Source organism: Streptomyces musisoli, assembly GCF_016741855.1.
Taxonomy (GTDB): Bacteria; Actinomycetota; Actinomycetes; order Streptomycetales; family Streptomycetaceae; genus Streptomyces; species Streptomyces musisoli.
The window spans coordinates 1-57,671 of the sequence record NZ_JAERRH010000025.1; the positions used below are offsets into that span (position 1 = coordinate 1).

Genomic DNA, 57,671 nt, shown 5'->3' on the forward strand with positions numbered 1-57,671 from the left:
GAACCCCCACCCAAAACCCGCCCCCACCCCGGCACCCACCCCCCGCTCGGCCCCTCACCCACCCCCGAAGCAGGCCGGCCACCCCCGCTCGACCCTCCTCACCCACCCCCGAAGCAGGCCGGCCGCCCCCGGCCGTAGACCACCCGCCCCCGGCGCAGGCCCCCGGGCGTAGACCACCCACTCCCGGCGCAGGCCCCCGGGCGCAGGCCGGCCGCCCGGGGAACCGCTACGGTGCGCCGCGGAACGTCGCCGCACGCCGCGAAGGCCGTACCGGGACGCAGACGGGTCGGGGCGGCACCCGTGGGTTTCGGGTGCCGCCCCTGGTGGTGGGTGCGGGTGTCAGCTGACGTTGACCGCGGTCCAGGCCGCGGCGACCGTCTTGGCCTCGGTGCTGTCCGCGCCGTACAGGTCCGTGGCCGCCTTCAGGGTGCCTTCGCGGGCCGCCTTGTAGTCGGTCTTGGAGGTGAAGTACGTGGTCAGCGCCTTGTACCAGATCTGCAGGGCCTTGTCGCGGCCGATGCCGGTGACCTTGGAGCCGTCCTGGGTGGGCGAGTCGTAGCTGACGTCGTTGATCTTCTTCGCTCCGCTGCCCTCGGCGAGGAGGTAGAAGAAGTGGTTGGCGACGCCGGAGGAGTTGTGCACGTCCTTGTTGCCGACGTCCGCCGACCAGTAGTCGGCGGAGCCGCCGTCCTTGCTGGGCTTGTCCATGTAGCGCAGCGGGGTGCCGTCGCCGTTGATGTCGATCTTCTCGCCGATGAGGTAGTCGCCGACGTCGGTGGAGTTGTTCGCGTAGAACTCCACGCCGGTGCCGAAGATGTCGCTGGTGGCCTCGTTCAGGCCGCCGGACTCGCCGGAGTACTCCAGGCCCGCGGTGTTGGAGGTGACGCCGTGGCTCATCTCGTGGCCGGCGACGTCCAGTGAGGTGAGCGGGGCGGCGTCGCCCGTGCCGTCGCCGTAGGTCATGCAGAAGCAGCTGTCGTCCCAGAAGGCGTTCACGTAGGCGTTTCCGTAGTGGACGCGGGAGTAGGCGCCGACGCCGTCGTTCTTGATGCCGCTGCGGTTGAAGGTCTTCTTGTAGAAGTCCCAGGTCTCCTGGGCTCCGTAGGAGGCGTCGGCGGCGGCGGTGGCCGCGTTGGAGGCCTTGCCGTCGCCCCAGGTGTCGCTGTCCTGGGTGTACAGCTTGCCGGTGCCGTCCGAGCCGTGCTCGAGGTTGTAGGTCTTGTGGCCGCCGCGCGTGCCGTCGGTGAGGGTGTACGACGATCCGGACTGGGTGCTGGTCAGGTCCACCTTGCCGCTGTACTGGGTGTTGCCGACGCCGGTCTCGATGCCCTGGTACTGGAAGAGCTTCCTGCCGGTGGCGGCGTCGGTGACGACGTGCAGCCGGTTCGGGGTGCCGTCGTCCTGGAGGCCGCCGACGACGGTCTCGTAGGCGAGGACGGGCTTGCCGTCGCCGGCCCAGATCACCTTGCGGGCGCCGTCCGCGGCGGTCTTGGCGGAGCCGAGGGTTCTGGCGGCGGACACCGCCTGCCGCTCGGCCTCGGCGGCGGTGACCCGCGGCGTGAGCGAGGCCACCTCGATGGCGGACGTGCTCGCCTTGGTGACGCCCTGGGTCTTGCCGGCCCTGGTGTGGACGATCAGGTCGCCGCCGAGCACGGGCAGGCCCGCGTAGGTGCGCTCGTAGCGGGTGTGGAGCGTGCCGTCGGTGTCCTTGACGACGTCCTTGACGACCAGCTTCTCCTGCGCGCCGAGACCTATTCGCCGCGCGGTCTCGGCGGCGCCGGCCTGGGCCTTGTGGACCAGGGTGGTGCGGGCAGCGGCGGACAGCGTGGTCGGGGCCGCCGCGAGCGGCTTCGCGGCTGCGGGTCCGGCCGCGATCTGTGCGGATGCACTGGTGGTCAGACCGGTGCAGAGGAGGGCTCCTGCGGCCACTGCGGTGGCGATGGCCAACGTGGTGCGCTTGTGGCGCACGTTGAGGAGGCTCACGGAAATAGCTCCTTGCTGTGGGGGGTTTGTCGCCCGGCCGGTATGGGGCCGGCCGGGACTGCCGGGACATGAAGTCCTGCTCGTACAGCGGGTGAACAGACACTTAACACTTATGGCGTGTACATGTCACGCACTTGCGGGTGATGCGGGTCGGGAACCGGCCGACCACTCTCACCAGGGAAAACGGCATGCGGACACCGTCGCCGTGCATCTGCGGAACCGGCAGTGGCCGGTTCCGCATGAGACAGCCGGGACCGCCCTGCCCGACATGTGCGGCCGCGGGGCGGCACAGGGGCGGACTTCGGCGTGTTCCCGTCCGCGGTCCGCGGTCCGCGTTCGGGGGCTCCCGCCTGCGACGGGCGGCCCGCAGGGCCGGCGGCTCGCAGGGCCGGCGGCTCGCAGGGCCGGCGGCTCGCCGGTGAAGGCCGTGTGCCCGTCCTCGGCCGGGTTCCGCCGGCGCGGTCTCAGGTGCCGGGGGCGCTCCCGCGGCCCGCGGCGCCCCGCGCGTCACCGGCGACGGCGGTGCCGTCGCCCGGCGCGCACCGGGAACCGGCAGCGGGCCGGCGGTGGTCAGACCTGTCTGGCACGTCCCTGCCGGAACAGCCGGAGCCGAACGGGTACGGGCAGGCCGAAGCAGGCGCGGTGCATGAACTCTCCATGAGCTGTGGGGGGTTGGAGATGCACGCACGAGAAAACCCCAACCGCGGCCCCGCGCGCCACGGGCGTGGATCAGATACGACAACTCCCCCACGTCTCCTCCACCGCGTACTCACCCGCCACCACAGGCTCTTCAGCCGGGCAGCAGAGTGCGTGGACAGCCGGCCGTCGGCCTGGGACGGCGCCAAAGGGCCACCACCGGGGGGCCGTAGCCGGGGGTGTCGGGCTGCCGTCGGGCTGCCAGGGGGGTGGGCTGCGGGGGTGAGGGGCGGGTGCGGCTTCGACCGGGGTCTCCTCGCACCGGGAGGTTCCTGCCTTCTACGCTCGCAGGTGATCGCGGAGTTCGGCTCACGGGGGAAGGCGGCACATGGCGGGCGTGGACACGGTGGGAGGGGACGGAGCCGAGCGGTACTCCTGGAGCACCGTCGAGGCGTGGGCGAAGGGCGGGCAGGCGGAGCGGATCGGCGCGGCCGGTGCGGCGCTCGCCGCAGAGGCCCGGCAGATCGAGGAGCGGCTGCGGGCACTGCATCGTGATCTGACGTTCATGCAGCGGGTCTTGGCGCTCACTCCGGGGCGGGCGTTCCTTCAGCGGCTCGTGGCCCTGAGCGGTCAGGTGCGGTACTCGGGTGCGAGCGACGAGTGTCTGCTGGCGTCGCTGATCGCGGAGGCGCAGTGTCTCGACGACGCGTTGTACGTCCTGTGGCACCCGGACGCTGAAGAGCACCATGAGCTACGGGCCTGTCTCTTCCACGAGTTGCTCCTGCGCGGGGCGGAGCCCGGCAGGCTGGTTCCCGCCATGGCCCGGCGCCCCGATTTCCGTCCGGGGCACTGGAGCGGCCTGTCCTGGCTGCCGGACCGGCTCACGCAGATGGAAGGGCCGGATCTGGACAAGTGGTTGCCGAGCCGTCGCTACGCGAGCGGCGCCAGCGGGAGCGTCCCGGCGATGAAGTCGCCGACGCCTGTCGATGCGGCCGCACGCCGGGCCGGCAGGACCCGCCGGGTCCGGGAGGCCACGCCCGCGCATCTGGCCGACCTGATCCGCAGGCCGGCCCAGGACGGCAGGTGGTGCGATCACGAGGCCCGGGTCTTCGTCCTGGACGAGCCCGTCGCCGTGGAGGAACTGCCGCAGGTGGTGACCGCGTTGCCGATGGACTGCCTGCGCGGACTGGGCGGGCGGGACCGGTTCGAGGGCGAGGTGTGCACGCTCGACTCGGTCTGGCTGACGCTGTTCATGACCGCCTCGACCGGAGGAGTCGGCAGCGCCGGTGTCCATGGTGCCTGGGGGCGTTTCAGCGCGTGGCTCGCCCTTTCGGGGCTGTGCGGGGCCGAGTACCCCGAGGCGAGCGCTCTCGAGGTCGAGGAGGCGGCCCGGGCCTGCCGCTGGTACCGGTTCGAGGCCGACACCGCATGGTTCCGCAACGACATGAACGACTACGGCATCGTCGCCCTCTCCCCCGACGGCCGCCGTATCGCCGTACTCGCCGCGACCGACACCGACTGAACCCGGCCGGCCTGGTCACGCCGTCCGGGAGGCCGTCGTCACCGCGCCGCAGTGCGACGACGGCGTTCGCCGGCGGGTCGCCGCAGCGCCGGCGGCCGTGCGGTTCAGGCGGTGGCCGCGCGCGGGCCCCCGCCCGGGCGGGGGCCGATGAGGACGCGGGACAGCAGGCGCGGGCCGGCCGGGGCCAGGGGTCCGAGACCCGGCCGCCACGTGCCGCGAGCGGCCGGTTCCGGGGGGATCGGGGTGGGGTGTCGCCTGACGGTGCGCCGAGGGTCATGGCCGGCGCGTGGTCGCCGGATGCGGGCCGCTCCCCGCCGGGGCAGTGGCCATGGCCGGCGCGTGGTCGCCGGATGCGGGTCGCTCCCCGCCGGGGCAGTGGGCCGCTCGCACATTCCGCGTGGGGACTCGCAGGTGTCTTTGACGGGCGGGCGGGCCGTCGCTGGGTGAAGCTGAAGGCGTGAGTACCAGGAACGAGCGTCCGGCAAGTGCTGAGCAGATCCGCGCGGCGCTGGCCGCTCTGGCGGTGGAGCCGGCGGCGGAGCCCGAGAAGCGACCCGAGGGGTCCGGGGACGGACACCGCCTGCGCCTGCTGGGCAGTCTGCTGGCGAAAACGGAGCTCGAGATCACCGCCGCGACCCGGCTGACCGAGGAAGGGGAGGTCGAGGACGTCCTGGAGACGTTGCTCGGCTGGCGGGAACAGCTGGGAGCGGAACCCGGCATCGAGATCAACGTGGTGACGAACAGGCTGCAGCGCACCGCACTCCAGGTCTCCGAACCCGAGGCGGAGGAACTGCCGCCCGGCCGGGAGGCCGCTTTCGCCGCGGTCATGACAGCGGTGTACGCGCTCGGCGCGCAGCTGCACGCGGAGCGCGGCGACACGGAGGGGACCCGGCACGCGCTGAGCGGGGCGGAGGAAGCCCTCATCGACATCCTTCAGGGCATGCACGACCTGCGCGTGGCCATCGGTGACGCGCCCGGCCCGCAGGACGAGACCGACGGCTGACCCGTAGGGCGCCTGCCCGCTGGACACCTGCCGCGCAAGAGCGGCACAGGCGCAGAGGGCGCTGAGCCGGATGGTGGAGCCGTGTCACCGGATGGTGGGCATCGTGTCATGTGGCCGCCGGGGTGAGGGTGGGGCCGGACAGTCGGGCCGGTGGTCCGGGTCGATCTGCTGGTGCCGGTCACCGGCTTAGGTCAGGCCCCCCGTTTTTCCTGCTGTCGGCCGCACGGGTGCGGCCGGCAGCGGGTCCGGTTGCGTCGTGGCAGCGGGGTGGGCGAGCCGGTGGGCGGCGGTGGCGCCTTGGCCCCCGGGCTCACGGTCTGCCGTCAACGTCCTTGTGGTGGTGGCGGGTTGTCCGTGTTCAGGGGCGGTGCGAGATGCTCAGGTCGTCTTGACGGCGTGCAGCAGGGTGACGCCGAGCCACGGTCCGCTGTACCAGTAGCCGGGGCCGAGTGTGCGCAGGGTGCCCTGGCCGATGTGTGCGGCGTACTTCCTGGCCATGGGCCAGAAGTCGGCGACGAGGAGCTGTCCGCCCGGGCGGAGCACCCGCATGGCCTCGTCCACGGCGCGGTATCGCGCCTGGGGCGAGGGGATGTTGTGGATCGCCAGTGCGCTCGTCACGACGTCGAAGGAGCCGTCCGCGAACGGCAGCGCGGTCATGTCGGCCGTGTGCACCGCCACCCGGTCGGCGACCCCGGCCGCGGCGGCGTTGGCGAGCGTGGCCTGGGGCCGGTTGCCGCTCTGGTCCTCTCCCGACCACAGGTCCACGCCCACGGCGCGTCCCGCCGGCAGCCGTCTGGCCGCCTCGATCAGCACCGCGCCGCGGCCGCAGCCCAGGTCCAGCAGCCGCTCGTCGCCCCGCAGGTCGGCCTGGTCCAGCTCCCTCTCCCAGATGCGCAGCTTGCCGCGCAGTGTGGTGTGCAGGTAGATGCCGGTGCCGGCGAGCAGTACCGCCCCCGCGGCCGTCATCGCGTTCCGTCTGGGCCGCCACCGGCCGGCGGCCAGGCAGCAGGCCGTGCCGGCGGCGCCGAGTACCGCCGGGAACGCTGGGGCGTCAACGCCGTACCGCGGCCGGCGAGGGCGCGGCAGTGGGGAGTCATCCCGGTTCTTGGACATACCCGGCAGTGTTCCAGCTCGGCTGCCGGGCGTCTTGCGGGGCGGTTTCCCCGTGGCCGGTGTCGTCGGCCCTCGCGCCCGCCGGGCCGCGGGCCGCGGGGCCGGGTCCGCACTGGTATTCGGGGGGCGTGGCCCGGGTGACGTCGTCGACCGCGGGCCACGGTGCAGCCGCGTCCGCCGTGGGGGTGCCGCCGGCAGCGCGGCTTGTGCTCCGGCTGCGGTGCCGGCGGCCGATGCACTTCGGCCGGATCCGCATCCCTCGGCGGGCGCTGTCCTCGTCCTGCGCGCCGGCTCGGGCGGTGCCGGCTCGGGCGGTGCCGGCTCTCGTGCCGTGTCCCGCCGGTGTGCCGGGCCGGGTGGGTGCGTCGTCGGGGGCCGGGGAGCCAGGTCGATTGTCAGTGGTGCGTGAGAGGTTGGGAGCATCGAGTCGCCACGAGGGGGAGCTGCCATGTCGGGGAGCCAGAACTACATCAACCACGTCGCTCTTGTGCTGGATGCCAGTTCGTCCATGTCGCACCTGAGCCGCAAGGTCGTCGAAGTCGCCGACCAGCAGATCGCGTATCTCGCCCGCCGCTCGCAGGAGCTGGACCAGGAGACCCGGGTCACGGTGTATGTCTTCGCGGACCAGGTGGAGTGCGTCATCTATGACAAGGACGTGCTGCGGATGCCGTCGCTGAAGCAGCTGTACCGGGTCGGGGGGATGACGGCTCTGCTGGCGGCGGCACTGAAGTCGCAGCGGGAGCTGGCGCAGACGGCGCAGCTGTACGGCGACCACAGCTTCTTGACGTTCGTCCTGACCGACGGGCAGGAGAACGCAAGTCATCACTGCCCGGACGCCCCTTCCCGTGCTCCGCGTGAACTGGTCGCGGCAGTGGCCGAGATGATCGCCACTCAGGACGCCAACTGGACGCTGGCGGTGCTGGTGCCGGACCAGATGGGCAAGCGCGAGGCCATGCAGTGCGGTTTCCCGCAGGACAACATCGCCATCTGGGACGCCACGAGCACCCAGGGTCTGGAGGAGGCCGGGCAGGTCATCCAGCAGGCCACCGAGAAGTTCATGGTGGGCCGTACCAAGGGCATCCGGGGATCGCGGGCGGTGTTCTCCACGGGTGCGGAGGCGGTCAACAAGGACACCATCAAGGCGGCCGGCCTCACCCCGGCGGATCCGTCGCAGTACCAGCTGATCACGGTGGCGCGGGACGCGGCGATCCGGGACTGGGTCGTCGAGTCCGGGCACACCTACCGGACGGGGGGTGCGTTCTACCAGCTGAGCAAGTCGGAGAAGATCCAGGCGCGCAAGCAGATAGCGGTGCTGGAGAAGAAGACGGACCGGGTGTACACGGGGCCCGAGGCCCGGACGCTGCTCGGTCTGCCGGACGCGGAGGTCCGCGTCAAGCCGGACCACAACGACGACTTCACGATCTTCGTGCAGAGCACCAGTGTGAACCGCAAGCTCGTGGCGAACACGCGGCTGCTGCTCATGCTCTGACGGCGCCCGGCCCGCTCCGCCCGGCACGGCGCCGGGCCCGCTCCGCCTCGCACGGCGCAGGGCTTGCCCGTGCGGGGCGGGGCGGCCCCTTCAGTGGGCCTTTCGGTGGTCGGGGGGGTGCCGGGTGTCCTGTCCCGCACGCCGGTGGGCGCGTTGTGTCCGCTAGGTCGCGTGGGCGGGGCCCGTGGTGACGGGGGGTGTGAACACCGTCGGGGTGATGACCAGCGCGGTGGCGAGGATGCGCGGCTCGGCGATGCGCATGAGGAGTTCCCCCCGGTGTGACGGGCGGGTGCGGGGGTCTGGGGGCTGCGGGTGGGGGGGAGGGGGCGTGTGGCGGCAGGGGGCCGGCTTTGGGTCGTCCTTCGGCTTCTCAGCGGGCCAGTGGTCTCCAGCCCTCGTCCGAGGCGCCGGCCGGGCGCCACGTCAGCACCCCGCGGGCCAGTCCCGGCTCCGGGGGCCCGGCAAGCGAGGGCACGTCCAGGGTGTCCGCGATCTCTTCCAGATAGGTGGTCAGGGAGTCGTGGACGGGGTGACGGTCGCCGAACCGGTCCCAGTGGCACAGCCTGCCGGTGTCCATGTCCAGGTACAGGCCCGAGGTGGTGTCGTGGGCGTTGAACGAGCACACGGGGATCCAGGACGGTCTCCACAGGTCCTCGTTGCCGAAGCCGAGCTGCATCCGCTGGATCCTGAGGGACTCCCCCACCGTCATCAGGGCCCGGTTGTGCGGCAGGAACTCCGCGCCGTGTTTGTCCACCACGCCGGCGCACCGCCGCCACAGCGCCTTGAGATCCGCCCGCAGCCGCACGCCGAACGCCTGCTCGGCGCTGGTGATCTCCTCCTCGCCCGCTGCGGGCAGCAGTGTGCGATGCGAGCGGGGTGCGTGCTCGGCCAGCCACCCGACGATGCGCTCCCACGCCTCGGTCACCTGCCGTGCCGCGATTTCCTCGGCCGCAGGGTCCCGCACCGTGACCGCACCCGGCCCCGACTCCGGGTCCGCCTCGGCTTCTTCGGGCAGCGCGATGCCGGGCACGTCGTAGTCGAAGGCGACCGGTCGTTCAACGGCCCTGATGGTGTCGATGCGTACGGTCCCCTCCGGCAGGGCCGGTGGTCCGAAGGTGTAGGCGACCTCCAGCAACGGCCCGCGGCCGCCCTGCGCCACGGCGATCCGCAGGTGATAGAGCGACGGCATCGGGCCTTGCTCGCCCAGGCGGGGGTCGGCCTCCAGCAGTGCGCGCAGACGCTCCACGGCCTCGGGCGCGCCCTGCACGTGCTGCGCCCCGTCCTGCCACGCACCCTGCGCCGGCTCCACCACGACCGGCGCCGCTTCGTCGCTCACAAGTCCCCGACTTTCCTCGGCCGATGGGCAACCGACTGTAGTACGGCCGGCGCGCCGCACCTTCGGCCACCCTCCCGCGCGAGAGGGGACCCGGGCGCCCGGGCGGTGCGCCAAGCCGGCCGGTGACGGGTGTTCCGGCGTGGAGCCACCAGGCCGACGCGAGGTGGAGTGCGGCGAGGAGACCGGCGCTGCCGGCCGTGCCCTTGGTGCGCTGCTGCACACCGATCGCGGCGTCGCCGGTCCGGGCCGGGCCGGCGACGGCGAGAACGGGGGGCCGGCTCGTCGCCGCCGGCGAGGGGTGCCTCCTCACAGGCTGCGGGCGCTGATGTCGCCGTAGGCGGTGGTCGCGTGGATGTCCAGGGCGGCGCCGGCGCCGGCGGTGTTCTCGAGCGCGTTGTGGATCCGGCCGTAGGCGGTGCCGGCGTCCAGGCGGGCAAGGACTCCGCGGGCGACGCCGACGGAGATCTCGCCGTGCCCGGTGTGCAGGGTGAGTGTGCCGCGCGCGGCCTCGGTGATGGTCAGGTCGCCCTTGTGGGTGCTGATCTCGGCGCTCCCGCCCAGCCGGCCGACCGAGACGTCGCCGGCCTGGAGGGTCAGGCGGGCGCTCGCGGCCTCGTCGAGTGCGACCGTGGCCTGCGCGCCCTCGAAGGCGACGTCGCCGAGCCGTCCCACGCCGCGGAACTCGGCGGCGCCGGCCTTCGCCTCGACGCGGGAGCCGGCGGGCAGCTGGATGGTCACCTCCACGGATCCGGAGTGGCCGAGGAGCCGGTTCTTGGCCGCCGGGGCCTCGACCCTCAGCACCCCGTCGCCGTAGACGACCTCGACCAGCTCGGCCGCCTTCACGTCGCGGCTGCTGGAGGCGTCCGCGGGGAGGATCTCGACGGTGGTGTCGGCACGGTCGGCGGCGATGAACCGGATGTGTCCCGCGGGGATGTCGAGGACGGCGGAAACCGGGGCGGGGGTGGCGAACTTCTGCATCGTGCGCTCCTTCGTCTGCGTCGGGCACTCCATCGGCCCGTCGTTTCTTGCATTGGAAACGCTACGTTGCGTTCAAGGATTGAGCAACAGCATTGTTGCACTCCATCGTTATCTTTGCAGGTAGAGCCCTTTAAATCGTTGCAACATGCTTGCTATTAACGCAACGCGACTCCGTCCGGTTCGTTGCAATAGGTGTGGGGGAAATGCTATGCCCTCGGGGTTCGGGGCACGGGCCGCCGGCGGCGGGAGGGACCGGCTCCCCGCCCCGTACGCGCCGCCCCCGTACGCGCCGTCCCGGTTCCCGCACCGCGCCGGACGCCACCTCGAAGTGGACTGCGGGGAAGGGGAGTCCGGCTCATGTCTGGCTCACCCTCGACGGTCTGCGGCACGGCGGTCTGTGCCACGATGACGGGCGTGTCCAGTGCAGAGCGGCACCACAGGGTCCCGCCGGATCCCGGTTCGTGCGCGGCCGGTGCCGCGTCAGGGGCGGGACGAGGCGGCAGCGCGCTGACCGTGGGCGCCGAGGAGGAATACCTGCTGGTCGACCCGGTCACCCGGGAGTTGCGGCCCGAGGCACAGAAGGTGGTGGCCGAGGCCGCCACGGAACTCGGCGACCGGGTCACCACGGAGATCACCTGCTACCAGGTCGAGGCACGCACCGATCCCCACACCAGCCTGGCCCGGTTCGCCGAGCAGGTCCGTTCCATGCGGGCCGCCGTGGCACGGGCCGCCGCGCGCCACGGACTCGGTGTCATCTCCAGCGGCACACCGGTGCTCAGGCAGCCGCTCCCGCCGCCGATGACCGACGGCCCCCGGTACGCCAGGAGCGTGGCCATGTTCGGCGCCCTGGACGACGAGCAGAGCATCTGCGCCTGCCACCTGCACGTCGGCGTCCCGGACACCGACCAGGCACTCCAGGTCAGCAACCATCTGCGCAGCCGGCTTCCGGTGCTGATCGCGCTCGCGGCCAACTCGCCGTTCTGGCAGGGGCGGGACACCGGATACGCCAGCTGGCGCACGCTGGCCTGGGCCCGCTGGCCCGCCGCGGGTCCGCCACCGTACTTCGAGTCGCGGGCGCACTTCGACGCTCTCGTCGCCGACCTCACCGCGACCGGCACCATCATGGACCGCGGCGGGCTGTACTGGGACATCCGGCCGTCCCACCATGTGCCCACCCTGGAGATCAGGGCCCTGGACGCCGCCGCCACCACGCAGGACACCGTCGTGCTGGCCGCGATCGTCAGGGCCCTGGTCGCCACCGCCCTGTCGGACATCGAGGCCGGCAAAGCCGCCTTCCGGCCGCCCGCGCCGATCCTGCGCAGTGCCTGCTGGCGCGCTGCCCGCGACGGCCTGGCCGGTGAATCCCTCGATCTGCGCGGCCGCCGGCTGCTTCCGGCGGCCGCGCTGGTGGAGCAGTTGCTGACGGAGCTGCGTCCCGCCCTGCTACGGCACGGAGACCTGGCGACCGTCGACGCGGGCTGGGCGCGCCTGCGTGCCCTGGGCAACGGCGCCGACCGTCAGCGCGCCGTGCACCGCACCCACCGCGGCCTCACCCCCGTGGTCGACCACCTGACACGCGCCATGACCGCGGCCGGGGAACTCACCTGACCGGTAGCGGCAGGCCACGCAGCGGGCACCGCCGCCGGCCAGGCGGTGCCCACCCGGCCCACGGCCCACCCGGCCCGGCGGGCCCGGCGGGCCCGCCGGACGGACGATCCCCGCCCCCGCCCCGCTGGACGGTCCCTGCTCCGGCCGTTGGACGGCAGTCCCGCCCCGGCCCGTCGGAGGGGCGGGGTCTGCGGGCCGTCGAACGGGTAGGCCTTCCCGCGCCGTTGGGTGGGCAGCATCTCCCGTGGCCGGTGAACGGGCGTGTCTTTGCCGGCCGTTGGGACGGGGCGGTGCTCTGCGGGAGCAGGCGGTGGCCTACAGGGCGAGCTGGTACTCGTGGGCCGTGTGGGTCGGCAGGTAGCCGAGTTCGTCGTTGACGCGCCGCATGTGGGGGTTGTTGTCGGCGGTGTCGGTCAGCAGGCCGCCGAGGCGGGGGTGGCGTTCGCGGGCCTGGACGATCGAGGCGGCCTTCATCCAGCGGGCGAGTCCGCGGCCGCGGTGCTCGGGCAGCACCGCGGTGCCGTAGTGCTGGGCGTCGCCCGTTCCGCCCGCGGGGACCACGAGTTCGGTGAAACCGGCGATGGAGCCGTCCGACCGGTCGACGGCCGCCACGGTGTGGAGGACGTCCCCGCGTGCGGCGACGGCGGCGGCCGCCGCACGCACCCGGTCCAGGTCCCACACCACCGTGCCGTAGTCGACGGCGCCCATCGGCATGTCGTCCATGGCGCGGCGCGAGGCCACGAAGGTGTCGGCGAGTTCGTCGGGGACCGTCCCGTCCCACGCCGCCAGCTCGTACCCGGCGTGCGGGGTCCGGGCGAGGGCGGTGAGTGCGGGGTGGTCCGCCGTGGCCAGGGGCAGCCGGGCGTAGGTCAGGGCCAGTGCGGCCCGAAAGCCCCGGGCGGTGAGAAAGGCGGCTCCGGGAGAACCGGTCTCGGCCTGGGTGACGACGCTGCTGCGGCCGTCCTGGCGGGCGGCGGCGACGGCCGCGTCGAGCAGGAGGGAGCCTGCCTGCCGGCGCCGTGCGGCCAGCTGGACCTCGATGTCCAGCTCGGCGAGGTGGCGCTGGCCGTGCTTGGTGAACAGGTGCAGGCAGGCGTGTCCGAGGGGGCTGCCGTCGGGGTCGCAGGCCTGCCAGGCCAGGCGGCGGCCGGAGGAGGTCTCTTCGGGGGCGGTCGGGGCCGTGATGCGGATGGTCAAGCCGTCTCCGGTGTGAGAAGGAGTGCGAAGGTGGGAGTGGTTCTGCGCCGGGGCCGTCACAGGAGCCTGGACGGGGTGGGAGTGGCTCTGCGCCGGGGCCGTCACGAGACCCTCATGGCGGACTCCTCGGTGTGCGCAGGCCGCTCGGACTCGTCGGCCTGCCCCGGCTCCTCCGCCTGCCCCGTGTGCGTGGGGCTCCTCGGCCTACCCGGCGTGCTCGGCCTGCCCGGTGTGCTCGGTGTGCGCGGGCTCGTCGGGGGTGGTCCATTCGACGAGCTGGACGACGATCCGGTTCGGGTCGGTCAGCTGCAACAGCCGCTCCCCCCAGGGCTCTTCGCGCAGCGGCATGGTGATCGGGGCGCCGCTCTCGCGCAGGCGCCGCTCCTCGGCCTCGATATCGGTGACGGTGAGCGCGAAGATCAGGCCGGCGGCCTGCTGGTCGCGCTGCTCGGGCGGGAGCACCTCGATGCCGCGGCGCAGCAGCACGACGTCCGCGGCGGCGTCATCCCCGCGGGTCAGGGACGCGAAGCCGTCGGCGGCCATGGCGACCCGGTAACCGAGGTGGGCGCAGAAGAACTCACGCGAGGCGTCCACGTCGGCGACGGTGAGGGACAGCGTGGAGGTGGTGACGTTCAGGGTGTCTCCAGACGGATTCGGCCGTGACCAGTTCGTCGTCACTGGTCCGGGCGGGACAGGTCGGGGTGTGGCGGCTGGAAGTGCGACTGGTCCGGGCGGGAAAGGCCCGGTCGTGGCCGGTGCGGACGTGGCTGGTCCGGGCGGGGCAGGTCGGGGCGCGGCGGTAAGGGGTGTTGGCGGGCAAGGGGTGTCGGTGGGGCCGGGCGGGGCGTCGCGGGCGGGGGCGCCGGGCCGGTGCGGCCCTACGCGGCTCTACTCGGCCTTCGCGTAGGTGAGGACGAGGTTGCCGCCCTCGAACGCCTGACTGTCCGTGAGCCGGAAGGTGCGCGGGGAGAAGCCGGCGCGGAAGAGGGGGATGCCGCTGCCGGCCACGACCGGGTACTGCTTGACGATCAGTTCGTCGATCTCGGGGAGCAGTTGGCCGGCCAGGTCAGCGCCGCCGCAGAGCCAGATCCCGAGCCCGTCCTCCTGCTTGAGCCTGCGGACCAGGGCGACCGGGTCCTCGGCGGTGACCTCGACGGCCGGGTCCGGGCTGGTGGTGAGCGAGCGGGAGAGCACGATCTGCCGCAGGTGGGCGTAGGGGCTGGTGACACCGACGGCCAGGCCCGGATCGTAGGTGGCGCGGCCCATCACCACCGTGTCGAAACGGGTGTTGGGCGCGTCCGTGACGCCGAGGGCGGCGCGGCCCGGGGTGGGAAGGGTGTCCGCGTACTCGGCGACCAGGTGCGGGACGTAGTCCTCGGTGACGTGCGCCATGAGGAAGTCGAAGTCGCCGTCGGGAGCGGCGATGAAGCCGTCGATGGTGATGCCGATGAAGTAGGTGAGCTTGCGCATCGAGTTCCGTTCAATCGGGATAACTTTGCTACGGACGTAACTTTATGCAGAGGCGATGTGATCGGTCAAGCATATTTTTACGACGGGGGTAAGATTGCTCCATGACTACCGAGATGGGGCTTCGTGAGGCCAAGAAGCAGGAGACCAGGCAGCTGATCTCCGACTGCGCGACCAGGCTCTTCATCGAGCAGGGCTTCGAGCAGACCACCATCGCCGAGATCGCGGCCGCGGCCCGCGTGGCCAAGAAGACGGTGACCAACTACTTCGCCCGCAAGGAGGACTTGGCCCTCGACCACCACGAGGTGTTCACCCAGGGCCTGGCCCGGGCCGTCGCCGAGCGCGAGCCGGGCGAGGAGCCGCTCACCGCCCTGGGACGGGCCTTTCGCACCGCCCTGCTGGAACACGACCCCGTGGTCGGCTTCACCGGCCCCGCCTTCGCCCGCATGGTCGCCGACAGCCCCACCCTCGCCGCCCGGCTGCGCGAACTGCACGACCGCCGCGAGGAAGCACTCGCCGCGGCCCTGACCGCCGCCATCGCCACCCCCGCCACCGACGCATCCGGCACCGCCGACCCCGACGGCCCCGCCACCGCCGACCCGGCCATCGCGCCCCGTGCCGCCGCCGCCCTGATCTGCGCCGCGGACCGCCTGCTGTTCCGGCGCATCCAGGAACTGACCCTGGCCGGCCGCACCGACGACCAGATCGAGGCCACGCTGATCCCGGAAGCCGACCATCTGCGCGCCCTGCTCGGCGCCGCCCTGGGCCACCCCTTCACCGCCGCCCCCTCATAACCCCACGACAGCTCCCGCCCCCGTGCCGGCCCGGTGCCGTCGGTCCTGTGCCGTCGGCCCTGTGCCGTCGGTCTGTGCTACCGACCCTCTGCTACCGGCCCTGTGCTACTGGCCCTCTGCTGCCGGCCGTGTGCTGTCGGCCGTGTGCCGTGCGGTGGTGTGCGCACGGCATGATGATCAGCATGACTTCGATCGCCCAGACCCCCGTCACCGGCCTGGATCTCACCGGATTCACCCCGCGTGAGCCCGGCGTGTGGACCGACGCGGCGGGGCTCGTGCTGTCGGTCCACTTCTTTCCCGTCGTCCCGGACCTGCCGGCCCCGCTGCACGAGGAGGAACGGCTGCGCCGGGAGAACGCGCGGGCGGCGGCGGGGAGCGGCGGCGGCCTCATCGAGGCGGTGGTGGGGAGCGTGGACGGGGTCCCGGCGCTGCGCCAGCTGATCAAGATGCCGTTGCAGAGCAGGCGGGGGCAGGCCTTCATAGGCAGCTGGACCCTGCCGAAGGACCGTTGCAGCACCGTGGTGAAGGTGCAGGCCGCGGAGGGCGCGACGACCGGCTGGCGGGAGGCCGTGGTGATGAACGAGGTGGGGCCGGACCACTTCTTCCGGCCGCACCCGTATGCCGGCGGTGAGCAGTTCGGCGGGCTGCCGTACCACGTTGCCGACCTGGAGCAGTGGGACTCCCCGTTCCCCGAACACCCGCTCACCCTGGTACGCGCCGCGCTGCATCGCCTCACGCCGACCGTCACCGTCCACGAACAGTTCAGGGCCCTGCCCGCGTTCACCGGCCCGGCACCTTCACCGGCCCCGCCCGGCCCGTCCGCGGCCCCGTACGGCGGGCCGCCCTCTCCCGCGCACCCCGGCCCCGCTCACCCCCCGCCTCCCGGCCCCGCTGCCCCGCCGCACCCGGGCCCCACTCCCCCGCCGCATCCGAGCCCCCCTCCCGCGCCGCACCCGGGTGCCACTCCCCCGCCGCACCCGGGTGGCCCGGTGCCGCCGCCCGCGTCCCGGCGTGGGTGGTTCCGCGGCAGGGGCGCCTAGGGCGCCGTTTCCATCCCCTGAGAGGTCCCACGGCGCCCGTTGCGCCGTGGAGTTCGGAGTTTTGGCAGTGCTTTTCGACGTCACCCGCAGTGAACTGGCCGCCGTCTTCGGCGAGGACCGGCTCGCGACCCTGCCCGCCACCGCCTTCCCGCCCTCCGTCGCGGACACCGAGGGCGCCCGCCTCCTGCAGAGCGTCGGCGTCCCCACCGGGACGCTCTGGCTGCGCGAGCCCGACGCGGACACCGGCCGGCTGCCCCTGCTCCAGGACGTCGTCGACACCGAGGACTTCGAGGACGCCCCGCCGGACGCCGGCACATGGCCCGTCATCGGCTGGCTGCTCAACGCCCACCTCACCCTCGACCCCCGTTCCGGCAAGGTGCACGCCTTCGACCCCGACGAGGAGAGCGTGCAGCACCTCCACACCGACCTGTCCTCCCTCCTCCAGGTCACCCTCCGATTCCAGCGCCTGCTGGAGGAGTTCACCTTCGACGACGACGGCGACGGCGACGACGGCGGTGGCGGCGGCGGTGGCGGCGGCGGCGGTGGTGGCGGCGGCGGCGAGGAAGCCGGCTTCGAGCGCCTGGAACGCGAGGTCGAGCGCATCCGCCAGGAGACCAGCCGCATCGACCCGCTGCCCTTTGGCGACGACGAGACCCTCTGGTCGGTCATCGGCGAGGAGATCGCCGCGGGCCGGCGCTTCCAGGGCGACAGCCCGGCAGGACGCCGGCTGTACGGGTGAGGGCCGGCCCTGCGGCAGGGGCCGCCTCGCGGACGCCTCCCCCCGTTCCCCGGGGGCACCTGGGGCCGGAAACAGCAGCCACCACTCGCCGGGGGCAGGCCCCCCGCCGGACACTTCATGCAGTGCCCCACGAACCGCTCTCGCCCTCGGGGCCCCGCCTCCACGGCGTCCGCCCGTGGTACGGCGGCCGGGTGCGGAGCGGCTGAAGCGCCCGGGTGACGTCCGGTTAGGGTCTGTGTCATGTCTGCTGCCTCCACGTCCGGTCCCGCGCCGGCTCTTGTGCTGCGTCCCGCGACCCGCGCCGACCTGCCCGCGGTGCTCGCCCTGCTCGCCGACGAGGACAAGGTGGTGGACCCGGCGCAGGTCGCGGTCACCGACGCCCACGAGCGCGCCTTCGCGGCGATCGAGGCGGACCCGCGCAACGAGATGCTGGTCCTGGTCGAAGGCGGCGGCCAGGACACCGGCGAGACGGTGGTGGGCTGCCTCCAGGCGACGTACATCCCCGGGCTCGGCAAGGGCGGAGCCGAGCGGTCCCTGATCGAGGCGGTACGCGTCCGTGCCGACCGGCGCGGCGCAGGACTGGGCCGGACCCTCATGCGGGAGGCCGCCGCCCGGGCACGCGCGCGCGGATGCCGGCTGCTCCAACTGACCAGCGACAAACGGCGCGAGGACGCGCACCGCTTCTACACCGCGGCGGGCTTCACCAACAGCCACGAGGGGTTCAAGCTCGCCCTTTAGCCGTGCAATGGACAGCCGCGCGATGGACAGCCGCGCGGTGGACAGCCGCGCGGTGGACAGCCGCGCGATGGAGAGCCGCGCGATGGACAGGCGCGCCCTGTGTCCCTGCGTCACTTGAGCAGCTGACGTCCTCAGGTCGCTTGAGTAGATGTGCTCATGGTCGTGGCGCCGTCCGGGCCCGGAGACTGAGGGCGTTTCCCGAAAAGAAAGGCCTGTGCCGATGCGGCCCTGCCGACGCCTCTTTCTCCATCTGCCCTGCCTGCTCGCCGTGACGGGGGTGGGGGCGGGGCTGCTTGTGACCGGGTGCGGTGTGCGGGAGGAGATGTGCCTGCCGGGCCACTATCAGGTACTGGCGGTGAACGACTTCGGTGGCGACTGCATCCCCGACGGCGAGGAGCCGCCTGCGGGTTGGGCCCGTTACCCCGAGGGCAAGGTCCCCCGGTACGTGGGCGATGAGTGGGACCGCTACTGGTCCACCAGGACCCTCGACGAGAACGGCCGCATCGTGACGCTGCCGAACTGAGCACGCCACCCGTCACCGGCCGTGCCGCGCCGCGCGATGGCAGGCGGGGGGGGCGGGGTGTGTGCGGGCCGCGGCGGCAGGCATGATCATCGCGTGATGAGTACGTGGCGGGGGCGGGCGGCGCGGTGGGCGATCGCCCTGGTGTGGTTCTACGAGGGGTTCTGGTGCAAGATCTGGCCGGGGCGGGCGGATCAGCGGGCGATCGTGGGGGACGTGCCGTTGCTGCCGGGGTGGGCGGTGACGGCCGTGCTCGTCGCGATCGGCCTGGCCGAGGTCGCGATCGGCGTGTGGGTGCTCAGCGGGCGGCGGGCACGGGCGGCGGCGCTGGTGCAGAGCGTGCTGGTGGCGGGCTTCAACCTGGGCGGTCTGCTCTTCAGCCCCGGCCAGATCACCGAGCCGGGTCGTCTGGTGACGCAGGACCTGGCCTTCCTGGCACTGATCTGGATGGTGACGTGGACGGCGGCCGAGTGAGCGCGACACCCTGGGCACACGGCCGGCTCCTGGGCGGATTCGGCGGCCCGCGCCTGCTGTTCGGGCGGATGTACGAGGACTGGGGGGTCGAGCTCGCGGTGTTCCCGCCGCCGGGCGCGCGAGTGTTGTGCATCGCCTCGGCCGGGGACACGGCGGCGGCCCTGGACCGGGCGGGATATGAGGTGACGGCCGTCGATGTCAATGCGGTGCAGCTCGCCTACGCACGCGAGCGGCTGGCCGGCGGCCCGGTGCGGGAGGGGACGGCCGAGGCGGTCATGCGCCTGGGCCGGGGCGCTGCCGCGCGGCTGCTGCCGGCGTGGCGGCAGCAGCCGCTGCGGGCCTTCATGAGCCTGGACGATCCCGTGGAGCAGGCCCGCCGCTGGCAGCAGGAGCTGGACACGCCGGGGCTGCGCCGGCTGATGCGTATCGCGCTGCGGCCCGGCGGGGCGCTGGCGGCGGCGCTGCGCCCGTCGTTCGCCGGCGTCGTCCCCGCCCGTTTCGACGAGGTGCTGCGCCGGCGTCTGGAGCGGACCGTGAGCCGGCACCCCAATGCGCGCAACGAGTGGCTGTGGCGGCTGCTGACAGGTCTCCAGCCGCCGGGCACCTGCGCCTGGCCGCCGGCACCGGGCGTCCGGCTGGTCCACGCCGACGTGGTGCACACCCTGGAACGAACGCCGCGCGGCGGCTACGACGCGGTGACGCTGTCCAACGTGCTGGACGGGCCGGACCCGGGCTTCGCGCGGCGGCTGCGGGCGGCCGTGCGGCACGCGGTGCGGCCCGGCGGCGTGGTGGTGCTGCGCAGCGCCCGGGAGCCGGCGGGGCACGGGCCGGGCTGGGCGGCCCAGGACCGCTCGGCGCTGTGGGGTGTGGTGCGGGCGGTGCGGGTCGGGGGCGCCGCCGGGCCGGATCAAAGGATCGAGCCGTGAGACACCTGCTGCAGCGCCACCCCGTGGCGATCCGCACACACTTCGCGCACTCGCTGGTCTTGACCTACGCGCTGCCCGCCCCGGTGCTGCGCCCGCTGGTCCCGGCGGGCCTGGAGCTGGAGACGTACGGGGAACACGGGTTCGTGGCGGTCGCGCTGGTGGACACCCGCGCCCTGCGCCCCGCCGTCCTGCCCGCGCGCTGGGGAGCCGACTACCTGCTCACCGGCTACCGGATCTTCACCCGTTTCCGTACGCCGGGCGGCCGCGTCATGCGCGGACTGCGCATCCTGCGCAGCGACACCGACCGCCGGCTGATGGTCCTCGGCGGCAACCTGCTGACCCGCTACAACTACCGCCTGGCCCGCATCAGCAGCCGGGCCGGCCAGGGCACCTTGGAGTTCCGGGTGGACAGCGCCGACGGCACCGCGGATCTGCACGTACGGGCGGACCTCGCCGGCGCGCCCGGGCCCCTGCCCCCGAACAGCCCGTTCCCCAACGCCCGTGCCGCCCGGCGCTTCGCGGGCCCGCTGCCCTACACCTTCGAGTACGAACCGCAGACCCGGTCCGTGATCGTGATCAAGGCGTTCCGTGCCCACTGGGAACCGCAGCCGGTCACGGTCGACGTGCGCCGCCTGACCTTCTTCGACCACGGCCCGTTCGCCGGCACCCGGCCCGTCCTCGCCAACGCCTTCCACGTCGCCGACCTGGACTACGGCTGGGAACGCGGCCGACGCCGAAGCGAGAACGGCGGCGTGCGATGAACCCGCCGGAGCGAGAGCCGCGGTGTGCGGTGAACCCGCCGGCCGGGGGCGCGGAAGATACACACGGTGAACCGCCGGAGCGAGAGCGGCGGTGTGCGGTGAACCCGCCGGAGCGAGAGCGGCGGTGTGCGGTGGTCCGCCGGTCGGGGGTGCGGGAGGTGATCGCCTACAACTGGCCGCAGTACGTTGCCGGTGCGGCCACCGCGGCGGGCTGCGCCGCCCTGTCCGGGCGGCTGCCCGCGCCGCTGCGCACCCTGGCCCGTACCGGCGCGGCGGCCGCCCTCGGTCTGCTCCTGTCCGCGACGGCCGCGAGCTGGCTCGTCTACGACCGCTCGGAACTGTACGGCTACGACTGGCTGGAGGCCGTGCTGCCGCAGGTGCCGGCCGCGCACCTGGTGGTGGCGACCGGTCTGGACGAGGCCAGTGACGTGCTGGCCGCCCGCTGGCCCGGCTCCCGGCAGCTGACGGTCGACCTGTACGACCCGGCCGTGATGACCGAGGGCTCGGTGCGCCGTGCCCGGCGCCGGGTGCCCCCGCCCCCGCACGCGCTGCCCGGCCGGCCCGGCGCCCTGCCCGTCGCCGCGGCCGCGGTGGACGCCGCTTTCCTGGTCTTCGCCGCGCACGAGCTGCGCCGGGCGCACCAGCGGCAGCAGCTGTTCAAGGAGTGCGCCCGGGTGCTGCGCCCGGGCGGCCGCCTGATCGTGGTGGAACACCTGCGAGACAGCGCGAACACGGCCGTCTTCGGGCCGGGCGCCTGGCACTTCTTTCCCCGCGCGGAGTGGCTCCGGCTGGCGGGGCGGGCCGGACTGTCCCTGGCGGCCGAGCGGCGTATCGCGGGCCTGGTCACGGCGTTCGCCTTCACCCGGGGCGGGGCGTGATGGACCCGCTGACCCTCGCCGGGCAGTTGCGGCTGGTGGGAGCGGCCCTCATCGGCATGGGACTGCTGCACGTGGCCCTGCCGCGCATCCTGGACTGGCCGGGCGACCTCAACGGCACCAGCCTGCTGACCCGGCAGGTGTCCTACGCGCACCTGTTCTTCATCGGCCTGACCTGCGTACTGCTCGGCGCGCTGCCGCTGGCCCTCGCCCCCGAGCTGCTGAGCGGCGGGAAACTGCCGAGCGTCCTGCTGTGCGGGCAGACCCTGTTCTGGGGGCTGCGCTGGGTGATGGAGTTCGCCTACTTCTCACCACGGCTGTGGCGCGGACACCGGCTGCGGACGGCAGGCCACGTCGCGCTGTCCGTGCTGTGGACGTGGGTGACCGCGGTGTTCACCGCGGCGACGCTTCACGCGGCCCTCTGAAACAGGCCGGCCGTGCCCGCCGTGGCGACGGGGCACACGGTGCGCTGAAGTCGGCCGGCCGCGCAGGCGGCAGGAGCCGTTGCCGGGCACCCGGCGTGCACCTGCGTGAATCCCCGCCCGGGCCGGACGGGTTCACCGCCCGCGCGGTGCAGACGACCGCCGGTGGCCGCCGGGGGGCGCGCAGCCGCTGGTGGGGCGGTTGCCGGGCCGGACGGTTGCGGGGCCGGACGGTTGCGGAGGCGGACGGTCGCCGGGCCGGACGGTTGCCGAGCCGGGCGGTTGCGGGGCCGGACGGTTGCGGAGGCGGACGGTCGCCGGGCCGGACGGTTGCCGAGCCGGACGGTTGCCGAGCCGGACGGTTGCGGAGGCGGGCGGTTGCGGGGGCGGGCGGTTGCGGCCGGCGCAGCCCGCCGGGTCAGGTCCCAGCCCCCGGCGGCTGCCGGGCCGAGGTGATGACCGCTGCCAGGTCCGCGCCCGCCCGCAGCAGCGACACGGTGCGTGCGGCGATCTCGTCGAGGCGCCGCTGCAGGAGGTGCCCGGCTGCTTCCAGGCCGTCCAGCCGGCGCAGGCCGTCCATGATCTCCCGTACGGCGGGGACGGGGTAGCCGGCGTTGCGCAGGGCCGTCACGATGCGGGCGTCGTCGACGACTGAGGGACCGTAGCGGCGGGCGCGCAGCGAGGTCACCCGTTGCGGGGCGATGAGGCCCTCCTGCTCCCAGAACCGCAGCGTGGAGGAGCGCACCCCCAGCGCCCCGGCGAGCTGCGTGATCGTCATCGCGTCGCTGTCGTCCTCGGGCGCGGGCGCGGGGCCGGAGGGCGGCGCGGGCGCGTCAGCGTGAGCGGGCGCGTCAGCGTCAGCGGGGGCGGCCGCTGGGGTGGACGCGGCTGCGGCCGCAGGGGTGGGTGCGGGGGTGGGGGCTGGTGCCGGGGTGGGGGCGGGCTCCGGGGTGGAGGTGGAGGTGGAGGTGGGTTCCGGTGCCGGGGTGGTGGGGGGTTTCGGCCTGGATCGTGCGCAGGGCCTGCTGGGCGTCCAGGGCCTGTTGCCGTTCCCGGGCGAGGCGGACGTGGAGGGCGCTGACCTCTGCGGCCGCCTGCGTGAGGGACGCGGTACGCAGTTCGGCGAGCAGTGTGCGGGCCGTTCGGGGGTCGGTGGCGTGGGCGAGTGCACGGTAGGCACGAAGGGCCTGGACGTGCAGGGGGGTGTAGGAGCGGTAGCCGTTGTCCGACCGGGCGGCTGGGGGGATGACGCCCAGCCGCTCCAGGTCGCGGACCTGTTGCGGCGAGTACCCCGACCGGCCGGCGACCTCGGCCGTCCGCAAGAAGGGCCGCGGCGGCCCGCCGACCGGCTCCTGCATCGCCAACCCCCCATAAGCACGTGAAGGTGATGCTTGAACCATGAGTATGGAACAGGTCATCGCGGCCGTGCGCGGCTTCGACCACGCGCTCGTCATCGTCCCGGGGCCGAAAAGCGGCCTGCCCGAGCAGGCGTGGGGGGACGCGTTCTTCTACTACGCCCCGGGCGGGCAGGTGCCGGGCACCGTCCAGCCCTACGGGACGATCGTCACCAAGAACCAGCCCGGCGACACCGCGTGCGACCTCGACCCCCCGGGCCGCTGGCGCGTGAACATCCAGGTCGGCCGTGCGGCGTTGCAGGAACTCACCGGCGAAGAACCGCGCGGCCGCGACCACCTCGAGCCCGGCGCGCACAACGCGGACGGCGCGGACGGCGCGGGGGACGACCGTGTGCTGCCGCACCCGCTCTACGGAGCGCTCGGCTGGGTCTGTGTCGTCAATCCCGGCGCGCGTACCCACGCCACGGTCGTAAAGCTGCTGCGCGCCGCCCACGACGCCGCCCGCACCAGGTTCGAGCGGCGCCACGGAACGCAGGAGCCCACACACCCGTGACCGGCAGGCCGGCCCCCTCGGGGGTCGGCAGGGACGAGCCGGGACAGGCCGGAACCGGCCAGGCCAGGTCAGGCAGGCGTTCACGGCCCCCTGTTCGCGGGCTGCTGGTCGCGGGCCGGGGTGGCTGTGGGCGCCGGTGGCGGGCCGGCGGTCTATGGCTGATGGGGTGGCGGTCCTTCGGCCAGGGGGGTCTGCAGGGCGAGGAGGGCGACGTCGTCGTGGCCGGGCGGGTGGACGCGGTGCAGGAGGTGGTCGGTGTAGGACGGCAGCCGGCGGTGGGCGAGGGCCGCGGCGTGCTGGCGCAGTCGGTTCAGGCCGTCGTCCAGGGTGCGGCCGGGTGCTTCGACGAGGCCGTCGGTGTACAGCAGGAGGGTGCAGCCCGGGGGCAGCACGACGGTGGCGTCGCGGCGGGTGGTGCCTGCTCCGGTTCCCAGGAGCAGGCCGTGGCCGTCGGTGAGGTAGTGGGCCAGGCCGTCGCGGGTGACGAGCAGGGGCGGGGGGTGGCCGGCGTTGGTCCAGGTCAGCTGCCAGTGGCCGGTGTCGGTGCGGCTGATCCGGGCGAAGATGAGGGTGGCCATGGTGACGTCGGTGATGGGCATGATCGCCTCGTCGAGGCGCTGGATGATCCGGCTGGGCGGTTCGTGATGGCCCCAGGCGTAGGCGCGGAGCATGTTGCGCAGCTGGGCCATGCCGGCGGCGGCCTCCAGGTCGTGCCCGACGACGTCCCCGATGACCAGGGCGGTGGCGCCGTCGGAGAGGGTGAAGGCGTCGTACCAGTCGCCGCCGACCTGGGAGGCGTCGGGCGCGGGCAGGTAGCGGACGGTCATCTCCAGGCCGGGCACGCGCGGCATCTGCGGCAGCAGATGGTTCTGCATGGTCTCGGCGACCTTGCGCTGGCGCTGGTAGAGACGGGCGTTGTCCAGGGCGAGTCCGGCGCGGCGGGCGATGTCCTCGAGCAGGGTGAGGTCGGCGGCGGTGAAGTAGCCCGGCTGCTCGGCGCGGCCCAGGGTGAGGGCTCCCAAGACCTCGCGGGTGCTGCGTATGGGCGCGATGGCCGCGGAGTGGATACCGGTCGCGTCGAACAGGCGGCGCTGTTCGACCGCGATACCGGAATCGGGGGCGCGCTGGTAGGTCTCGGGCCCGGCCAGCGTGGAGGCGACGCCGCGCAGGGCTCTGGACAGGGGCATCGGGGATCTTTCGGGGACCGGCGGCATCGGGCCCTGAAGGTCTTCGTGGGGGATCAGGCGGCCGTCGGCGGCCTGGACGACCGCGGTACGCCACACCTCGTCGCGTTCGGTGATCAGATCGATGACGGCCCAGTCCGCCAGCCGGGGCAGGACCAGGTCCACCAGCCGGCGCAGCGCCTCGTCCACGTCCAAGGTGGCGGTCAGGCGGGTGGTGGTCTCGGCGAGCAGGGCCAGGCGCTGCAGCTCGCTCAGCGACTCGGGATCCTGCCGGGGGCGGGTGTGGGGGTGGGGGGTGTGCTCGGTGTGGAAGACGACGAGCGTGCCGGCCTCGCCGTCGCAGACGGCGTAGGGGGTGATGAGCCACGACACGGGCAGCAGCGAGCCGTCACGGCGGGCGAAGTGGTCCCCGTGGCCCTGCGCGGGAAGGCCGGCGTGGAAGGCCTGCCGCATGCTGCACTGCGTGGCCGGGAGCAGCTGGCCCTGCGGCCCGCGGTGCAGCAGGTCATGGGCGTCCTGCCCGAGCAGGTCGGCGGCGACCCGGTCCAGCAGCAGTTCGGTGTGGCTGTTCACCGCGACGATACGGCCCTGCCCGTCCACGACGTAGGCACCGGCCTTGATCGCCTCCAGGGCGGCGGTCAGCCGGCCCGACGCCCGGGCCGGGCCGGCCGCCGCGTTGTCCTGCCCTGCCATGTCCTCGCCTCCCGTGACCGGCTTCCCAGCCGCCTCCACCCCACGCACGCACACGCGCGCGCCATGCGGTGTGCCCCGTGATGCACTCCCCTATACCCCGCACCCTCCGAGAGTCCCCTCACCACCGAAGAGTCCCCCCACCACCGAAGCCCCCTCACCACCGGCGGAAGACGAACGACCCCCCGCCCACCCGCCTCCCCACCGGCGGGACACCCCCGCAGGTCACGGACACCACCCGGCCGGGGGGCACCTGAGGGCGGAGGGCCCGGGAGCGGGGTGCCTGGAGGCGGGTGCGGGGGTGCCCGGGGGCCGGGGCTGGGGCCGAGGGCGCCCGGCAGGTGCCCGGGGGCGGGGACTCGGGGATGGGGACTCGGGGACGGGTGCTCGGGGGCGGGGGCTCAGGGGCGGGTGCCCCGGGGCCGGGGGCTCGCGGGCGGGCGCCCTGGGGTGGGGACTCAGGGGCGGGGGCTCGCGGGCGGGCTCGGGGGCGGGGGCCCGGGGCCGGGGGCTCGCGGGCGGGCTCGGGGGCGGGGGCTCGGGGCGGGTGCCCCGGGGTGGAGGCGGTGGGGGTGCTCCAGGGGAAGGAAGGGGTGCCGGTTGGGTGTCAGGGCGCCCGGGGATCGCGAGAGGGTGCCGACCCCGGGGATCGTGGAGGCCGTGAGGGCCGGGGGCCGTGAGGGTGGGGCGAGGGTGGACGACGTGGGGGGGGTGGGCGCTACGGGACGCGGTTGCTGCCGCACCCACTCCAACCCCGGCACCCCTCAGCGCCCACCCCGGGCACCACCTCAGCCCCCCTCACAGCACTCCCCCAGGCACCACACCACCTCAGGCCCCCCTCACAGCACTCCCCAGGCACCACCGAAGGCGCTCAGCCTCAGGCCCCCGCCCCGCCACCCGCCTACCCGCCACCCGCCGCGGGCCGCCGGCCGCCGGCCGCCACCCGCCTACCCGCCGGCCGCCGGGGCGCACCCTCGCAAGACCCGACCCCTCGGGCGGCGCCCACCCCCGGGGCGGGCCTCTGGACGGGTGCCCGCCGTGGGGCTGTTCGGCCTGGCCGGTATGGGCCTGGTACCGGCGGGGCGGCGCGGCGAGGCTGGCTGCCTCGGCCGAGCTTCGCGCACCGACGATCCGGAGGAATGACATGAGACAGCTCCTACGTCGTCTCGTGGCGGCGGGCGCGGTGGCGGCGGGCGCGGCCGCCGTCACCGTCGGCGCCCCGGCCCAGGCCGCGCAGGCATCGACCACCACCCACTGCCCGACCTCGACGTCCATCGCCCTCCTGCCCGCCGGCAGCGGATACCTCTTCCCCAACCTCTTCACCTCGGTGTCCGCGTGCGGCTTCACCAACGGCGGCGCGCCTTACCACTTCACGATCGACACGGCGACGTCGAACGCCCAGACACCCACCGGCCCGCATACCTATGTCGTCCACAACCTGTCGACGGTGTGCTCCACCGTGACGGTCAACGGCGATTCCCTGTTCGCAAGCGGCTGCCAGCCGGGATAACAGCCCCAGGACACGACACCAACCACCCGACGCGACACCGACACCCAGGACACGACACCAACCACTCGACACGACACCAACCACCCGACACGACACCAACACCCAGGAACACGACACCGACCACCCGACAGGACAGTGGCCGCCCGACAGGACACCGGGCCCGGCCGCGACAGCAGCCACCGGCCCGCACACCAGCCACCCCACGGAACAACCGACCCGACGGAACAGCGGCTGCTGGCCGGGACAGCGGCCGCCGCCGAGGGCAGGACACGGATACGGGCGCGACAGCAGCTGCCGGCCGCGACAGCGACTGCCGGCCGGGACACCGGATGCCAGGCAGGACAGCGACTGCCGGGCGGGACAGCGGCTGCCGGGCGGGACAGGGGCTGCCGGGCGGAGGAATGGGGTGCGGCTTCCCCGGCGGGAAGAGGTCCGGCTTCCAACGAGTGAATCCGGCCCGGGGGTGGGTGGCGGCCGGTGCGGCAGCGGGAAATCCCCCCGTGCACACCGGAAGACGTCACGGGCAGGGAGCACCTCCGATGCCGAAGTTCCTCATCCAGGCCGCCTACACACCCGAGGGCACGAAGGGACTGCTCGAGGAAGGCGCCAGTGGCCGCCGCGCCGCCGTCGACCAGGTCGTCACGGGCCTGGGCGGGACGGTCGAGGCGATGTACTACGCCTTCGGCGAGGACGACCTGGTGTGCATCGTCGACTTCCCCGACCCCGTCTCGATGGCCGCCGTCAGCCTCCACGTCAAGGCCAGCGGCGCACTCCGCACCCGGGCCACCCCCCTGCTCACCCTCGACGAGATCGACGAGGCCGCCCACCGGAAGGTCTCCTTCCGCCCACCCGGAACATGAACCCAAAAGACACCCCGCGGCACCACACCACACCAGAACACACACCGCACACCGCACACACACCGCGCACAGCCGGGCACCGGCCCGGCCCCAGCGCGCCGGTGCCCGCCACCCCCCTGGACCGAATGAGAGGACCGATCATCACATTCACCGGGCCGGGCACCACCGTTCAGGACACCGGCCTTCCTCGGACCGGCGACCACCGCCTGCACAGCCGGCTGCACCAGCCGGTGCAGGGCCGGGGCCTCCATCCGCACCGGACGCTCGTCATCGACCTGCCACAAAAGGCACCCCGACCACCAAGATGGCCAGGCCGTCCCCGAAGACGGCCAAAGCCCATCGCATTCGGCCTCCCCCGTCTCCGAAGACGGCCAAAGCCCATCACATTCGGCCTCTTCTCCGGCCGGGCAGCACAGCACGGCGTGCACCGCCTGCCCGGACGGCCGGAACCGGCATCAGCGACCCTTGGCGGACCGGAGCGCCGGCCCCCCCCGTACGGCCGACGCCTTCACATCGAAGTCCCGGAAAGCGGGCCCGAGTCGACTGCCCATCGCATCCGGTGCAGGCCTCGACGACATCGCCGGCGTCCCGGAACCCGGCCTGCCGAGGCCCCGCCCGGGTATCGAAGGCCAGCGCCTGGGACCTCACAGGCACCGGCCGATCTCCACGACGAACGAGGGACGCGGCCGGCCCGGTCTTGCCGCGGCCGGTGACCGCCTCGACAATCACCGGCGGGGGACGACGAGGCTGACCCCGGTGCGAGGGATCTCCTCCCGCCACACACCCGCGGCGGGTCACGAGGAATACACCTGTACAGAAGGAGGCGGGACAGGTGGCGGGCAGCACAGACGAGCAGCGTCGTCAACGGCTCCAGCAAGAGGAAGACCGGCGCCGGCGGGATCTGGAGTTCCGGCTGGAACAGGAACGCCGGCAAAGGGCCCGCCAGGAGGCCGAAGCGCAACACGCGGCCGACTCGGCAGCACAGCAAACAGCACAGCAAGCAGCGGACACAACCGCCCAACAAGCCGCGCAACAAGCGGCGGACGCGACCGCCTGGCAGTCCATGCAGTAGCCGCACCAGCCCCACGCGACACCAGGGGACCCAGCGCGAGCGAACCCACAGCAGTCACGGCAGGACACCCCACCCCTTGGCACAATACCCACGAACCCCCGACACCCCCGACACCCTGGACACCCCCCGACACCCTGAACGCCCCCGCCGCCATGGACGCCGCCCCCAACACCGCTGACGCCGTTGACACCCCTGCCGGCATCGACGCCGCCCCCGACACCGTTGACGCCATTGACGCCATTGACGCGGTTGACGCCCCTGCCGGCATCGACGCCCCTGACACTGTTGACGTCTTGGACGCCATCGAGGCAGTCAACTGGTCGGCAATCCCCAACCCGACGGGGCACGGATGCGACGACCCCCAGCGCGTCGCCCACGCCCTGCGACTGCTGACGGTGTCCACCACGGCCAACCAGACAGGCGACGCGGCATCGCTCCTGGCGGGCAGCGGATTCGTCTGCGGCCACGCCGCCATGGTGTTCCCGGCAGCCTACGCCGCCACCCCCATCCTGCTGGACCTTCTCGAGCACGGCCGGCGACCGCGCATCAAAGACGCAGCCCTCGCACTGCTGTCGGACGCACTGGACTGCTACCCGGCCGCCGGCCACAACCGAGTGGACACCGCCTACGGCACCGGCGTCCCGCTGTGCTGCGCCATAGCCCGCCTCCTGCGCGGCCGCAGCAGCGCTCTGCTCACCCACGGCGCCCGCGGCAAACGCCTCCTGAGAGACGCGGAACTGCACTGGCGACTCGTCCTGCAACAGACCGAGCCCCAACCCGACGGCACGGTCACGGCCATCGCCGCCCTCGAAGGCACCCCTCCCCACACACCCACCGAAGCCGAACTCCACACCCCCCGCACAGACAAGCCCACCACACCAACCCTGCGGATCGACACGGACGAGCCCACCACACCAACCCTCCGGATCGACACACTGAGCACCGACACCTCCGCAGCCGCGTGGGTCCGGCTCACGCACACACCCTCCCCACCGCCCCCCGGCTCGGCCCTCCACCCAGCCGAATGCGGCCTACGCGAGCACTGACCCCCCCACCACCAGCACCCCCACCACCCTGCCCGAACCACCGTGCCGCAACACCACCGGACACCACCACACCCGACCAAAAAAACGGCAAACAGCAAACGGCACGCAGCACACAGCGAACAGCGAACAGCGAACAGCGAACAGCGAACAGCGAACAGCGATAGAGAACAGCGAGCAGCGAGAAACCGGCAGCGAACCGGCGGGGACGCGCCCCCCGGCCAGGCCACACACCCCTGGCCCCCAACTCCACGAACTCCACGAGGGCCACGGCGAAACAGGCCCGGCAGTGAAAACAGGCAGCGACGGCGAAACGGGCAGCGACATCAAGCCGAGCCGGTATCCGGCATGGCACCAACCGACCCGGACAGGACCGACCTGGGCAGGACCGACCGACTTGGGCAGGACCGACCGACCTGAGCGGGACCGGCCTGGGCAGGACCGGCCGACCGGGGCGGGACCGGCCGACCTGAGCGGGACCGACCTGGGCGGGACCGGCACGAGGCCGCATCGACCGACCAGGCGGGAGAAGAGCCAAGACGTCACCACCTTCGCGCTGCGCCACCTTCGCGCCCGCGCCGCCTTCACGCCCGCACCGCCTTCTACGCCTGCGCCGCCCTGTACGCCTGTGCCGCCCTGCCTCGGTAACCGGAAGGCAACGGCGGCACCCCCGGTAAGACCCGAGGGGGGCCGGCATGGCACGTCACCGGTACGAAATCCCCGCGCAGCGCGGGGACTTCGTACTCCACAGCCCGCCACCACGCCAGGGCGCACGGCGGCGGCAGCAGTCACCCCGGCAAGCGAGCAACACCACGACGGACCCGCATCCGGCCCGGCCGGCACCGTCGCGCTCACGCACCAGGCCGAGGCGGAGCCGCGACGGCCCCTCCCGTATCAGGCCGGGGCGGGAGCCATGGCCGGCCCGCACCGGTCGGGGCGGAGCCGTGGCGGGCCCCCCGCACTCGGCCGGGGCGGAGCCGCGATGATCCCTCCCGCATTCGGCCGGGGCGGCGCCGGTGTCGGTCGCGGTGCGGCCGGCGCGCACTCTGTACGGGTGACATGCCCGTGTCGCTCGGAACGGAAAGTAGCTATTTACGACAGTTTGGTCCGGCAGGAAATTCCTCTTCTGTTTTCTCCGCACGAAAGGGCTGCTGTGAAACGGGTCGGCCTCTACTCAACCCTGTCTTTTGCCGCTGCCGTGGCACTGACAGGCGCAACAGCGAGCCAGGCTTCCGCGGAATTCCGCTACGATCCCGCACCCCCCGCCCAATATACGATCATCTTCAATAACGGCGGGTTTGTCGGTGACATCTCCAACAACGGGGACGGCAACAGCAACAACGTCCAGGTGGTCGGCAGCGGCGGCCAGGGCGGCACCCAGGGCGGGACCGGCAACACCCAAAGCGGGACCGGGAACACGCAAAGCGCCACCCAGGGCGGCGACCACACCATCCAGGGCCCGGTCCAGGGCGGCACCAACAACGTCCAGGGCGGCACCCAGATCGACGGGAAGAACAACACCCTGGGCGGCACCGTGGGCGGCACCAACAACATCCAGGGCGGCACCCAGGCCGGCACCCACAACGCGCAGGGCGGCGCCCAGGGCGGCACCAACAACGTCCAGGGCGGCACTCTGAACGGCACCCGCAACACCCTGGGCGGCGCCCAGGGCGGCACCAACAACACCCAGGGCGCCACCCAGGGCGCCGGCGACAACAACACCCAGGGCGCCACCCAGTCCGGCACCAACAACACCCAGGGCGCCACCACCGGCGCCACCAAGAGCATCGACGACACCACCCGCAAACTGCTCACGGACTCGCTGAAGACGGCCGGCACCCAGACCATGCACGAGCTGATCACGAACCCGCTCGAAACGGCCGGCGACCAGATGACCGAACAGCTCCTCACCGACGCCTTCAAAATGGCCGCCGACACGACCGCCGACGCGATGAGGCCATAACACCCCCGCCAAACACCCCCCAGCACAGCAAAACGTGAGGCCCCCGGAAACCGGCAGCGGGAACCCAAAAACACCCCCCGCGCCAACCCTCCGGGGGCCTCACCACACCCACACCACCGCCCTCCCCACCACCCAGAACACCGCCCCGCACACGACACGACAGGACACCAACCGGCAGACACCGACCGGACCCCCAGGCGAAAGCCGTTCACCACCAAAACCGGCCGACACAGCGACACCCGACCACCACCCGAAACCCCGGGGCGAAAGCCGCTCAGCACCGAAACCGGCCGACACGGCGACACCCGACCCAACCGAGCGGCACCGCCGACCTCCCGCCGCCCCGGCTGGTCACCCACTCCGCCCCGGCCCGCGCCACTTCACCCGGAAGCCCTACGAGGAGAAAGTGCCGGTGCCGGTGCCGGTGCCGGCCGGCACCATCCCGGGCAGCCGGACCCTCACGCAGACAAACCGGCCACCACCGCCCCGGGGCCCACACCCGCCCCGGCAAGGACACACCAAAGCCCCTGTACCGCCAGGCGACCGACCCGCTCACACCGGCCGACAACACCCGACAACAAGACCACAAGAGCTGCAGCCCCCCCACCCTGAACACCACACCCCCCACACCCCCGCACCCCCCGCACCCCCCGCACCCCCCGCGCCCCCGCAACCCCGCAACCCCGCAACCCCGCAACCCCGCAACCCCGCAACCGACAGGCCGTCGATCTCCCGGACCCGACAGGCAACGGACCTCGATCTCCCGGACCCGACAGGCAACGCCATCGATCTCCCGGACCCGACAGGCAACGCCATCGATCTCCCGGACCCGACGGGCAACGCCATCGATCTCCCGGACCCGACGGGCAACGCCATCGAGCTCCCGGACCCGACGGGCAACGCCATCGATCTCCCGGACTCGACGGGCAACGGCAATACTTCGAGGGCCCCTCAATGCCGCCAGCACCCCTCCCGGGCCCCAAACCGCAGCGGTGGCCGGCCGGGGCGGGGTGCTGCGGCGGGACACGGACGGCACTTCAGCTACAGGTGGAAGACGCGACCGGTGTCCACCACCGGGCGGCCAGGCCCGGATACGCGAGCCAGCCGACGGCCCGCCCACACAAGCCCGGATACGCGAGCCAGCCGACGGCCCGCCCACACAAGCCCGGATACGCGAGCCAGCCGGCGACCCGCCCACACGGGTGCGGCTGCGCGAGCGAGCCGGCGGCCCGCGTGGACGCAGAGGGAGAGACCCGCGGCCCGCGGTTCCTGCCGGACACCTCCCGGCGCCCGTGATCTGATCGGCCCGCCCGGACCCGGGACGGCCGTTGATTTCATCGAGGACAAGCCCGGCCTGCCCGCGTTCACGGTCAAGGCGCGGCCGGTTCGCCGGCCGGGCGCTGAACCGGTGAAGCAGTACCGCCGAGGCAAGACCTCCCCCACCTCACCCACTCCCGCACCCGAAGCCGGACAGGAAACACACAGCCACCCCCCGCCCACCCGCCGTATCCGAAACCGCCCACCCGCCCTCACGAAACCCAACCGACAACCGGCACCCACGACCCGCACAAGACGCCACACCGTCCAGCAGACGACCGGGCAGAACACAGGCCACCACACACGAAAAGGGCCCCGGCGACCAGACGGGACCGGGCACCCGCGGAGCGGCGGGACCGGCAAGCCGCAGACGGCGACACGGAGCACGGACGACCGAAGCGCCAAGGCCACGACACGGAACACGAGGCGGAGCGAGGACGCGAGGCGGGGACCCGAGGCGAGGCGGGGACGCGAGGCGGGATACCGATGACCGGACGACGTACAGCCCGGACGACCGGACCAGGCCCCGACACGACGCACTGACGCCGAGCCCGGCGCCGGGCCGGGGCCGGGCCGGGGCCGGGCCGGGGCCGGGCCGGGGCCGGGCCGGGGCCGGGCCGGGGCCGGGCCGGGGCCGGGCCGGGGCCGGGCCGGGGCCGGGCCGGGGCCGACAGGACACGAGGCACCGGAGCCAGCAAAGCACGGCGCCCCGGAACCGGAGCCGGCACGGCACGGAGCCCGACTACTGAGGCCGACGAAGCGCAGGAGGGCAGCGCACACGGTCCAAGGGCCGACGGGATGCAGGGGGCGGGGCACGGGGCGGACGGGACACGGGTGGCCGCACAGCGCAGGACACGGACGGCAAGAGGCCGGAACCGAAGACGCGAGGCGCAGGCGCCGAGGCCGGCAGAACACAGGGGTACTGGGGCCAGCAGGGTGCCGGAGGGCAGAGCACAGCGCGCAGGGACCAGCGGGGTGCAGACGGGGCACGGGGCGCAGGGGCCGGCAAAGCGCAGGAGTGGCAGGGCACAGGGTGCTGGCGCTGACGGAGTGCAGGGCCGGCGGGGCGCGGGGCGCGGGGCGCGGGGCGCGGGGTGCGGGGTGCAGGGCGCGGGGTGCGGGGTGCAGGGCGGACGGGATACGGGTGGCCGCACAGCACGGGACACGGACGGCAAGGGGCCGCAGCCGAGACGCGGGGCGCAGGCGCCGAGGCCGGCAGAACACAGGGGTACTGGGGCCGGCGGGATGCCGGAGGGCAGAACACAGGGTGCAGGGGCCGGCGAAGCGCAGGGGGGCGGGGCGCCCGGCACCACGGGGCCCGGGCCGCTGTCCGGCCCTGCGGGCCCCCGCGGGTCTCCTCTCGGCCGACGGACCGATGAACACGTCCCCCACCCGGTCCACCAGCCGGGGGACACACCACAGCCCCCACAGCGGCTGAAATGAATTACGCAAGTTCATCCACCCCGAACTGCATCCACCCAGAACTTACAAAATCGAGGTTTTCCCATGTCCATCTCTCGACGTCACATCGCCGCCCGCATCGCCGGTATTTCCTGCATCGCCGCCCTGGCCGCCGGAGGCCTCGGCATGGCAAGCGCCGAAGCCGCACCCATGAACCACCACACGGCCTCACACGCCTCCCACAACCACCACCAGCAGCGCTACCAGGACATGTCCTACAACAGCCACCACCGCATGGGCGGCAACACCCAGGGCGGCACCCAGGGCAACGGCAACGGCAACACCCAGGGCGGCACCCAGGGCAACGGCAACGGCAACACCCAGGGAGGCACCCAGGGCAACGGCAACGGCAACACCCAGGGAGGCACCCAGGGCAACGGCAACGGCAACACCCAGGGCGGCACCCAGGGCAACGGCAACGGCAACACCCAGGGCGGCACCCAGGGCAACGGCAACGGGAACACCCAGGGAGGCACCCAGGGCGGCGGCAACGGGAACACCCAGGGAGGCACCCAGGGCGGCGGAGGCGGCAACACCCAAGGCGGCACCCAGGGCGGCGGCAACGGCAACACCCAAGGCGGCACCCAGGGCGGCGGAGGCGGCAACACCCAGGGCGGCACCCAGGGCGGCGGAGGCGGCAACACCCAGGGCGGCACCCAGGGCGGCGGAGGCGGCAACACCCAGGGCGGCACCCAGGGCGGCGGAGGCGGCAACACCCAGGGCGGCACCCAGGGCGGCGGAGGCGGCAACACCCAAGGCGGCACCCAGGGCTGAACAACCGGAAAGGAAACAGCGGCGCCTCGCGGAGACCACCTCCGCGAGGCACCGCCCTGTCACGCGTACACACCCCACGCAACCAACCGGAAACCCGAAGACAGCCACCACAAACACAGCAACACCCCCCACCCCCACCCCCGCCCCACACGAGTCGGCTCCGCAGCCCCCCGCCAGGCAGCAGTACTGCATCAGCCAACCCAACCTCCCGCCCCCGCCGATGTCCCACCCGACCTCCCGGCAGATCCACCGAGGCAAGCCGAACAAGCCGCCGGGGATCAATGCCGGGCGGACAGCTCTGAGACCACCCACGGGGCCTCGGCATGAGAGACGGCGCTGGCGTACGGCTGGTGCTGCCAGTCGTTGTAGGGCCCGTACACGTCGTGGAAGTCGGGGAACTGCCCGGCTTCGACGAGGGCGTTCAGGGCGTCGGTCAGGTTCTGCCACAGGGCGTCGGTGGTGCCGGGATAGGGAGTGGACTCCAGGACAACGGTCACGTCGGGGCGGCGGCAACGGCAACACGCAGGGAGGCACCCAGGGCGGCGGGAACGGGAACACCCATAGCGGCACCCAGGGCTAAACAACCGGAAAGGAAAAGGACGGCACCTCGCCGAAATCAACACCGCGAGGCACCGCCCTGCCACGCCCACACCAGCAAACCCAGCCAAGACGCACAAGGACATCACCGGCACCACAACAACCGACACCCCTCCCCACCCCCACCCCTCACGGGTCTCAATCAACTGATCGGCGACAGGGATCCCCACCGGGGCAGGCAGGCGGAGACACAACCCCGCCGGGTCACCCGAGTGTAAGGGCGCTGTCTTGCCTTCAACGTGTGGCTCGCTCCGTTTCACACCGCCAGACACAATGGTGGCCCTGACGTTGTTCAGCGGCCCCGGCATATTGGCTTCCAGTGGCCCCAATCGCTGGGTCGCACAGGCACATTGAGGGGTGATGACGAGGCGAAGTGGCCCCACCTTGGCGCTTGCGGTGAGACGGTTCCTGTGGTCTCCGGCAGGGGCGGTGCTGTGGATGTCTTTGCCCAAGCAGGAGCTGTTCGATCGGATCCGGCGAGACAGCTGGCAGCAGCAGTTGTCGATCCGGGCTCCGTCGCGGAAGTACGGCGTTCACCGCCGGCTCGTACGGGAGGCGCTCTCCTCGCCGGTACCCACCCCGCGCCGCCGGGCGGTGAGGACGTCACCTCGGATGGAGCCGTACAAGATGGTCGACGCCTGGCTGCGGGCTGATCTGGAAGCTCCGCGCAAGCAGCGGCACACCGTGCGGCGGATCGTTGCGCGGATCGAGGATGAGTTCGGCGAGGCGATCCCGTATCCGACGGTTCGGGACTTCGTCGCGGCCCGGCGCAAGGAGATCGCGGCCCAGGCCGGGGCTCCTGTTGAGGCGTTCGTGACCCGGCACAACGCACTCGGTGCGGACGCCGAGGTCGACTTCGGGGACGTCTATGTGGACGTTGCAGGTCAGCGCACCCGCTGCTATCAGTTCGCCTTCCGGCTGGCCTATTCCGGCAAGGCCGTGCACCGCATCTCACGCTCCTGCGATCAACAGGCGTTCTTCGAAGGACACGTGCACGCGCTGACCACGCTGGGCGGAGTGCCGACCGGTCAGGTCCGTTACGACAACCTCACCCCGGTCGTGAAGAAGGTGGTCTTCCGCAACCGCTCGCGGGAGGAGAACCCGCGCTGGACCAACTTCCACGAGTACTACGGATTCACCCCGTTCTACTGCGAGCCGGGCCTGCGGGGTGCCCACGAGAAGGGTGGTGTCGAGGGCCAGGTGGGCTGCTTCCGCCGCAACTACCTCACCCCGGTGCCGCAGGTGGACAGCCTGGACGAACTCAACGCCCGGTTGGCCGAGTTCGAGGCGAAGGAGGGCGAGCGGCGGGTCGGGGCGAGGATGCGGACCATCGCGCAGGACTTCGCCCGTGAGGTGGGCCATCTGCGGCCGCTGCCGGACGATCCGTTTGCCACCGGTATCACGCTCACTCCCCGCGTCGACCGTTACGGCATGATCACCGTGAAGATGTGCCGGTACTCGGTCCCGGTCCGGTTCATCGACTGCAAGGTCACCGTCACGCTCACCTGCGACGACCTGACCGTCTATGACGGCCGGCGGTAGATCGCCCGCCATCGGCGGCTGACCGTTCGCGGTGCCGAACACCTCGTGCTGGACCACTACCTGGACGCCCTGCTGACCAAGCCGGGCGCCCTGGAACGCTCCGAGGCCCTCCACCAGGCCCGCGCCGAGGGCACCTTCACGACGGTCCACGAAGCCTTCTGGGCCGCGGCCAAGAAGGCCCTCGGAGATACCGAGGGAACGAAGGCCATGGTCAAAGTGCTGTTGCTGCACAGTCACCAGCAGCACGCCGACGTGGTGACCGGGATCCGCGCGGCCCTCGCCTCCGGCTCCGCGCGCTGGACGATGCCCACGGCCTGACCCGGGCGCTGACCTGGCGTATCAAGCGCCTCGGTCAACGCCACGCACCCGTCCCCAGCCAAGTCAGCCAACACCCGCCATGCCGCACAGTCCCCTACGGCACGCCATCTCCAGCGGCCGGGGCTTCGACGGGAGCCGCCGAACGAAGTGCAAGGCTTGTCGGCGTCCGCGTTCTCGCGCGCGGTAGCGTCTTTGTGAAGCCAAGGGAGAGGGAGCACGCAGCATGCCGCAGCCCATGGGTACCACGGAACGTCAAGCCGAGCATGGGCTCATCCTGGACTTCGCGGGGGTGTTGACCGCTGATCCGCGTTCCGTGCACCGCGTTTGGTGCGAGTCGGAAGGGCTGCCCCCAGAAGCATGGCGTGCCACTCTCAATGACCACCCTGAAGGCCGGCGGTTGTATGCGGCGCTGGAAGTGGGTGAGATCGATCAGGCGGAGTGGAACAGGCGCACTGCGGCTCTTCTCGGTGTGCATGTCGCACCGGACAATCTGATGGGGCGCGCCTGGGCCGCAGTGCCCCCAGCTCGGCGCATGGCCGCGCTCGCACGAGCTGCCAAGGGCGCGGGGTACCGTCTCGCTCTCCTGTCGAACAGCTTCGGCACGAACCCCTTCAACCCGTACCAGCAGGCAGGCATTTGGGACCTGTTCGATGTGCACGTCATCTCCGAGCAGGTCCGCATCGCGAAGCCCGACCCTGCCATCTATAAGCTGACGTTGGAGCGTCTCGGGCTTCCTGCGCAGGCGTGCGTGTTCGTCGATGACCACCCTCGGAATCTGCCACCTGCCGAAGCCCTGGGCATCACTACGGTCCTGGCGACGGATGAATCCACAACGGTGGCCGAGCTTGAGGCACTGCTCGGCGTGAGCGCCACGCTTTCCCTCTAGCGGCGACTTCCAGCCAACTCACTGTGCAGGTGGTGCCCATGGGTGTTGCCGGTCGTAAAGCAGTGGGTACGGTCCGTGCCTGGCCGGTCGGGGAGGAGTTGCTGCCATGCAGTGGTCCGAGTACAGCACCGCTGAACGCATCAAGAGGCTTCGCGGCGCCATGACACAGGAGCAGTTGGCAGAAGCCGCCAACGTTTCCGTGGGTGTCGTGCGGAAGCTGGAACGCGGCGGCACCGCTTCCCTTCCTTCGCTTCTGTCCATCGCCTCCGCGCTCGGGACGGACATCGCCGTCCTTCTCGGCCAGCAAGCGCCCCGCCGCTCCATGGACCGCGACGAGCGCGCAGCACTGCGCGCACTGTCCGCTGCAACGCACGATGCCGCCATCGGCATCCCCACCGACACCGAGCCGGGCACCGTCGAAGAGCTCCGTGGTGTCGTTCGGCGCGCTGACACGGCCTACTGGGCGGGCCGCTACACCGAACTCGGTGCGCTGCTCGGCGCCTTGCTTCCCGAAGCCCGCGCCCGATACGACGTGGCGGAAGCCGACGAGCGAGAGGCCGCGGCCGGCGTCCTGGCTGATGTCTTCCAGACTGCCGGGATGGCCGCGAACGTGTGGGGTTCGCGGGACCTGGCCTATGCGGCGCTCACCTACGGTCGGCAGATCGCCGTGCAGGTCGGCGACGATCTGCGGGATGCCCACCTCGCCGCCACAACGGCGTGGGTGAATCTCCGTGACGGGCGGACCGCACAGGGCTTCACGCTCGCCGCCGCGCAGGCCGACCGGATCGAGCCGAAGATGTCCGAGCACGATCCGGACCGGCTGTCGGTGTACGGGCAGCTCGTCACGAACGCTGCTGTAGCCGCGTCCCGGGGTGGCGCCTCGCCGGATACCGCGCGGGAGTACCTCTCGCAGGCGCACGCCGTCGGCGCCCGCCTCGGCGCGGAGCATGCTCGTGGGCGGCATGCCCAACCATTCGGGCCGCTCTACGCCGCCACCCAGGCGATGAGCATCGCCGTAGCCCTCGGCGACACCGGCGGTGCGCTCCGACTCATGGACACGATCCGACTGGACGACACGGTGCCCCTCGCCACTCGGGCCAGGTACGGCCTCGACGTGGCGTTGACACACGTGGAGTGCCGTCGGTGGGACCAGGCTGCCGACACCCTGGAAAAGGTCTGCGGCATGGCTCCGGGGTGGGTACGGCACCAAATGCTGCCCGGAGTGATCATCTCTCGCCTCTCCGGCGTGTCCGTCGCGCGGCTCCGCGGGCTCGCCCACGCAGCCGGTGTACCCCTCGCCGTGCGCTGACTGCCCACCGCCACGCCCCGTAGCAGCCCCGGAAGCCGCCTCAGGCCCACTGCCACGCTCCATGGCAGTCCTGCCGCAGGACGACAGCGCAGCAGCACGGGACATGGCAGCCCAGCGCCACACGACTTGCTGGCGCCGCCACGAGCCGTGCCTGTCCCGCGCACAGGATCGACAGCACGCTGAGCGCATGCCGAAATCCCCATCCGGCGGCATCGGGCACGTGCCGGTCGCCGTCTACTCCTGTGCGGCCGAGTCGGCCGCTATCCGCGAGGCCGAGCGGCGTGCACGCCATTACGCTGATACCCGGCACTGGCATGTGGCCGGCACCTGGTCCGATGACGACCCGAGCACGCCCTTGGACGCCCGCCCGGCTTGGGCGGCCGTCACGAGCGCACTGTCCTCCGGTCTGATCCGCGGCATCGTCGTCGCCGGAATCACCCACCTCGCCGAAGACGCCGGTCAGTTCGCTGCGCTCGGCGTCCTCATCCGTGACCGGGGCGGCTTCCTCGCCGAGGCGACGTCACCGCTGGCCCGCCAGACGCCGGGGCAGCACGAACGCCGCCGCATCTTGCTCGAAGCCTCCTCGGGCTGGTGGCTGTGGGGAGACCTCGTGCCGGGAGCCGCCTCGTGACCCGGGCACGGGCGGAGGTCGGTGACCTGGTCTCGGACGCTAACGGACGTCGCGCCATCGTCACCGACATCAGGCAGAGCACCGACTGGGTCCTGCGTCCGGAGTCGGGCAGCCCCACGACTGAGTGGGAGACGGGCGAGCCCGGCACCCTCGACGTCATCGAGACGCGCGCAGACCGCCTGAGCCGAGAGAAGACCACCTGATGCGCAGCCGCCACAAGCCCCGTGGCGGAGCCGTTGATTCCGTCGAGCGGTTCTGCGTCGGCGTGTGGTTCACCGGCCACCTCGCTGCCGCAGTCACGCTCGGCACGCTGATTACCAACGACCATCAGGACCTCGCCACCAGCCAGCGGCCGACGGTCAGCCAACCGGACGCCAGCCCGGACGAGGCCGACCGCGCGTTCTAGCCCCCCTGCGCTTCGCTGCCAGCTCAGCCGCTGGGCGGGCGCTGACGGCTCACAGCTCATCACCAGATCACTTCCCCAGACCACGCCCGGAAGGCGGACCCGCCGTGTACGCATTCGGCATCTGCATCGACCGGCACTACCTCACCCCCGGCCTCGCCACGATCACTTCCCTGGCGGACAGCCTCAGCCCCCGCGCCCGCAAGGCGGCAGCCCTGCGCTTCCTCACCTTCGACCTCGGAGCGCCCCAGGTGCAGCTCCTGGCCCACCTCGCCAAACGGGTCGGCTTCGGCTCCTTTGCCCTGGCCCGCCGCTCCCCGCTGCGCTCCGCGCGGATGGCGGACACCTCGTACATCACGGTCACCACCTATCTGCGCTTCGAGTTCGCTCCCGAGTTCGTCCGCCGCCCGTACCTGATCTACGTGGACGCCGACGTCCTGGTCCGCGGCGACCTGACCGCCCCGCTCGACGCTCTCCGCCCCGGCGAGGTCGGCGCCGTACGCGACGAGTTCAACCCGGCAGTCGGCCGCTGCCCGGCCCTACCGGGCGCCGCGGAACGCTGGCCGCGTCTGAGGGACCGCCCCTACTACAACGCCGGTCTCCTGTGGGCTCACACCGCCGATCTGCCGCGTATTCGCCACGGTGTCGAGCAGGCCCTGGGCAGACATCGGCAGCACATCCTCCACAACGACCAAGACGCCCTGAACCTGTGGCTCCTCCACGCCGGCCGCGTGCGGGCGGTCGACGCCGCGTACAACCGGTTCGAGGTGGGCCGGTACCTCGAACGCGGTGACTGGGTACGCCGCGTCGTCACCCGCCCCCTACGACCGGATCCGGCCGCCCGCCTCATCCACTTCGTCGGCCCGGAGAAACCTTGGCAGGCGGACTGTCCCGATACGGACGACGTGCGGGAGTACCGCACTGTCCTGAAGCGGGCCCTGCGGCACGTCCGCGCGCTGGGCGCCGCACATCCCGAGCCGGCGGGGCTTCGATGAGCGCGCCGCCCGCGATGGTCTCCCGCGCGTGCAGCACCCTGCTCGGAACACCCGCCCGGACCGCGGAGCGCTTGTCGGCGGCCTCCCGGACGGCCGTGTTCCGGGTCGGCCTCCGCGACGGCCGCAGCGTGATCGTGAAGCTGTACGACCACACTGCTCGCCGCAACGCGCAGACCGAGGCCGCCGCCATCCGTGCGGCTGGTGTCGCTGTGCCTGTCCCGCAGGTGCTCGGCAGCGGCACCATCTCCAGCGAGGGGGCCACCGCGCTCATCACCTCTGACCTCGGCGGACACACCCTGGGTGCCACCGTGCGCTCCGGTCACATCCCACATGCCCAAGCCCTCAAAGACCTCGGTGGCCTTCTCGCTCGCCTGCACCGAGCACCGGTCGAGCAGACGATGCCCCGCCGCCCGTTCTTCGACTCGGTCTCCTCCCTGGCCCGCCGCTGCCCACCCGACCTGCTGAACCGGATCGGCCCCGCCCTCGCCGTCATCGCCGACACGCCGGAGCGAGCACCCAGCGTGTGGTGCCACGGCGACATCCACTTCGAAAACGTCGTCCTCTCCGGCCCGCGCGGCACGCGCTACCTGGTCGACTTCACCGATGCCGCGCCGGGCCGGCGGGAGGCAGACGTCGCCCACGCCCTCGTCATGACCGCGGCCCACACCCCATGGGACCGCCGCACGCTACTCGACGCCTACGCGGCGCCCCTGGACAACACCCGGCTCTCGGCCTGGGTGATCGTTCACACCGCCCGCTGCTGGGTCCACGCCTCGCCTGGTACCAGCCGCCGCTTGTGGTCGGACCGCCTGACCGACCTGACCCGTCAGACACCGCACCTCTTCCGCACGCTACGCAGCGAAGGGATACCTCGATGACCAGCCCTGGACTGACGGTGGTCATTCCAGCCCACAACGAAGCCACCTACCTGCCCCGCTACCTCCCCACCGTCCTCGCCTCCCTCGAACGATGGCAGGAGACGAGCGGTGAACGGGGAGAGGTGATCGTGGTGGACAACGCCTCCACCGACGCCACCGCCGACATGGCCGCCTCCTACGGCGTCCGAGTGATCAGCGAGACCGTCCGCAACATCGGCCGGGTACGCAACACCGGCGCGGCTGCCGCCGAAGGCCGCCAGCTGTTCTTCACGGACGCCGACGTCGCCCTGCCCATGGAGGCGATCACCGCCGCGGCCACCGCCATGGACAACGGCGCCGCCGGCGGGGCCATCCCACCCCTCTACACACCCAAGCGGCTCGGCGCACGACTGCTGTGCGCCTACTGGGACCACTACCGCACCAACCACGGCGGCGCACAGGGCGTCGCCCAGTTCGCCACCGCAGCAGCATTCCGCGCGGTCGGCGGATACCGCGACGACCTGTTCATGAGCGAGGACGTCGAGTTCTTCCACCGTCTGACGGCCCACGGCCGCATCAAGAACGCACCGGTCGTGATCCTCGACGAGCTGCGCGTACGCCCCTCCACCCGCCGTTACGACCAGTGGTCCAGCCTCCGGATGCTGTGGTGGCAGAACCCCGTCACCGCCCGGCTGCGGCTCAACTCCCCGCGTATGTGGCGCCACTGGTACCAGACCACCGTCCGATGACCCCGGAGCCCACCATGACCGTCACGCTGCCCGTACCGGATACGGAAGGGATCTACACCTTCCCCGACGACCTCATGCACGCCCACCAGCAGTGGACCGAGCACCTGTCCGAACGCCACCGCGCGCAGGACCGCCAGATCGTCGAGCTCAGGGCGCCGCACAGCGGGCACCGCTACTTCATCGAGATGCGGCGCCCGACCGGCCGCCCGGTGCTCGCCATCGAACCGCACCATGACGACTTCGCCCTGTCCGCCTCCGGAACCTTCCTGGGCCATCCCCAGCCGCTCACCGTGGCCACGGTGTTCACCCGCTCGACCAGCGTCCACCCGGCCCTGGAGGACACCTACGGCACCGAGACCGTCGTATCCGACCTGCGCAGCCGGGAAGGCGCGGCTGCCCTGGCACCCTTGGCCGCCGACCGGATCCTCCTCGGCCACAAGGACGCCGAGCCCCCGTACCACCCCTTCGACCAGGACCGCCTGGACCGGATCACGGACGAACTCCGCGAGATCGTCGAAGCCCACCCCGACGCCGAACTCCTCGCCCCGGCCGCCGTCACCCGCCACCCCGACCATCTCCTCGTGCACGCGGCAGCAGTACGACTCGGATGTCGCTGGTTCTGGGAAGACCTCGCGTTCTGGGCCACCTACGCCCTGGCCGGCTGCGACCAGCACCTCTTCCAAGCACGTACCGGCCACGCCCTCGTACCCGAGCTGGTCGACATCACCGACGTCGTGCTCGACAAGGTCACGGTGCTGCACATGCACGGCTCTCAGATGCACCCTGCCTGGAAGATGTACCGGCCGATCCGGCACGCATGGACCACGGCGGCCGACCTCCTGAGCGGCACGGGGATGTTCGCGGAACGCTTCTACCGGACGGAGTCTCCATGAAGGTCATCGCGCTCGAAGGCCCCTCGTACGCCGGGAAGTCCACCGTCATTGGCCACCTGCGCATGCGCGGCATCGAGGAGCGGGCCTTCGTCTCGGACTGCTACGTCCAGCACATCGACCGCCGCGCCGACATCCCGCCCGCCCGTACCGCATCCGCAGCCGAACAGCTTGCCGCGTTCGAGACATTCATGGGCATCGAAGGCGCTCGCGTACGCAAGGCACTCGTCAGCGCCAAACCTGTCGTCCTCCTGGACCGTTCGGTCGACACCCTCCTGGCCCACGCCCACGCGCTCGACGCCCTGTTCGACTACGACATCCACCACCGTCTGCGCGACCGCCTCCAGGAACTGCCGTTCCTGCGCCCCCACCACACCCTCTACCTCGACGTGCCGGCCGAAGCACTAGCCCTGCGCCGCAAGGCGGCCGGGCACACGGCGGCCGAGTCCGAGTACTTCCTTCACGAGCCGGCGTTCCTCACCCACGCTCGGAACTACTTCGTCTCCGCAGCTCAGCCACCCGTGTCGCGGGAAGTGACCGTCATCCCCGCCGACACCAATCCCGATGCGGTCGCGCATGCGGTGGAGGCCCTTGTCACGTACTGGACCGCGTGACCGACTCATGCCCACAGCCCTCTTCGCGTGGCGACGCACCCCACCACCGTTCCTCATCGGCGGAGCCGAGGTCACCCAGCAACTCCTCGCCGAGGAACTCGCGGCAGCCGGATGGCGCATCATCTACCTCGGCTCCTACCAAGCGCCCTGGGACCAAACCCCGCAGATCGCCCAGGTGCGGACCTTCCTGGACGAGCACGACACCGCGTACGACGAATCCCAGGAGGAGCTGCGCTACAGCTGGAACGGAGTGGACTGCCTCGCCGTACCGCAGCAGAGGATCACGACGATCCTGCGGAGCATGCTGTCCCGGGTACGACCGGATGTGGTGTTCACCTCACAGGAAGGTGCGGCCGACATCGCCGCTCAATCCCGGCCCGCCGCCCTCGTCGCAGGAATCCTGCACTCGATCTCCAAGACGGGACTCGGGGTCCTCTCCGGCAGCCCTCACCATGGTCTGGCCGTCTCCGAATTCGTTCTCCGGCAAGCGCCTCCGACCGACGGCACGCGGCTGTCCGTCCTGTACCCGCCCTTCACACTGCCGGAGCCAGGGCACCACCGGCGTGGGCGAACCGATGCCGTGCTCATGGTCAACCCGATCCCGCCGAAAGGCGCCGACCTCCTGCACCAGCTGATCCGTCGCATGCCCGAACAGCACTTCACTCTGGTCGAAGGCTGGTGGAACACCGCCGAGCAGTTCGCCGGCTACCCCAACGTGACCTATGTGCCCAGGGTCTACGACATGAGTCCCCTCTACCGCAGCCACCGCCTCCTGCTCGTGCCGTCCGCGGTGAAAGAACGCCTTCCCCCGCGTCATCATCGAAGCCGCGCTGCACGGGACTCCGAGCGTCGGCAGCGACCGGGGCGGCATCCCGGAAGCCATAGGCGACGCGGGCATCGTGCTTCCCGCCGAGGCCGGCGTGGAAGAGTGGGCTCAGGCCATACGCACCGCTGACCACCACCCCCTGGGGGAGCAGGCGCGGCGACGAGCGATGGCCTTCACCCGCCCCCGCCTGCCGGACCTCGAACGCCTCGGGATCTACCCTGCGGCGAACGCGTCCTCGACCTGATCCAGCCGGTCAGTCCACCAGTGCAGCAGCGCCTCGTCCGCGGTGAACAGCTCATCGAAGGAGAAGTTACCGCGGTCGTAGTGGAACTCCAGCTGCCAGAAGTCCGTCATCCGCTTCCACCACAGCCGACGAGCACCGTCCACCAGCGCAGAGGGCTCCAGCGGCACCACCGACCGATACCCGCCGACGAAGGCAGACACCCGCACGAGGTCGAACACCCCGCCCACTCCAAACTGCACCTGCGCCGTCCGTACGACCTCTTCCGCGTACGGGCGCACCGCGATCCGGTCCCAGTCCAGGACGGCGGCAAGTGCCCCGTCTTCCCAGAGCAGATTGCGGTACTGCACGTCGCCATGCGTCCACCCGTGGTCACCCTGAGGTGTCGTAGATCGCGGACGGTGATCAGCGTGCTTGAAGATGAGGGCCTTCCGGTGGTCCACGGCAGCAGCGGCTGCCTGGTCGAAGTCGCTGCCGGTGCCCTTGTCGCGTACGGCTGCGGACAGCCGCTCGGCCTTTTCCACCGCTCGCTCCGGCGAGGTGATGTCCGCGATGATCGTCTCGGGCACCCCTGGCAGCAGCCCTCGGCCACAAGCCCTGCTCAGGCTCACGTGCAGGCGCCCCAGGTGCGCGCCCAGCGCACTCACCAGGGCCGGGCAGAGGTCGACACCTCGGACATGTGAGCCGGCCACCCACGGGAACAGGCACCAGGCCCCACCTCCAACCTGCGCCACCAGCGACCCCGAGGCCGTGGGTACCGGGGCACTCACCGGGACTCCGTCGGCGGCGAGCGCCGCCAGCACCCCGAGATTGCGCTGCAACCGCTCCAGGGAGACATCCGTGACCCGCTTCAAAGCGAACTGCCCGGCCGGCGTGTCCAGCATCCAGTTCGCGTTCATCAGCCCGTCAGCGAGATAGCGGGACTCCCGCACCTCTCCGAGGCCGAAGGCATCGATCAATTCTCCGAACACGCTCTCGGCGATATCGCTTCGGGCCGCCACGGTGGCATCAATCACTCTACGGACGATACGCGAGCACGCCCCATTCGGGCACAACGATCACCCAGACGCCTGCCACTCGTCATGGTGTCCGCCCTCGTCGTCAACGAAGCGAACCTGGGCCACTTCTTTCGGTGATCACGAGATGACCAGCACCGACAAGGACCACCGCATCGCGAGACTCGCCGGGTGGCGGACACGACATGGGGCGGCCAGGTTTCTCCCCGGACAACGGCACCGACCCAGCAGATGGGACCCCGGCCAGTCCCGGCCGCGTAGGTTTCTCACTCGCGCGCTGGGCGCTCGCGCCTGAAACCACGTGGCAGGCACGCCGCCTCGCGGCCGAGTTCGGCCCAGGCATGGACGCCCGCACGGCATGGGTGCTGGCACGGCTGGCTCGGCATCCGGAGGAGCACGTGTACGCGATGCAGCACCTGGAGGGCGAGGAGAGCGGCTGCTAACTGATCATTTCAGAATGAGGTTCGGAGTCGTCTCCAGCAGATGATGCTGCCAGCGAGTTGGAGCAGTCCGAGGGGTGAGTGGTGCACACCTCGCCGGTGCACAAGCTGCCAGCCGGGCCCACCGCGCACTGCTGGCCGTCCGCTTCTTGCATCGCCATCCCCCACTCCTGCTACGCCGCAGACTCGCACTCCACGCACCGCTTCCTCTGGCCCTGCCGGCCTGATCTTCGGCCCGATGAGCAATTCATACGCCAGTTTTGCGCGAAGCAAGTGCCGGACCGACTGCCGGACGCCATGTATCGCCTCGTCCTGGAGCAGATGGCCGACTGTCCCCGGTCGTGCAGGCTCTGCCGCCCACTGCCGCCCTCGTCGAACTGAAGGGCGCCCTGCGCTACCACCAGGTCGGCGCGGATGTGGGCCGCCTCGCCCGGATGCTGCGTGTGCGGACCTTGACTCGGCGTGGCGTCGACCTGCGCATCGGTATCGGCCCGACCATCAGGGTGGCCGCGACCGCATCCGCCCTGGTCCCCAAGCCCGGAGGGGTGCTGGTCGTGGCCCCCGACCGGGCCGCCGACTGGCTCGCCGGGCTGTCGGTAGAGGCCCTGTACGGCATCGGCCCCCGACAGTGTGGAGCCAGGCCGGCGAAGCCTGCCAGGCGGTCTGCGCTGCCGAACGCATCCAGGTCTCCGCCCGTTGCGGCGATGAACTCGGCGCCGAGCCTTGCGCCCATGCCGGGCAGACTGCGGATGACCTCAGCATGCGGGTGATCGCGGAACCTCGCCTCGATGAGTGCATCAAGCTCAGCTATCTCCTCGCCGAGGGCCATCACTCCCTTGTGGGGGTGGCGGGGGGGTACTGCAGACCGGCTGACCGTCGACGGCTCCTCCGGCTCCGGCACCGGAGCGTTGCCGACCAAGACGTGTTCCCTCCGAACGGGGTTCGGTGGCGTTGCCGGCGGTGACATCCGTCGCGGCCGGAGAGGACTCGCTGGTCATGGCGCCCACGTTGCCGGTCCGCTGCGACGGTTCCCAGGCCCGGCGCGCTGACAACGGGTCCCTGTCAGCGGCGAGGTGTCCCGTGTAGGCGGCATGCGCAGGGCCTTTCACGCTCCCGCTGGACTCCGCTGCGTGATTCGGCTGAACAGCGGAGCCCGGCGGGGAGCGGCCATGGTGATCAATTCAGAGATCGGGCCCCAGCAGGGTCAGTCGCAGCAGTGCGGCGAGTGCCAGCACCGCGGGGACGGCGTACCACCACCTGCGGAGCCACTCGGCCGTGACGAATACCCACGTCAGCAGCGCCATCACAGAGCAGAAAGCCAAGCCGACGCCGGCCGCGACATGAGAGTTGGTGACGGCCTGTCGGTCCCAGGGGCCGTCCGGCTCGACCATGAAGGCCGTGAGCACGACGTAGCCGGTGACCAAGGTTGCCAGGGCGAGGACGACCGCGCACACACCGGTGCCGATCCGGCTGGAGCCTGGCCGTCGACTCTCGCGTACCTCGGTGGTCGAATCTGCGCTTGAGCTCACCGCAGCGCCTCTTTCGCGTCGTCCAATTTCCTGTCGAAGCCCCGACCGTATCCCTGGGCGTTCGGGTCCTCGTAGTAGGGCCCGCCGTTGTAGCGGGCGGCGAGTTCCTGCATTTGGGCCCGTGTCATCTGTTCCGGCGGTACGTCGGCGAAACCGCTCTCCGCCTTGAGCTGGGCCAGGTACTCCGAGGCGATGAAAATGTTCTTCGACGGGTCCTTGACGGCGCCCACGACGACGTCCCGCTGCATGTCGGTGAGGTGGTGCGGGTCGTAGCCGAGCACCTCGGCGGCGCGGCGCACCTGGATGGACAGTGGACCCATCGAGGTGTCGTCGGGGTCCTCTTGTCCGGGAAGGATCTTCCGTCCTTCGAAGGCTGCGTCGTCGAGCCAGCCGGGGTCGCCCTCGACCTCCTGCCAGGCGATGCCGGCGACCATCTCGGGCGGCAGGCCGGCATCGTGTGCGGCGGCCCTGATGAGTTCACGGTTGGCGGAGATGTACTCACGACGCTTGTCGTCGTCGTTGGACCACATCCAGTAGTTGTTGCCCTGGGCCCCCGGCAGTCCGTCGATGCGCGTCTCGATCCGCGACAGGATCTCATTCGCCACGACATCGCCGCCCATGGTGGGGATGGCGTCCACCTTCGGCCCCGCACCAGGCAGCTGCGCGTAGGGGTTGTCGCTTGCTTGGTGTGCCTCGGTGAGCAGCGGTCCCAGGTTCTTCAGGAACTGCCCCGGGTCCTTGATGGGACTCTGGAAGTCAGGAAGGGAGCGATGGGCCGCCTTGATGTCGGCGATGCACTGCTCGCGTGCTTCTGACTCCACGCGCAGGGCGTCGCCGTAGTGGTCGCTGGTCTGGTGGTAGTAGCGCTCGGCGTCCTCGCGTATCGCGTCGATGTCAACGGTCACCTCCGCGAACCAGTCCAGCACCCCTGTGGTGGCCCGCAGATCCTCCCACTGCCGCATGGGCTCGGCAGCCCGCGCCGTCGGTGTGATCGCGGTGGCCTCGCGCGACATCACCTCGGACAGTTTCTTCTCGGTGGCCTTGCCACTCTTGTAATGGCTCTTGGCGGTGGTGACCGCGTCCGAGTACGTGGTGAGGGCGGTGCTCACCGTGCGGAAGGCTTCCGACAGGGCGTCGGTGAGTTCCCTGGCCTCCTTCAGCCGTTTGACGTACAGGTCGCGGCCCTCGCTCTGCCAGTCCACCTTGACGGCCTTGCGGAAGGCGTCGTCAGTGGTCTCGATGAGCTTCTGCAAACGCGAGAACTCCGCGGCACTGCGCCCAATGAGCGCCGGATTCGCGTCCTCCAGGAACTCGACGTCCTTGCGATGGGTCACTGCGGATCACCGGTCCTCAGGCTCGGTGTAACGCCCGGACACCAGGACGGAGTTCAACTTGGCGCGAACCCCGTCGTCGTACTCGACGACTTCCTCGCCCTGCACGCCGTCCTGACCGCCCCGTACGCCGGGCGCAATGGCTACCGCCACAGCTGGGCGCCCCAACCATGCCCGCGAGGTTCCGCATGATCACCACAGAACTCGTCTTCGTCCGCCACGGCGAGGCCCGGTGCAACGTCGACGGTCTGGTTGGCGGCCCGCGCACCTGCACTGGGCTGACCAACCACGGGTACGCGCAAGTCGAGCGGGCCGCGCTGCGCCTCGCCGCTGAGCACCGCGACAAGCCGTTCGACGCCCTGTACACCGGCCCCCGCATCCGCCTGCGCCAGACCGCCGAGATCCTCAGCCAGGCCCTTCGGCTCCCCATATCCACGGACGACCGTCTCGATGGTCCCGTCCATGGTGCCGCCGACGGCCAGCCCTGGACCGAGGTGAAGACGACCGCCGATGGCGGGCCGCACGCCCACCCCGACAAGCCCTGGGCTGCTGGATCCGACACCTGGAACGGCTACTTGAAGCGAGCCAGTCGCTTCTTGCGGGAACTCATCGACCAGCACGAAGGCGAACGCGTCCTGTTCGCCGCCCACGGTGAGACCGTGATCGTCGCGCACACTCTGCTCCTGGGCATCCCGCTCGGTTCCCCTTCCGGATTCACGGTCTCCCACGGGTCCATCACCCGTTGGCAGCACCACCTCAACCGGCTCGGACAGAGACGGTGGATGCTCGACCACCACAACGACACCAAGCACCTGGCCGCCTTAGGTCAGGAGGCTGCGTCGTGATCACGCTGTCCGACGACCCGCGCCTGAACCTGGCTCGCGGCGCGCTCGGAGCGGTCCGGATCGTGCACGATCCGATGCTCCCGCCCCGCGTCCTGCGCCTGGTCAATGCCGACGGCAACGAGTTCTTCGCCAAGCAGCACAGCGAACGCGACCGGTACACCCGCGAGCTGCACGCCTATCTCGCCTGGGGATGCCACCTGATCGGCCACGTCCCCCGCGTGGTGGGCAGGCAGGACAGGACGTGCACCCTGCTGCTCACCGCGGTTCCCGGCGTACGGGTGGATACGGTCGCGCCGGGGTCGCCCGAGGAGGAGCAGGCGCACTACGAGGCCGGGCGCGTGCTGGGCAACCTGCACCATGCCACCTCGGTATCGCGTACCGGCGCCGTCGGCACGGAACTCGCCCAGCGGCTGCGCGACTGGATCGCCCGCGCAGACCGGGCCGGCCTCATGTCCACGATCGAACGCGAGCGCCTGAGCCACCACGCGGACGTCCTGGCGAACACGCTCATGGACAGCGCTGTATGCCACCTCGACTACCAGCCGAGGAACTGGCTTCTCGGGGACGACTTCGGGCTGTGCGACTTCGAGCACATGCGCCGCGACGCCCGCATCCGTGACTTCGCCCGGCTCGAGTTCCGCCGCTGGCAGGCCGCCCCGAACCTCCGGACGGCGTTCTTCGCCGGGTACGGGGAGCCCCTGAACGACACCGAGCAGCGGCTGCTGGAGTCCTTCGGCGCGATCGAGGCCGTCACCGCGCTGGTCCGCGGGCACGAGCAGGAGGACCTCGCCCTCAGCACCCACGGCCGGACGGTTCTGGCCCGCCTCGCCTAAGCCACCCCTCCCCTGGATTCCTGGAGATCTCCGTGTCACAGCACCCATCCCACCTGACCACCGCCGTCCCCCGGCGGGCTGTGGTGACCGGCGCCGCCGGCTTCATTGGCTCCCATCTCGCACACGCCCTCGTCCAGGCCGGCGCTGTCGTCGTCGGCGTCGACCGGCGCGACCCGGCCACCGACCCCACGGCCGCGGCGAATCTCGCCGTCGTGCGGGGGCTCCCGGGGTACATGCACGTCACCGCCGACCTCCTCAGCTGCGCGATCGAGCCGCTTCTCATCGATGCGAACGCCGTCTTCCACCTGGCGGGCATCCCTGGGGTGCGCCCCTCCTGGGGACCGAAGTTCAGCGAGTACGTCGCCTCCAACGTCCTCGCGACCCACCGCGTCATGGACGCCGTCGCCCGTATGGGCACTCCCAGGCTCGTGGTGGCCTCGTCCTCCAGCGTCTACGGCTCCACCGACGGCGGTGCGAGCGTGGAGACCGACAGGCCCCAGCCGGCATCTCCGTACGCGGTAACGAAACTCGCCGAGGAGCAGCTCTGCCTCGCACACTCCGCCCAGGCCCACTGCCCCACCAGCGTCGTCGCCCTGCGGTACTTCACCGTCTACGGCCCCCGGCAGCGCCCCGACATGTTCACGCACCGCGCCCTCACGGCCGCCCTGACCGGCCAGCCGCTGCGCTTGTTCGGGGACGGCCACCAGCGCCGGGACTTCACGTACATCGACGACGCGGTGGCCGCCACCATCGCCGCGGCCACCAGTCCGACGGCCAGCGGGGTGATCAACGTAGGGGGTGGTTCGAGCGCCTCCCTGCTCGAAGTGATCAACATCGCGAACAGCCTCGCCGGGCGCGAGATCCAGGTTCACCAGGAGAACCCGCGCCGCGGCGACGTCCTCACCACCCGCGCTAACCCCGGCCGTGCCTACGAGGTCCTGGGCTGGCAACCCCAGGTCGACCTCCACAACGGCATGCGGGCCCAGATGCAGGCGCTGACCGCCGAGTCCGCCGCGTTCGGCCGCGCGGCATGAGCTGCAGGACCAGTAGGAGTTGCAGTGGAGAGTCCTGAGAAAGCGCGGCTGGACGCCTTCTTCCGGCAGATCACTACGCTTCCCCGCCGGGGACTGCGTCACCACCCTGATCATCACGCACCTGCTTTCCGAGCGGCCGGCGTTCCTCCGCGCGATGGCCGCCACGTCCACGGTCGGTGCTGTCCTGCCCAAGCCCAAGTCCGTGGACCAGCCGACGCTGGAGGTCGTCCGTCGTGCCTTCACCGTCCATGACCTCAGCCGAGAGCTGTTCGCGGACTCAACCAGGGCATTGGACTATCGGGAGGACACGGCCGGCGGCCGGAACGTCATCCTGGTGGACATCGGCGGCTACTTCGCGCCGTGCCTCGACACCCTGGTGGAGAAGTTCTCCGGCCGCATGCTCGGCATCGTCGAGGACACCGAGAACGGACACCAGAGGTACGCGGCACTCGACCACCTGCCCTGTCCCGTCGTCTCGGTGGCCTGCTCCCCGCTGAAGGACTGCGAGGATCACCTCGTGGGCCGGTCCATCGTCTTCTCGACCGACGCGCTGGTGCGTGCCCGCGGCGACATCCTGACCAGCCGAAACGCCTGCGTCATCGGGTTCGGCAAGGTCGGCCGAGCCATCGCTCAGACGCTACGTGCCCAGGACCTGCGCGTCACCGTGCACGACACCGACCCGGTCAAGAGGGTGCAGGCGCACTCCCAGGGCTTCCGTACGAGCGCATCGACGGCGGACGCGCTCGGAGACGCGGAACTCGTCCTGTGCGCCACCGGCAACCTCGCCCTGCGCCAAGGCGACTTCGCCGCCCTGCGCAACGGGGCGTACGTCGCCTCGGTGACGTCCTCGGAGGACGAACTCGAACTCGGCAGCCTCGACGGGCTGTACCAGCGCACCCCGGTCGGCGAACACCTGACGCGTTACGAGATCACCGGCCACTACTTCTACGTCCTCGCCGACGGCGGCGCCGTCAACTTCGTGCACGGCGCCGCCGTCGGCACCTACATCCATCTCGTCCAGGCCGAGATACTCGCCGCCACCGCAGCCCTCAGTCAGGGCCGCTTCCAGCCCGGCCTCCACGAGATGCCCGCACCCGACCGCCAGGCCATCGCCAGGATCTGGTTCGACTACTTCAACAGGTGATCCCATGCCACCGTCCGCCCACCACATCCGCGCCACCGTTGAGGCGTACCTCACCCGTTACCCGTCTGAGCGCGATGCCCTGGCTCCGCTCTTCGACGTTCTCGCCGGCGAGGAGGACCCGACCAGCCGGAAGACGTTTCCCACGCACGTGACCTGCAGCGCCATCGTCATCGACAGCAGTAGCCGGGTGTTGCACATCCAGCACAACGCGACGGGCAAGGCCCTCGCGCCGGGCGGACACAACGAGCCGGGCGACCAGAATCTTCCCGGTGCCGCCCTGCGCGAGCTGTTCGAGGAGACCGGCATCCCTCACAACGCCGTCGTCCCCCTACCGGGATTCGAGACCGTGCCCCTGGACATCGACGTACACGGCATCGCCGCCAACGCTGCGAAGGGCGAGCCGGCGCACCAGCACGTGGACTTCCGCTGGGTCTTCCTTCTGCGGTCCCAACACGCGGTGACGCTCCAGGCCGAAGAGGTCAGTGACTACGAGTGGCGGTCGTTCGAGGACTCCGCCTCGCCCACCGTCCGCGCCAAGCTGGCCCTCCTCCCCCGCCTCACTCATTCCTGACCCTCACCGACGGGAGTCTGCCGTGGCCGCCACCACAGCCGCACCACCGAACACCACGCACCGCCACCACATCGCCGTCATCCCCTGCCGCTGGGGAGCGTCCCGGTTTCCGGGGAAGCCCCTGGCCCAGCTCGGGTGCAAGCCGCTGCTGTGGCACGTCCATCAGCGCTGCCTGGAGGCGAAGCGCCTCGACAGCGTGGTCGTCGCCACCGATGACGAGCGCATCGAGGAGGCGTGCCACGAACTGGGCATCGAGTGCGTGCGCACCGAAAGACACCTCACCGGCACCGATCGGGTCGCGGAGTGCGCGGAGCGTCTGCCCGCCGACGCGTACATCAACGTCCAGGGTGACGAGCCGTTCATCTCGCCCGCCGCGATCGACGCCGTCTCCGAAGCCCTAGAGCAGCTGGTGCCCGGAACGCTCGCAGTGAACGCGTACACGGAGCTTCAGGACGTGGGTGCCGTCCTGGACCACAACGTCGTCAAGGTCGTCGTCGATACACAGCGCAACGCCCTGATGTTCTCCCGGCAGCCGATCCCCTACCCGCGCGGGGACCGGCCAAGCTACCTGCGTCAGCTCGGTCTCTACGGCTTCACCGGGACAGCCCTCAACTTGTTCCGGCACCTCCCGCAGGGGCCGTTGGAGCGTACCGAGGGCGTGGAGATGCTGCGCTTCGTCGAACACGGCCACGGCGTACGGATGCTCCCTGTCATAGACGACGGTCTCGCGGTCGACACACCGGAGGACCTCGCGAGGGCCAACATGCTCCTTCGCTCCCAGCCGGTCCGATGACTGGCCGGTCTCCGCTGCTCCCTGAGCCCGCAGGAAAGGCGCTGCCCGCCCGTCACGGCAGCCCTGGGCACGGGGCCCGAAAACCCAAGCACCACACGCGTACCCAACATCGGCGTGTCGGCCACCGGTCGATCGGTGGGCGTCCGGGCCGAACAAGGATCCGTGGGCTCTACATGCGACGTCGAGCGCTCCATCTCGGGGTTTCGGCAAAGTCTCAAACACGCGTGTTCGATATCGGGGTCCACCTCGTTGACCTCGGTGTCGTCGTACACGGCACACAGATCAGGGATGGAGGACCCCAGTTGCGCGCAGCCGACACACGCGAGTTCAACCAGGACGGCGCAGTTTCTCCTCCGCTGCCAGCGAGGATCCAGTACGCAGGGCAGCGCTCCGCTAACTCCCTCGCTCAAGCCTCCTTCCGCAAGCACTGCACCAAGGACCCGAAGGTGCCGCACCGCATCATCGGCATGTCCCGGCGTACCGACAGCCAGGCGGTGTTACTCCGACTGCGGAGGCTTGACGTTCGCACGCCCGGCTCGGCACGACCGGATACGAGGTGGGCGGCATGAGCGAGTCCACCGATGCAGCCGCTGACACCATTCCGGCACCGCGGTCCGCCTTCCTGCCCCTGCCGCCGACGACCGTGCCCGCCGGGCCGGAGGACGGCGACGTGACCGATGCGATGGAGGAGGCGTACTGGTCCGTCCACGACGGCGCCGCCGCCAGCGCCACGGTGCGCCAGGTTCTGGCCCGTCTGCCCAGGATCACCGCCCTGATCGGGCGGCTTGCCTGGCAGGCGGACCGCGCGTCCACCCTCACGGCCGTCGTCTGCCAGCTGGCCTCGGCCGCCATGGCGGCCTTCGGGCTGATCGCCTCGGTCGGAGTGCTCCAGCACCTGTTCGCCCAGGGGCCCACGCCCGATCGCGTACGCGCAGCCATTCCACAGATCCTCCTCGTGGCAGGTTTCCTCGCTGCCCGGGCCCTGCTGGAAGCCGCCGTCTCGGTGGCCCAGGCGCGCGTCACGCCCAAAATCCGCACCGCGCTCGAATGCGAGTTCCTGAGCCTCACCGCACACGTACGGCTGGAGGCCGTGGAGGACGCCGACTGGCACGACGAGGTGCACCGTGCCAACGACCGCGGGCTCTTCTACGCCCGGATGATCGTCGGGCAGGCCGTCTCCCTGGCCTCCGCGGCCCTCGGCCTCATCGGCACCGCCGGCGTCCTGAGCATCCTCCACCCCGCCCTGCTCCCACTGCTGTTGCTGTCCGTCCTGCCGGTGGGAGCAGCCGCCGTGCACAGCGCGCGGGCCCGCTTCCACTCCTTCAAGCGCTGGAACGCGCTGCAACGCCGCGTCCGGGTCTTCTCCTGGCTGCTGCTCGACGTGGACGCGGCCGCGGAGCTGCGCTCCGACACGGCCCAGGACGCCCTGCTGGACGAGCACCGCCGCCTGACCGTCAAGATCGCCGAAGAGGACACGCGCCTAGGCGTGAACTCGGCCCTGATCAACCTCGCCGGCCGAGCGGTGGGCGGAGTCGGCACCGGCATCACGTACACCGCGCTGGCCGCCATGCTCATCTCAGGGTGGCTCCCATTGGCCGCCGGGGCCGGCGCGGTCCTGGCCATCCAATCCGGACGGTCCTCCCTGACCCAGCTCATCGAGTTCGCCCACCTCGTCTACGAGCACGCCCTGTGGGTCGACGACCTCCTCTCCGTCCAGGAGCGCAGTCGCCGTCTCCTGCCCCGTACGGCCGATGTGCGGGCGCCGGAGAAAGTGAAGGAGATCACCGTCAAGGACGTCCACTTCACCTACCCCGGCAAGGACACACCGGCGCTCGACGGGGTCTCCTTCACGCTCCGCGCCGGGGAGACGGTGG

General features: G+C 71.6%; 55 protein-coding genes and 2 pseudogenes (1 of these 57 running past the window's edge). 41 read left to right on the top strand and 16 right to left on the bottom strand.

Translation table 11 applies throughout. The annotated features are described in order from the left end of the window. Positions 1-339: 339 nt before the first annotated feature. Positions 340-1,983, bottom strand: coding sequence for a M4 family metallopeptidase (locus tag JK361_RS35610; RefSeq protein WP_201826360.1), 1,644 nt, complete (start codon positions 1,981-1,983; stop codon positions 340-342). Between the two features lie 1,024 nt (positions 1,984-3,007). Between JK361_RS35610 and JK361_RS35615 the strand changes: the two genes are divergently transcribed. Both JK361_RS35615 and JK361_RS35620 read left to right on the top strand, forming a co-directional pair. Beyond that, on the top strand, positions 3,008-4,141 hold the full coding sequence (locus JK361_RS35615) for a DUF6183 family protein (RefSeq protein WP_201826362.1): 1,134 nt from the start codon (positions 3,008-3,010) through the stop codon (positions 4,139-4,141). 457 nt (positions 4,142-4,598) lie between these two features. Further along, a complete protein-coding gene (locus JK361_RS35620) occupies positions 4,599-5,144 on the top strand; it encodes a hypothetical protein (protein ID WP_201826363.1) in 546 nt (181 codons plus the stop codon). A gap of 378 nt (positions 5,145-5,522) precedes the next feature. On the opposite strand, the gene JK361_RS35625 is transcribed toward JK361_RS35620, so the two are convergent. Further along, positions 5,523-6,110, bottom strand: coding sequence for a class I SAM-dependent methyltransferase (locus JK361_RS35625; protein ID WP_236054203.1), 588 nt, complete (start codon positions 6,108-6,110; stop codon positions 5,523-5,525). 595 nt (positions 6,111-6,705) lie between these two features. Between JK361_RS35625 and JK361_RS35630 the strand changes: the two genes are divergently transcribed. Next, positions 6,706-7,746, top strand: a complete 1,041-nt coding sequence (locus tag JK361_RS35630) for a vWA domain-containing protein (protein ID WP_201826367.1) — start codon at positions 6,706-6,708, stop codon at positions 7,744-7,746. 370 nt (positions 7,747-8,116) lie between these two features. Here the strand turns inward: JK361_RS35630 and JK361_RS35635 are convergent, their stop codons facing one another. After that, entirely contained in the window at positions 8,117-9,082 is a 966-nt protein-coding gene (locus JK361_RS35635; RefSeq protein WP_201826369.1) for an SMI1/KNR4 family protein, read from the bottom strand. A 306-nt stretch (positions 9,083-9,388) separates the two neighbouring features. Further along, the gene (locus JK361_RS35640; protein WP_201826371.1) at positions 9,389-10,060 is read right to left on the bottom strand and encodes a DUF4097 family beta strand repeat-containing protein; all 672 of its coding nucleotides are present in this window, start codon (positions 10,058-10,060) and stop codon (positions 9,389-9,391) included. A gap of 414 nt (positions 10,061-10,474) precedes the next feature. On the opposite strand from JK361_RS35640, the gene JK361_RS35645 reads away from it, so the two are divergent. Further along, a complete protein-coding gene (locus JK361_RS35645) occupies positions 10,475-11,668 on the top strand; it encodes a carboxylate-amine ligase (protein ID WP_307787405.1) in 1,194 nt (397 codons plus the stop codon). A 315-nt stretch (positions 11,669-11,983) separates the two neighbouring features. Here JK361_RS35645 and JK361_RS35650 read toward each other — a convergent pair whose 3' ends face one another. The 3 genes from JK361_RS35650 to JK361_RS35660 all read right to left on the bottom strand — a co-directional run bounded on the left by JK361_RS35650 (position 11,984) and on the right by JK361_RS35660 (position 14,335). Then, complete coding sequence (locus JK361_RS35650; RefSeq protein WP_201826373.1) at positions 11,984-12,865, bottom strand: GNAT family N-acetyltransferase; 882 nt, start codon at positions 12,863-12,865, stop codon at positions 11,984-11,986. A gap of 204 nt (positions 12,866-13,069) precedes the next feature. Then, positions 13,070-13,543 (bottom strand): VOC family protein, encoded by a 474-nt coding sequence (locus JK361_RS35655; RefSeq protein ID WP_372448773.1) that lies wholly within the window; start codon positions 13,541-13,543, stop codon positions 13,070-13,072. 210 nt (positions 13,544-13,753) lie between these two features. Then, complete coding sequence (locus JK361_RS35660) at positions 13,754-14,335, bottom strand: dihydrofolate reductase family protein (protein ID WP_201826375.1); 582 nt, start codon at positions 14,333-14,335, stop codon at positions 13,754-13,756. Between the two features lie 113 nt (positions 14,336-14,448). Between JK361_RS35660 and JK361_RS35665 the strand changes: the two genes are divergently transcribed. The 10 genes from JK361_RS35665 (at position 14,449) to JK361_RS35710 (ending at position 21,624) form a co-directional block, all read left to right on the top strand. Continuing rightward, positions 14,449-15,126 carry a TetR/AcrR family transcriptional regulator gene (locus JK361_RS35665; protein WP_201826480.1) on the top strand — a complete coding sequence of 226 codons (678 nt, stop codon included), beginning with the start codon at positions 14,449-14,451 and terminating at the stop codon, positions 15,124-15,126. A gap of 182 nt (positions 15,127-15,308) precedes the next feature. Continuing rightward, positions 15,309-16,166 carry a hypothetical protein gene (locus JK361_RS35670; RefSeq protein ID WP_236054205.1) on the top strand — a complete coding sequence of 286 codons (858 nt, stop codon included), beginning with the start codon at positions 15,309-15,311 and terminating at the stop codon, positions 16,164-16,166. Positions 16,167-16,233: 67 nt separating this feature from the next. Continuing rightward, complete coding sequence (locus JK361_RS35675; protein ID WP_201826482.1) at positions 16,234-16,905, top strand: SUKH-4 family immunity protein; 672 nt, start codon at positions 16,234-16,236, stop codon at positions 16,903-16,905. A 240-nt stretch (positions 16,906-17,145) separates the two neighbouring features. Next, positions 17,146-17,643: a GNAT family N-acetyltransferase gene (locus JK361_RS35680; protein ID WP_201826377.1), complete on the top strand. Its 498-nt coding sequence runs from the start codon at positions 17,146-17,148 to the stop codon at positions 17,641-17,643. Between the two features lie 220 nt (positions 17,644-17,863). Further along, the gene (locus JK361_RS35685) at positions 17,864-18,166 is read left to right on the top strand and encodes an SCO0607 family lipoprotein (RefSeq protein WP_236054224.1); all 303 of its coding nucleotides are present in this window, start codon (positions 17,864-17,866) and stop codon (positions 18,164-18,166) included. Between the two features lie 96 nt (positions 18,167-18,262). Then, positions 18,263-18,637, top strand: a complete 375-nt coding sequence (locus tag JK361_RS35690; protein WP_201826379.1) for a DoxX-like family protein — start codon at positions 18,263-18,265, stop codon at positions 18,635-18,637. Then, positions 18,634-19,563: a BtaA family protein gene (locus JK361_RS35695; RefSeq protein WP_201826381.1), complete on the top strand. Its 930-nt coding sequence runs from the start codon at positions 18,634-18,636 to the stop codon at positions 19,561-19,563. Before JK361_RS35690 ends, JK361_RS35695 begins: the two co-directional genes overlap by 4 nt. Further along, positions 19,560-20,324: a DUF2071 domain-containing protein gene (locus JK361_RS35700; protein WP_201826383.1), complete on the top strand. Its 765-nt coding sequence runs from the start codon at positions 19,560-19,562 to the stop codon at positions 20,322-20,324. Before JK361_RS35695 ends, JK361_RS35700 begins: the two co-directional genes overlap by 4 nt. A gap of 158 nt (positions 20,325-20,482) precedes the next feature. Next, entirely contained in the window at positions 20,483-21,202 is a 720-nt protein-coding gene (locus tag JK361_RS42260) for a methyltransferase domain-containing protein (RefSeq protein ID WP_201826385.1), read from the top strand. Then, positions 21,202-21,624, top strand: a complete 423-nt coding sequence (locus JK361_RS35710; protein ID WP_201826387.1) for a hypothetical protein — start codon at positions 21,202-21,204, stop codon at positions 21,622-21,624. Before JK361_RS42260 ends, JK361_RS35710 begins: the two co-directional genes overlap by 1 nt. A gap of 415 nt (positions 21,625-22,039) precedes the next feature. On the opposite strand, the gene JK361_RS35715 is transcribed toward JK361_RS35710, so the two are convergent. Together JK361_RS35715 and JK361_RS35720 are read right to left on the bottom strand one after the other, a co-directional pair. Further along, positions 22,040-22,399 (bottom strand): MerR family transcriptional regulator, encoded by a 360-nt coding sequence (locus tag JK361_RS35715; RefSeq protein WP_201826389.1) that lies wholly within the window; start codon positions 22,397-22,399, stop codon positions 22,040-22,042. Between the two features lie 79 nt (positions 22,400-22,478). Then, positions 22,479-22,979, bottom strand: coding sequence for a MerR family transcriptional regulator (locus JK361_RS35720; RefSeq protein WP_201826391.1), 501 nt, complete (start codon positions 22,977-22,979; stop codon positions 22,479-22,481). Positions 22,980-23,025: 46 nt separating this feature from the next. Here JK361_RS35720 and JK361_RS35725 point away from each other — a divergent pair, with 46 nt between their 5' ends. Next, positions 23,026-23,529, top strand: coding sequence for a DUF6194 family protein (locus JK361_RS35725; protein WP_201826486.1), 504 nt, complete (start codon positions 23,026-23,028; stop codon positions 23,527-23,529). A 152-nt stretch (positions 23,530-23,681) separates the two neighbouring features. On the opposite strand, the gene JK361_RS35730 is transcribed toward JK361_RS35725, so the two are convergent. Further along, positions 23,682-25,406, bottom strand: a complete 1,725-nt coding sequence (locus tag JK361_RS35730; RefSeq protein ID WP_201826393.1) for a SpoIIE family protein phosphatase — start codon at positions 25,404-25,406, stop codon at positions 23,682-23,684. Between the two features lie 1,141 nt (positions 25,407-26,547). Here JK361_RS35730 and JK361_RS35735 point away from each other — a divergent pair. The 6 genes from JK361_RS35735 (at position 26,548) to JK361_RS35760 (ending at position 35,403) form a co-directional block, all read left to right on the top strand. Continuing rightward, on the top strand, positions 26,548-26,913 hold the full coding sequence (locus JK361_RS35735; protein ID WP_201826395.1) for a hypothetical protein: 366 nt from the start codon (positions 26,548-26,550) through the stop codon (positions 26,911-26,913). Positions 26,914-27,452: 539 nt separating this feature from the next. Continuing rightward, a complete protein-coding gene (locus tag JK361_RS35740; RefSeq protein WP_201826397.1) occupies positions 27,453-27,773 on the top strand; it encodes a GYD domain-containing protein in 321 nt (106 codons plus the stop codon). A gap of 832 nt (positions 27,774-28,605) precedes the next feature. Beyond that, complete coding sequence (locus JK361_RS35745) at positions 28,606-28,845, top strand: hypothetical protein (RefSeq protein WP_201826398.1); 240 nt, start codon at positions 28,606-28,608, stop codon at positions 28,843-28,845. Between the two features lie 293 nt (positions 28,846-29,138). Beyond that, a complete protein-coding gene (locus tag JK361_RS35750) occupies positions 29,139-29,891 on the top strand; it encodes a hypothetical protein (RefSeq protein ID WP_201826400.1) in 753 nt (250 codons plus the stop codon). 1,195 nt (positions 29,892-31,086) lie between these two features. Beyond that, positions 31,087-31,851: a hypothetical protein gene (locus JK361_RS35755; RefSeq protein WP_201826402.1), complete on the top strand. Its 765-nt coding sequence runs from the start codon at positions 31,087-31,089 to the stop codon at positions 31,849-31,851. A gap of 2,823 nt (positions 31,852-34,674) precedes the next feature. After that, on the top strand, positions 34,675-35,403 hold the full coding sequence (locus JK361_RS35760) for a hypothetical protein (protein WP_201826404.1): 729 nt from the start codon (positions 34,675-34,677) through the stop codon (positions 35,401-35,403). 278 nt (positions 35,404-35,681) lie between these two features. Here the strand turns inward: JK361_RS35760 and JK361_RS35765 are convergent, their stop codons facing one another. Beyond that, complete coding sequence (locus JK361_RS35765) at positions 35,682-35,900, bottom strand: hypothetical protein (protein ID WP_201826406.1); 219 nt, start codon at positions 35,898-35,900, stop codon at positions 35,682-35,684. 538 nt (positions 35,901-36,438) lie between these two features. Here JK361_RS35765 and istA point away from each other — a divergent pair. The 13 genes from istA (at position 36,439) to JK361_RS41730 (ending at position 46,264) form a co-directional block, all read left to right on the top strand. Further along, positions 36,439-37,542, top strand: a complete 1,104-nt coding sequence (gene istA / locus JK361_RS35770) for an IS21 family transposase (RefSeq protein WP_201826408.1) — start codon at positions 36,439-36,441, stop codon at positions 37,540-37,542. A 45-nt stretch (positions 37,543-37,587) separates the two neighbouring features. Continuing rightward, positions 37,588-37,860, top strand: coding sequence for a hypothetical protein (locus tag JK361_RS35775; protein WP_201826410.1), 273 nt, complete (start codon positions 37,588-37,590; stop codon positions 37,858-37,860). Between the two features lie 223 nt (positions 37,861-38,083). Next, complete coding sequence (locus tag JK361_RS35780) at positions 38,084-38,746, top strand: HAD-IA family hydrolase (protein WP_236054209.1); 663 nt, start codon at positions 38,084-38,086, stop codon at positions 38,744-38,746. A gap of 106 nt (positions 38,747-38,852) precedes the next feature. Beyond that, positions 38,853-40,055, top strand: a complete 1,203-nt coding sequence (locus tag JK361_RS35785; protein ID WP_201826412.1) for a helix-turn-helix domain-containing protein — start codon at positions 38,853-38,855, stop codon at positions 40,053-40,055. Between the two features lie 187 nt (positions 40,056-40,242). After that, entirely contained in the window at positions 40,243-40,686 is a 444-nt protein-coding gene (locus JK361_RS35790; RefSeq protein WP_201826414.1) for a recombinase family protein, read from the top strand. Continuing rightward, a complete protein-coding gene (locus JK361_RS35795; RefSeq protein ID WP_136238927.1) occupies positions 40,683-40,889 on the top strand; it encodes a hypothetical protein in 207 nt (68 codons plus the stop codon). Before JK361_RS35790 ends, JK361_RS35795 begins: the two co-directional genes overlap by 4 nt. Continuing rightward, entirely contained in the window at positions 40,889-41,092 is a 204-nt protein-coding gene (locus JK361_RS35800; protein ID WP_201826416.1) for a hypothetical protein, read from the top strand. Before JK361_RS35795 ends, JK361_RS35800 begins: the two co-directional genes overlap by 1 nt. Positions 41,093-41,196: 104 nt before the next feature. Beyond that, positions 41,197-42,084: a glycosyltransferase family 8 protein gene (locus JK361_RS35805; RefSeq protein ID WP_201826418.1), complete on the top strand. Its 888-nt coding sequence runs from the start codon at positions 41,197-41,199 to the stop codon at positions 42,082-42,084. After that, the gene (locus JK361_RS35810; protein WP_236054211.1) at positions 42,081-42,962 is read left to right on the top strand and encodes an aminoglycoside phosphotransferase family protein; all 882 of its coding nucleotides are present in this window, start codon (positions 42,081-42,083) and stop codon (positions 42,960-42,962) included. Before JK361_RS35805 ends, JK361_RS35810 begins: the two co-directional genes overlap by 4 nt. Continuing rightward, the gene (locus JK361_RS35815) at positions 42,959-43,690 is read left to right on the top strand and encodes a glycosyltransferase (RefSeq protein ID WP_201826420.1); all 732 of its coding nucleotides are present in this window, start codon (positions 42,959-42,961) and stop codon (positions 43,688-43,690) included. The genes JK361_RS35810 and JK361_RS35815 overlap by 4 nt, the downstream gene beginning before the upstream one ends. Beyond that, positions 43,687-44,583, top strand: a complete 897-nt coding sequence (locus JK361_RS35820) for a PIG-L deacetylase family protein (protein ID WP_236054220.1) — start codon at positions 43,687-43,689, stop codon at positions 44,581-44,583. Before JK361_RS35815 ends, JK361_RS35820 begins: the two co-directional genes overlap by 4 nt. Further along, a complete protein-coding gene (locus JK361_RS35825) occupies positions 44,580-45,194 on the top strand; it encodes a hypothetical protein (protein WP_201826422.1) in 615 nt (204 codons plus the stop codon). The genes JK361_RS35820 and JK361_RS35825 overlap by 4 nt, the downstream gene beginning before the upstream one ends. A gap of 830 nt (positions 45,195-46,024) precedes the next feature. Beyond that, the gene (locus JK361_RS41730; RefSeq protein WP_236054231.1) at positions 46,025-46,264 is read left to right on the top strand and encodes a glycosyltransferase; all 240 of its coding nucleotides are present in this window, start codon (positions 46,025-46,027) and stop codon (positions 46,262-46,264) included. Here the strand turns inward: JK361_RS41730 and JK361_RS35835 are convergent. The 5 genes and pseudogenes from JK361_RS35835 to JK361_RS35860 all read right to left on the bottom strand — a co-directional run bounded on the left by JK361_RS35835 (position 46,234) and on the right by JK361_RS35860 (position 50,730). After that, positions 46,234-47,277: a phosphotransferase gene (locus JK361_RS35835; protein ID WP_307787406.1), complete on the bottom strand. Its 1,044-nt coding sequence runs from the start codon at positions 47,275-47,277 to the stop codon at positions 46,234-46,236. The two genes, JK361_RS41730 and JK361_RS35835, sit on opposite strands and share 31 nt — an antisense overlap. Before the next feature lie 1,071 nt (positions 47,278-48,348). Beyond that, a pseudogene (locus tag JK361_RS35845) lies at positions 48,349-48,555 on the bottom strand (transposase); the annotation flags it as partial. A gap of 343 nt (positions 48,556-48,898) precedes the next feature. Further along, positions 48,899-49,246: a hypothetical protein gene (locus JK361_RS35850; RefSeq protein ID WP_201826426.1), complete on the bottom strand. Its 348-nt coding sequence runs from the start codon at positions 49,244-49,246 to the stop codon at positions 48,899-48,901. After that, complete coding sequence (locus JK361_RS35855) at positions 49,243-50,580, bottom strand: hypothetical protein (RefSeq protein ID WP_201826428.1); 1,338 nt, start codon at positions 50,578-50,580, stop codon at positions 49,243-49,245. The genes JK361_RS35850 and JK361_RS35855 overlap by 4 nt, the downstream gene beginning before the upstream one ends. 6 nt (positions 50,581-50,586) lie before the next feature. Beyond that, on the bottom strand, positions 50,587-50,730 hold the full coding sequence (locus tag JK361_RS35860) for a hypothetical protein (protein ID WP_201826430.1): 144 nt from the start codon (positions 50,728-50,730) through the stop codon (positions 50,587-50,589). 35 nt (positions 50,731-50,765) lie between these two features. On the opposite strand from JK361_RS35860, the gene JK361_RS35865 reads away from it, so the two are divergent. From JK361_RS35865 to JK361_RS35895, 7 genes and pseudogenes are all read left to right on the top strand, one after another. Next, positions 50,766-51,422 carry a histidine phosphatase family protein gene (locus JK361_RS35865; protein ID WP_201826432.1) on the top strand — a complete coding sequence of 219 codons (657 nt, stop codon included), beginning with the start codon at positions 50,766-50,768 and terminating at the stop codon, positions 51,420-51,422. Continuing rightward, positions 51,419-52,255 (top strand): phosphotransferase, encoded by an 837-nt coding sequence (locus JK361_RS35870; protein WP_201826434.1) that lies wholly within the window; start codon positions 51,419-51,421, stop codon positions 52,253-52,255. The genes JK361_RS35865 and JK361_RS35870 overlap by 4 nt, the downstream gene beginning before the upstream one ends. Positions 52,256-52,287: 32 nt before the next feature. Further along, entirely contained in the window at positions 52,288-53,289 is a 1,002-nt protein-coding gene (locus tag JK361_RS35875) for an NAD-dependent epimerase/dehydratase family protein (protein WP_307787407.1), read from the top strand. A gap of 24 nt (positions 53,290-53,313) precedes the next feature. Then, positions 53,314-54,433: pseudogene (locus JK361_RS35880) on the top strand (adenosylhomocysteinase). Between the two features lie 4 nt (positions 54,434-54,437). After that, on the top strand, positions 54,438-55,004 hold the full coding sequence (locus JK361_RS35885; protein WP_201826436.1) for an NUDIX hydrolase: 567 nt from the start codon (positions 54,438-54,440) through the stop codon (positions 55,002-55,004). A 22-nt stretch (positions 55,005-55,026) separates the two neighbouring features. Then, positions 55,027-55,797 carry a 3-deoxy-manno-octulosonate cytidylyltransferase gene (locus JK361_RS35890; RefSeq protein WP_201826438.1) on the top strand — a complete coding sequence of 257 codons (771 nt, stop codon included), beginning with the start codon at positions 55,027-55,029 and terminating at the stop codon, positions 55,795-55,797. A 565-nt stretch (positions 55,798-56,362) separates the two neighbouring features. Next, positions 56,363-57,671: the 5' portion of an ABC transporter ATP-binding protein gene (locus JK361_RS35895; protein WP_201826440.1), read on the top strand. The gene runs 698 nt beyond the window's last position; 1,309 of the gene's 2,007 nt are visible here — the first part of the coding sequence; the start codon lies at positions 56,363-56,365; its stop codon lies off the right edge, out of view.

Coding starts and splice junctions, on each gene's coding strand:
- JK361_RS35820 (WP_236054220.1), top strand. CDS start 43,687: ATGACCCCGGAGCCCACCATGACCGTCACGCTGCCCGTACCGGATACG.
- JK361_RS35715 (WP_201826389.1), bottom strand. CDS start 22,399: ATGACGATCACGCAGCTCGCCGGGGCGCTGGGGGTGCGCTCCTCCACG.
- JK361_RS35825 (WP_201826422.1), top strand. CDS start 44,580: ATGAAGGTCATCGCGCTCGAAGGCCCCTCGTACGCCGGGAAGTCCACC.
- JK361_RS35615 (WP_201826362.1), top strand. CDS start 3,008: ATGGCGGGCGTGGACACGGTGGGAGGGGACGGAGCCGAGCGGTACTCC.
- JK361_RS35800 (WP_201826416.1), top strand. CDS start 40,889: ATGCGCAGCCGCCACAAGCCCCGTGGCGGAGCCGTTGATTCCGTCGAG.
- JK361_RS35790 (WP_201826414.1), top strand. CDS start 40,243: ATGCCGAAATCCCCATCCGGCGGCATCGGGCACGTGCCGGTCGCCGTC.
- JK361_RS35670 (WP_236054205.1), top strand. CDS start 15,309: ATGACTTCGATCGCCCAGACCCCCGTCACCGGCCTGGATCTCACCGGA.
- JK361_RS35735 (WP_201826395.1), top strand. CDS start 26,548: ATGAGACAGCTCCTACGTCGTCTCGTGGCGGCGGGCGCGGTGGCGGCG.
- JK361_RS35665 (WP_201826480.1), top strand. CDS start 14,449: ATGGGGCTTCGTGAGGCCAAGAAGCAGGAGACCAGGCAGCTGATCTCC.
- JK361_RS35630 (WP_201826367.1), top strand. CDS start 6,706: ATGTCGGGGAGCCAGAACTACATCAACCACGTCGCTCTTGTGCTGGAT.
- JK361_RS35865 (WP_201826432.1), top strand. CDS start 50,766: ATGATCACCACAGAACTCGTCTTCGTCCGCCACGGCGAGGCCCGGTGC.
- JK361_RS35730 (WP_201826393.1), bottom strand. CDS start 25,406: ATGGCAGGGCAGGACAACGCGGCGGCCGGCCCGGCCCGGGCGTCGGGC.
- JK361_RS35625 (WP_236054203.1), bottom strand. CDS start 6,110: ATGACGGCCGCGGGGGCGGTACTGCTCGCCGGCACCGGCATCTACCTG.
- JK361_RS35640 (WP_201826371.1), bottom strand. CDS start 10,060: ATGCAGAAGTTCGCCACCCCCGCCCCGGTTTCCGCCGTCCTCGACATC.
- JK361_RS35740 (WP_201826397.1), top strand. CDS start 27,453: ATGCCGAAGTTCCTCATCCAGGCCGCCTACACACCCGAGGGCACGAAG.
- JK361_RS35725 (WP_201826486.1), top strand. CDS start 23,026: ATGGAACAGGTCATCGCGGCCGTGCGCGGCTTCGACCACGCGCTCGTC.
- JK361_RS35780 (WP_236054209.1), top strand. CDS start 38,084: ATGCCGCAGCCCATGGGTACCACGGAACGTCAAGCCGAGCATGGGCTC.
- JK361_RS35815 (WP_201826420.1), top strand. CDS start 42,959: ATGACCAGCCCTGGACTGACGGTGGTCATTCCAGCCCACAACGAAGCC.
- JK361_RS35690 (WP_201826379.1), top strand. CDS start 18,263: ATGAGTACGTGGCGGGGGCGGGCGGCGCGGTGGGCGATCGCCCTGGTG.
- JK361_RS35885 (WP_201826436.1), top strand. CDS start 54,438: ATGCCACCGTCCGCCCACCACATCCGCGCCACCGTTGAGGCGTACCTC.
- JK361_RS35685 (WP_236054224.1), top strand. CDS start 17,864: ATGCGGCCCTGCCGACGCCTCTTTCTCCATCTGCCCTGCCTGCTCGCC.
- JK361_RS35760 (WP_201826404.1), top strand. CDS start 34,675: ATGTCCATCTCTCGACGTCACATCGCCGCCCGCATCGCCGGTATTTCC.
- JK361_RS35660 (WP_201826375.1), bottom strand. CDS start 14,335: ATGCGCAAGCTCACCTACTTCATCGGCATCACCATCGACGGCTTCATC.
- JK361_RS35810 (WP_236054211.1), top strand. CDS start 42,081: ATGAGCGCGCCGCCCGCGATGGTCTCCCGCGCGTGCAGCACCCTGCTC.
- JK361_RS35785 (WP_201826412.1), top strand. CDS start 38,853: ATGCAGTGGTCCGAGTACAGCACCGCTGAACGCATCAAGAGGCTTCGC.
- JK361_RS35710 (WP_201826387.1), top strand. CDS start 21,202: ATGGACCCGCTGACCCTCGCCGGGCAGTTGCGGCTGGTGGGAGCGGCC.
- JK361_RS35720 (WP_201826391.1), bottom strand. CDS start 22,979: ATGCAGGAGCCGGTCGGCGGGCCGCCGCGGCCCTTCTTGCGGACGGCC.
- istA (WP_201826408.1), top strand. CDS start 36,439: ATGTCTTTGCCCAAGCAGGAGCTGTTCGATCGGATCCGGCGAGACAGC.
- JK361_RS35680 (WP_201826377.1), top strand. CDS start 17,146: ATGTCTGCTGCCTCCACGTCCGGTCCCGCGCCGGCTCTTGTGCTGCGT.